This window comes from Streptomyces sp. NPDC041968 (assembly GCF_055589025.1).
Genome location: NZ_JBVJCB010000015.1, coordinates 56,963 through 114,633, shown reverse-complemented (window position 1 = coordinate 114,633; position 57,671 = coordinate 56,963). Strand labels below are relative to the sequence as shown.

Genomic DNA, 57,671 nt, shown 5'->3' with positions numbered 1-57,671 from the left:
TGCGGCGCCGCAGATCGTGGGGGATGACGCGGCGCAGCTGCGAGAGCAGCGCGTTGCGGAACATCCATCCGTCGGCCGGGGTCGGCCGGCTCGTGAACGAGGCGCTGGCGCGCAGTCGTTCGTCCGCGTCGAGTACGGCCACGATCGCCGTCGCCGGCTTGGGGCGGTGCCTCGCGTGCAGCCCGCTGACCACCTCCCGCGGATTGCGCAGCAGGGGGATTCCGGCGGCGGCCCACTCCGCCGGTTCGAGCATACGAGTGGCGGAAGCGGCGGACGATGACAATGACGCCGCCGAGGACGGAGCGAATCCGAAGGTCACGTTCCTCCCTTCGGCTACGCGCCCACACTGGGGGGCGGGGTCGGATTCGGGGGAGCGCGCACCGCAGTGAAGCCCTGCCGGATCACGGACGAGCCGTGCGGGGAGCGGACTTCGATTCTTCCTGCCGAACTTGGATGCGGCAACGAGCAATTGGGACCGACGACCGTTATCGGATGATGCGCGTCCTATATCCCTACCCAGAGGACGACCGGGTGACGCACCGGGCGTACCGGACGCAGCCGCGCGAGGGCAGGCTGCGGTCTTGCGTGCTCGCGGCGGGCGATCACCCCTGCACGGCCAGGACCAGTGGGAACACTCCCTGAGCGCCGGCGCGTCGGAGCAGTCGGGCCGCCACGGCGAGGGTCCAACCGGTTTCGGTGCAGTCGTCCACGAGGAGCACCGGCCCCGCGAGGTCGGTGAGTGCGGCGGCGAGGGCGGGGGGCACGGTCAGGGCGCCGTCGAGCGCCTTGAGCCGCTGTGCGCTGTTGCTGCGGGACGCCTTGGGCGCCTCACCCGTGTACTCGACGGAGCCGAGCAGCGGCAGTCGGCCGACCTCGGCGATACGCGCCCCGAGGGACTGGACCAGCTGGGGCCGGGTGCGGGAGGCGACGGTCACCACGCCGACGGGACGCGGTGGGGCGTCGGTCGCGCCCGAGGCCCAGCCGTCGGGCCCCTTCGCCCAGTCGGCCAGCACCCCCACGACGGCCTTGGCGACATCGTCGGGCACCGGGCCGTCGGGGGCCTGCGGTGAGAGCATCGGCCGCAGCCGGTTGCCCCAGCCGATGTCGGAGAGCCGGCCCAACGCCCGCCCCGGTCCTGCCTGGTCCCCGGCCGGGATGCGTCCCTTCAGGTCGACGCCGATCGCCGGCAGTCCGGTCGGCCACATGCGCCGCGGCTCCACTTCGACCCCGGCTCGGCCCAGGTCGACCCGGGCCGCGTCGAGGGCGTCGGGCGAGGTGTCCGCGGTGAAGCGCGGTCCGGCGCAGTTGTCGCAGTGGCCGCAGGGCTTGGCTCCCTCGTCGTCCAGCTGTCGTTGCAGGAACTCCATCCGGCAGTCCGTCGTCGAGGCGTAGTCGCGCATCGCCTGCTGCTCGGCCTTGCGTTGCCGTGCGACCCAGTCGTAGCGCTCCGCGTCGTACGTCCACGGCTGCCCCGTCGCGATCCAGCCGCCCTTGACCCGCTTCACCGCACCGTCCACGTCGAGGACCTTGAGCATGGTCTCCAGGCGGGAGCGGCGCAGCTCCACCAGCGGCTCCAGAGCGGGCAGGGAGAGAGGCCGCTCCGAGTGGGCCAGGATGTCGAGCGTGCGGCGGACCAGGTCCTCCGAAGGGAAGGCCAGAGAGGCGAAGTACTCCCAGATCGCCTCGTCCTCCTTCCCCGGCAGGAGGAGCACCTCGGCGTGCTCGACACCGCGCCCCGCGCGGCCGACCTGCTGGTAGTAGGCGATGGGGGAGGACGGCGAGCCGAGGTGCACCACGAAGCCCAGGTCGGGCTTGTCGAAGCCCATGCCCAGCGCCGAAGTGGCGACCAGAGCCTTGACCCGGTTGGCGAGCAGGTCGTTCTCGGCCTGCTGGCGGTCCGCGTTCTCGGTCTTGCCGGTGTAGGAGGCGACCGTGTGGCCACGCTGCCGCAGGAAAGCGGTGACCTCCTCCGCGGCGGCCACGGTGAGCGTGTAGATGATCCCGGAGCCCGGCAACCGGTCGAGGTGGTCGGCGAGCCAGGCCATCCGGTGCGCCGCGTCGGACAGCCGCAGCACCCCCAGGCTGAGGCTCTCCCGGTCCAGAGGTCCGCGCAGCACCAGCGCGTCCGATGTGCCTCCGGTGCCGAGCTGCTCCGCCACGTCGGCGGTCACGCGCGCGTTGGCGGTGGCGGTGGTCGCCAGGACGGGCACACCGGGCGGGAGATCGGTGAGCATCGTGCGCAGCCGTCGGTAGTCCGGGCGGAAGTCGTGACCCCAGTCGGAGATGCAGTGCGCCTCGTCCACCACGAGCAGTCCGGTAGCGGCGGAGAGCCTGGGCAGGACCTGGTCGCGGAAGTCCGGGTTGTTGAGCCGCTCGGGGCTCACGAGCAGCACGTCGACCTCGCCTGCGGTGATCTCGTCCTGGACCACCTCCCACTCCTCGGTGTTTGAGGAGTTGATGGTCCGGGCGCGGATGCCTGCCCGCGCCGCGGCCTCCACCTGGTTGCGCATGAGGGCGAGCAGGGGGGAGACGATCACCGTGGGGCCGGCGCCGCGTTCGCGTTGCAGCGCGGTCGCCACGAAGTAGACGGCGGACTTTCCCCATCCCGTGCGCTGGACGACGAGGGCCCGGCGCCGGTCGGCGACCAGCGCCTCGATCGCCCGCCACTGGTCGTCCCGCAGTCGGGCGGTGCCGGACGGGTCCCCGACGAGACGGGCGAGGACCGCGTCGGCCGCTGTCCGGAGATCCGCGTTGCTCGTGTGCTCCATGCGTTCCATACAACAGGACGGGACTGACAGCCGGGCGACGGGGCGGGACGGCGCGGCCGTCGCCTCGCGGGATTGACGTGGCCCTGATTCAAGTTATCCACAGGGCAAACCGGAATCTGGCGATCCGCGAGATTGTCGGGCCATGACGAACCACAGCGAAACGACTGGATCCTCCGAGAACGGCGACATCCCGGGCCCCGTGCCCCGGAGCCGGGCGGCCCGCACCCCGTACGACAGCCCTGGTGACGAGCACCAGGTCACCCTGCGCACCCCGGCCGAACTGGCCGATGCCCTGCCCTACCTCCTCGGGTACCGCCCCGAGGACAGCATCGTCCTGGTCGCCCTCCGCGACAGGAACGGCCGGGGACGCTTCGGCGGCCGCGCCCGGCTCGGCATCCCCGCCCACCCGGAGGACTGGCCGGGTGCGGCCGGACAGCTGACGCGAGGCCTGGTGACCGGCAGCGAGCGCCGAGGTGTGCGACCCGAGCAGATGGTCGCCTATCTCTGCCAGGAACCGGGGCGGGGAGAGACCGGACGGCAGGTGATGGAGCGACTGAGGCCTCTGGCGCAGCGGCTGCGAGTGGAGTGCGGCCGACTCGACGTTCCGGTGGTCGAGGCGCTGTGCATCTCCGCCGGGCGCTTCTGGTCGTACTGCTGCGACGACGAGGCATGCTGCCCGTCCGAGGGCGTCCCCATGGGACTGCCGGGTACGTCGGTACTGGCCGCGGCGGCGACCTACGCCGGCATCCAGGTGCGCGGCTCGCTGAGCGACCTGCGGGCCCGGCTGCTCCCCCGGGAGGGCGCCGTGGCCGGTGAACAGGAGGTCGCCCTGGACGCGGCCGCCGTGCCGCTGGTCTCCCGGATCCTCGACGACACCGGTCGTTCGGAGGTGGCCGGGGAAACGCTGGACCTGGCACAGCGGATCATGCGACGCCTCGCCCGCGCCCGGCCCGTGTCGGGTCTCCCCGCCGAGGACCTGCGCGACGACCAACTGCTGGCGAACGACGAGGCGGCGGCGCTGATCCTCGGCCTCCAGGACCGTACGACACGCGACCGCGCGGCCCAGTGGATGGAGGGTGACGAGGCCCTTCCCGCACTGCGTCTCTGGCGCGCCCTGGCCCGTCGCTGTGTCGGTTCCTACGGCGAGCACGCGGCCGCGCCCCTCACGCTGGCGGGGTGGGTCGCCTGGTCCACCGGCGACGAGCTGGAGGCCCGCGAGGCCTTGGCCATGGCTCTCGGTGCAGACCCCGACTACCTCTTCGCGCGGCTTCTGCACCAGGCGTGCAACGAGGGTCTCGACCCCGAGTCGATCCGCCGGTGCCTGCGTGCGGAACGAGAGAACCACGGGGGCGCGGGAGACGGCGCTTCGGACGAGGGCGTAGAGGCGGACGGGGCTGCGCAACGCGAACGGCCCGGGCCCTCGACCACCGTGCCGGCCGCATCCGGCCGTCGGCGTCGTACCCGCTCCGTCGTCCCGTCCGACGGTGTCCGCCGCCGTGCGAAGTGGCAGGGCCGTGCACCGGCCGGGAACCAGACGCGTCCCCGGACCCCGGCTGCCGGTGGCGCTCCGCGGACGGACTCCACGCCCCCGCGAGCCTCGGCGAAGCAGAGTTCGGGCCGGACGGAGGCCTGCCCGGGCGGGGCGCGCAAGGGGACGAGCGGGACGGGTGGCGGCGCCGAGGGCGTCTGAAGAGGCGCTGGCGGCTCATGGGCGGCCCCGAGCCGGCGACACCGGGCGGATGCGGTTCCGGGTGGGGGTGTGGACGCAGACGCGGACGGAACGGGTGCCGTGACCGCGCATTGGCCGACCGACGCGAGCCGCTCCGGGCTGGGAAGCGGCCGCCGCCCGAGCGCGAGGCCGGGCCGAGGCGGCCTGGTGATCAGGTTCGTGATGTGGTGCGCGTTCCGTGCCCCACGCCGTCAGGCCTCGGATCCCCGACACCGCGGGCGTGACCCGCAGGACATCCGCTCCGTTCACCTGAGTGGCGGAACGCCCGGGCCGGCCGGGGCACCGCTCCGCGCCGCACCCGTCCGGCCGCGACCTCGCACCGCACCACCTCCGCCCGGTCGAAGCACCGCACGGCGCCGTTCCGTCCGAAGCGCACCGAGTAGTTACGAGGCGCACCGAGTAGGGGAGCCCTCCCATGCACCAACCGACTTCGTCCACCGCCGTGCCGGGTGCCGCTGCCTACGGCGGGCGGGCCGCTCCGCCGTACCGAGCCGAACCCACGGCGCCGGTCCAGCGGCGCGGCCCCGGGCAAAGCCGGAGCCTCGGCCCGCCGACGGTCCGATCCGGGCCGGCGTACGCCCTGCCGTCGACGCGACCCGGGAGAGAGCCGGGCGCTCCGCGGAGCGCGCCGCCCCCGGTGTCCGCTCGCCGGTGCGGTGACCTGCCCCCGAACCACGGGACGATGATCGCAGTGGCCCTCCCCGGCCTCGTGATCTCGACGGAGCAAGCGCAGCTGACCGGTATCGGGCTGGAGGGGTTCTACCGAGCGGGCCGACGCCTGCTCTCCCGGTGCCGCCTCCTCGTGTCCGGGCGCGAACCGCTTCCCTTGCAGGCCCGGATGGCAGGAGCCGACCGAACCGTCTTCGTGGGCGTGCTCCGGACGTCGTCCGCCCCGGGACCGGACCCGGACGTCATGGTCGAGCGGACGCGGCACGCCGAGGGCACGGAGCGGATCACTCTGCGCAACGGGACGACCCGTCCACTGCGCCTGCCGGTGGAGGTGGCTCTCGGTACGGACCTGGCCGACCTCGGGTCGATCGCCGCGGGCAGCGCCGGCCCCGACCTGCCGGCCGGTGTTCACGCCTCCGGGCTGCGTTGGTCCAGCGCCGCGGGCACCGCGTCGGTCACGGCCGTACCGCCGCCGGGCGATGCCCTCGCCTCCGCCGGTCTGCTGCGGTGGGAGTGCGTGGTGCCGCCGGGCGGCAGCACGAGCATCGAGCTGCGTGTGCGGCCCGACGGAGCGGGTCCGGTCCGGGCGGTGGCCCGCACGGCGGCGGACCCGCTGGCGGCCGCCGAGGCCACCGGTGACGACCCAGGAGCCCCCGCCCTCCTGCGGACCAGCATCGAGGACCTGCGTGCCCTTCTGCTGCGTGATCCGGCACACCCCACCGACGTCCATCTCGCGGCCGGCGTCCCCTGGCGCTGCGGTCCGGCACCCGCCGAGGCCCTCGCCGCCGCCCGGATGTCGCTGCCCCTCGGCACCCGGCTCGCCGCCGGCACCTTGCGGGTTCTCGCCCGTTCGCAACAGCGCGGTCCCGGGCCGGGGCACGGCATGATTCCCGGACCGAGCCGCGACACCGGCCCCCACCTGCCACCGGGCTGCACCGGTACGGAGGCGACCCTGCTCTTCCCCGCGCTCCTCGCGGAAGCCCGCCGCTGGGGCCTCGGGGATCAGGAGACGCAGGAGCTGCTGCCCGCGGCCGAGGGGTGCCTGGGCTGGCTGCGGGCCGCCGTGGGGGACGGCACGTACGTCCCCGACCCGCACCCCGGCGGCCCCGTCCGCGGCGAGACGCAAGCCCACGCGCACCGCGCCGCCCTGCTCGGCGCCGAGCTGCTCGACGCCTTCGGCAGACCGGGCGGTGACGCACTGCGCCAATGGGCCCGGGAGCTGCGCGAGGCGTTCCGGCGTGACTTCTGGATCCACGACCCGGCAGGAGGGAGGCCCGCGGCGGCCCGCACCGCGGACGGACGCCTGGTGCCGTCGCTCACCGCGGCCGCCGCCCACCTCCTCGACACCGGACTGCTCGGTGGAGGCACTACCGCCCCGGGGCTGCTCGACCCGGTGCAGACCGCCCGGCTCGCTCGGCTGCTGGGCAACCCGGTCATGGACTCGGGGTGGGGACTGCGCGGCCTGGGCGTGAAGGAAGCCGGATACACCCCCTTCGGGCATCGCGCCGGAGCCGTGCGCGTCCAGGAGACGGCGATCGCGGTGGCGGGTCTCGCCGCCGCCGGTCACGAGGACGAGGCGGGCTCGCTGCTGCGCGGCGTACTGGCCGCCGCCGGCGCCTTCGGCCACCGCCTGCCCGAGATGTACGCCGGGGAGCAGCGCACCGAAGGGAGTACGCCCCTGCCGCACCCGGCGGCCTGCCGTCCCGCCGCCACCGCGGCCGCCGCCGGGGTGTCGCTGCTGACCACACTGGCGGGCATCCACCCCGACACCCCGGCCGGGAGCGTCACCCTGCGTCCCCTGCGCAGCGCCCCTCTGGGCGAGATCGGCCTGACCGGGCTGAGGGTCGCCGGGGAGCCCTTCTCGGTGCGGGTCAGCCGACTGGGCATGGCCATGGTCGAAGAGGCCGCCGACGGGCTGCAACTGAGAACCTGACCTGGCCCGACGTGCTCTCGCACGGCGCTCGGGAGCGAGCGGGAGTGCACGGGAGACACGGCTCCGGCCGAAGTGGACCAGCCGTCGGTGGTGCTCGGCGAAGGGAGTGTTTATCGTCAGGCAGACGACTATGATCGCCGCATGCCCTACGACCCGTCAGCCTTTCCGCCCTTCGCTGTCACTGTGGACCTGGTCGTGCTGACCGTGCGTCGCCACTCCCTGTGCGCGCTGGCGGTGCGCAGGGGCGAGCCGCCGTTCCAGGGGCGCTGGGCCCTGCCCGGCGGGTTCGTGCGGGCCGACGAGAATCTGGCGCAGGCGGCGGCGCGTGAGCTGGCCGAGGAGACGGGCCTGTGCGTCCACGACCCCGCCGCGCCCCCTCAGGACAACGGCGCTCACCTGGAGCAGCTCGCGACCTACGGAGATCCGGAGCGGGACCCCCGGATGCGCGTGGTCAGCGTCGCCCACCTCGCGCTCGCTCCCGACCTGCCCGCCCCGCGGGCGGGCGGTGACGCCAGCAACGCCCGCTGGGCGCCGGTCGAGGAACTGCTGGAGCAAGCGGGATACGGCCGTGACGGCGAGCCGGTGGCGCCGCTCGCCTTCGACCACACCCAGATCCTCGCGGACGGGGTGGAACGAGCCCGCTCCAAGATCGAGTACTCGTCGCTGGCCACCGCGTTCTGCCCGCCCGAGTTCACCGTCGGCGAGCTGCGCCGCGTCTACGAGGCGGTGTGGGGCGTGGCCCTCGACCCGCGCAACTTCCACCGCAAGGTGACGGGCACGCCGGGCTTCCTCGTCCCCACCGGCGGTACGACCACCCGCCAGGGCGGCCGTCCCGCCCAGCTCTTCCGGGCGGGCGGCGCCACTCTGCTCAATCCGCCGATGCTGCGTCCCGAGGTGTGAGGCCCAGGCCGGGGAGGCCCCGGACCGGACGACGAACAAGGAGCCGACAAGCCCTTCGCCCGCACCAGGAAGCCCAGCGGTACCCGAAAAACCGGTCATAACAGGCTATCTTGCTGCGGTGATCCAGGCCTTCGGACTGACCAGCACCCCCCGCAAGGACCTTCCGCCCGCTGTCGACGACGTCTCCTTCGAGGCACGCGCGGGGCGTGTCACCGCACTGCTCGGAGCATCGGGCGCCGGCAAGACGACAGCGCTCAGACTCATGCTCGAACTCCAACGGGGCCGTGGTCTCACGTACTTCAGAGGCCGTCCCCTGCACCGCATCGCCTACCCCTCGCGCGAGGTCGGCGTCCTGCTGGGAGACGTGCCGGGGCACCCGGCCCGCACGGTCCGGGGTCATCTCCGCATGCTGTGCGCGGCGGCCGGGGTCCCCGTCCGGCGGGCCGACGAAGTCATGGAGGCGGTGGGCCTCGTGGGCCTGCGCGACGAGCACCTGGGGATCCTCTCCCGCGGCATGGACCGACGCCTCGGACTGGCCTGTGCGCTGCTGCCCGATCCGCACACCCTGGTGCTCGACGACCCCGCCCGCGCGCTTTCCGTCCGCGACGCCCGGTGGCTCCACGGAACGCTGCGTGCGCACGCCGCCCAGGGTGGCACCGTCCTGTTCAGCACGGCGGATCCGAAGGAAGCCGCGCGCAGCGCCGACCACGTCGTCACGCTGGACCGGGGCCGTGTCGTCGCCGACCAGGCGGCAGCGGACTTCTCCCGTACCCGACTGCGGCCGCGCGTCGCCGTCCGCACCCCGCACGCCGCCCGCCTCGCCGCCCTCCTGATCAAGGAGGCACGCACGGCGCGTCGTTCCGTCGAGGTTGTACGCGAGGGCGGCAACCGCCTCGCGGTGTACGGCAGTACGTGTGCCGACATCGGCGACACCGCCTTCCGGCACGGCATCCTCGTACACCAACTGGCGGACGAGGTCGGCGACATGGGGCCGGGTGCGGACCTGGCGCCGCTCGTCACGAACGCCGGGCACCTCGCCGCACACGCTCCGTCACGGGCCTCCGGCGCCGGGGCCGCTGCCGCTGCCGTAAGACCGTCGCCCCTTCCTGCCGCCACCCCACCCGCACGGCCGGTCGAGGAGCGACCCGGGGCGGCCACCGAGCAGCTGTCCGCGACCCGTGACGGGGGACGCTCTCACACCGACGCCGAGCCCTCGACGGAAGCCCCCGGGGCGGCCAGCGCCCCCCGCCCGGCATCGGCCGGCCCCCAGCCGCCGGCCGTCGACGGCCCTCGACCGCCGGCCGCCGACGGTCCTCAGCCGATGGCCTCCGACAGGTCCCGCCCGCAAGCCTCCGACGACCCCCGCCAGGCTCTCGACGGCCCCCGGCCGCTCGCCGAGGCCTCCCGCACCCCCGCCGACGCCCTGCCGCCCCTCAGCCGTGCCGGGCGCACGCCGGCCGTGGACGGGGGTGCCGCCGCGCCACGCAACCCTCCCGCCCCGGGCGCCCGGCACGAGCCACCGGCGCAAGCCGCCTCCCGGCCCCTTCCTCGCCCCTGGGCCACGCTCACCCCCGCCGTCGCCCGAAACGCGGCGTCCTCGCTGCCGCCTCCCGTCTCCGTCCGTTCCGCCCCCAGCCCCCTCCGCCCCCTCCGGTACGAACTCCGGCGCGTGGTCGGCATCGGGACGGCGTTCGTCACCGGCGCCGTCGTCCTCGTCGTGTCCGCCGTCACCGCCGTGGTCCTGGCCCGCCTCGGGCACACCCCGCAGCCGCGCCTCCTGGCCGCCTGGCCGCGGGAACTGCCGCTGCCGCCCGCGGCCCTCGGCGCGGGGTTGCTCGGGGCGCTCGCCTTCGGTGACGAGTTCCGCCACCCCGCCCTGGCGGCGGACCGCGGCACCGTGCCCCGCCGGATGGGGCTGCTGGCCGCCAAACTCCTGGTCTCCGCGGCCACCGCGTCGGCGCTGGCCGTCCTGACGGTGGCCTGCGACGCCGAAGTGCTCCGTCTCCTCTACGGTCGGGAAGTCGCGGGGGTCCCCGCCGCCTGGCCCGCGCTGAGCGCGGCTTGGCTCGGGCTCGTCGTCGGCTGTGCCTGGTCCGGCCTGCTGGCCGCGGGAGTCTTCCGGTCCACCACGGCCGGGCTCGCCGCCGTGGTCGCCGTTCCCGTCCTGCTCGTACCACTCGTACAGAAGCTCTGGGAGGGGCCGTCCGTGCGGACCGCGGCCGACCTGCCCATGAGGATCCGCGAGGCTCTCCTGACGACGTGGCCGTTCGGTGGAGAGCGGTACGTGGCCGAGGCGCTGCGCGTGATCGTCCAACCCGTGGGCGGCGCCCTGACGTTGTCCCTGACCACTCTGCTCTGCGCCTATCTGCTCATGACCCTCCGTAGCAGGGTCCGGTGACGTCCGCCGTGCCCTTCCGGTCGATCGCGTGCGCAACTCCCCGCTGAAAGCCCATTTCTTTCCGATAAGGCGTCAATTGCGACGGGGTGAGCGATCACCCTTTCGTGTGCTTTTCACCAAAGACCTCAAGGGAGTTGGTGAGGGCGCCGACAAATGATGCGTGACTACCCTTGCGCACTCCATGATGACCGCCGCCCGTTCCGCCGACTCCGGCCTCACGAACCCGGGCGACCTCGACCGCTACCCCTTCGCCGAGACGCCCGCCGTCGACCGCGTCGCGATGCCCGCCTGGGAAGGCGCTGAACCCGAGCTGGGCCGCGTGGGCAGGCGCACCGGGGGCAGCCGGGGCCGGGGGCTGCACGGACAACTCGTCCAGCAGCTGGGCCAGATGATCGTTTCCGGTGACCTGGGCGCCGACCGCCCGCTGGTGCCCGAGGAGATCGGGCAGCGTTTCGAGGTGTCCCGCACCGTGGTCCGCGAGTCCCTGCGGGTCCTGGAGGCCAAGGGGCTGGTCAGCGCCCGCCCGAACGTCGGCACCCGGGTGCGCCCGGTCAGTGACTGGAACCTCCTTGACCCGGACATCATCGAGTGGCGTGCCTTCGGGCCGCAGCGTGACGATCAGCGCCGCGAGCTCAGCGAGCTGCGCTGGACGATCGAGCCGCTCGCCGCGCGCCTCGCCGCCGGGCACGGGCGCGAGGAGGTCCAGCAGCGGCTGTCCGACATGATCGGGATCATGGGCCACGCCATGGGGCAGGGTGACGCGCTCACCTTCGCGCGCGCCGATGCCGAGTTCCACGGGCTCCTCATCCAGGTCGCCGGCAATCGCATGCTGGACCACCTCTCCGGAATCGTCTCCGCCGCCCTGCACGTCTCCGGCGGCCCGGTCACGTCCTGTGACCGGCCGAACGACGTCACGCTGGCGCAGCACGGCAGGATCGTCGACGCCCTCGCCACGGGGGACGGAGCGGCGGCCGAGGCGGCCATGCGCCAGCTTCTGACCGTCCACCCCGAGGTGGAGCGAGTGGTGCCCGCCCCCCGCGAGCACTGACCGCGTCCCATCGGAACGGCGCGGGCCGGGCACGCCGGACCCCTCCTACGGCGGTGGTCGGCCGGTGCGCCGTCGCCGCCGGACCCCGTGGAATCGCGGTGATTCCACGGGGTCCGGCGGCGTGATGAGAGGGTGAGACCTCCGACGTGGGCGGGTTGCGTTCGCCGGTGACCTCATTAATACGCTTCTGACCGGTTTTGAATGCTTACGGGGTGTGACTCGGGCCACGCGGATTGGGCGTAACGCTCGTGGGAGCAACGCGATGACCTAAGAGGTGACAGCCGCGGAGGGAATACGGACGCCGTACACGGCGCTGTGCCTCTCCCGGTACGCCCGCGCCGTCGGCCCATTCCAAGCCGGTGGTCGGCTCCCGTCCGTCACGGACGGGGCCGGAAGCCGTTTTCCAACGTTCCGAGAGGTTGTTCGTGTCGGCCAGCACATCCCGTACGCTCCCGCCGGAGATCGCCGAGTCCGTCTCTGTCATGGCTCTCATTGAGCGGGGAAAGGCTGAGGGGCAGATCGCCGGCGACGACGTGCGTCGGGCCTTCGAAGCTGACCAGATTCCGGCCACTCAGTGGAAGAACGTACTGCGCAGCCTCAACCAGATCCTCGAGGAAGAGGGTGTGACGCTGATGGTCAGTGCCGCGGAGCCCAAGCGCACCCGTAAGAGCGTCGCAGCGAAGAGTCCCGCCAAGCGCACCGCCACCAAGACGGTCGCGGCCAAGACGGTGACCAGCAGGAAGGCCACCGCCCCCGCCACCCCGGCGGCGCCCGCCGCCGACCCGGCGGTCGAGGAAGAGGCGCCCGCCAAGAAGGCGGCGGCCAAGAAGACGACCGCCAAGAAGGCGACTGCGAAGAAGGCGACCGCCAAGAAGACGGCCGCCAAGAAGACCACCTCCAAGAAGGAGGACGGCGAGCTCCTCGAGGACGAGGCGATCGAGGAGCCGAAGGCCGCGACGGAGGAGCCCGAGGGCACCGAGAACGCCGGCTTCGTGCTGTCCGACGAGGACGAGGACGACGCCCCGGCCCAGCAGGTCGCCGCGGCCGGTGCCACCGCGGACCCGGTCAAGGACTACCTGAAGCAGATCGGCAAGGTCCCCCTGCTCAACGCCGAGCAGGAGGTCGAGCTCGCCAAGCGCATCGAGGCCGGTCTGTTCGCCGAGGACAAGCTGGCCAACGCCGACAAGCTCGCCCCCAAGCTCAAGCGCGAGCTGGAGATCATCGCCGAGGACGGCCGCCGCGCCAAGAACCACCTGCTGGAGGCCAACCTCCGCCTGGTGGTCTCCCTGGCCAAGCGCTACACCGGCCGCGGCATGCTCTTCCTGGACCTGATCCAGGAGGGCAACCTCGGTCTGATCCGCGCGGTGGAGAAGTTCGACTACACCAAGGGCTACAAGTTCTCCACGTACGCCACCTGGTGGATCCGTCAGGCGATCACCCGCGCGATGGCCGACCAGGCCCGCACCATCCGTATCCCGGTGCACATGGTCGAGGTCATCAACAAGCTCGCGCGTGTGCAGCGCCAGATGCTCCAGGACCTGGGCCGCGAGCCCACCCCGGAGGAGCTGGCCAAGGAACTCGACATGACCCCGGAGAAGGTCATCGAGGTCCAGAAGTACGGCCGCGAGCCCATCTCGCTGCACACCCCGCTGGGCGAGGACGGCGACAGCGAGTTCGGTGACCTCATCGAGGACTCCGAGGCGGTCGTCCCGGCCGACGCGGTCAGCTTCACGCTCCTGCAGGAGCAGCTGCACTCCGTCCTCGACACCCTGTCCGAGCGTGAGGCGGGCGTCGTCTCCATGCGCTTCGGTCTCACCGACGGTCAGCCGAAGACCCTCGACGAGATCGGCAAGGTGTACGGCGTCACGCGTGAGCGCATTCGCCAGATCGAGTCGAAGACCATGTCGAAGCTGCGCCACCCCTCGCGCTCCCAGGTGCTGCGCGACTACCTCGACTAGATCGCGGTCGTACGAGCGACAGGGCCCGGTTCCACCAGGTGGGGAACCGGGCCTTCGCGTTGATCAGCGGGTGCGCGGCACGGCGTGCTGGATCACTCTGGGTGTTCCACGACCACCCAGAGTGAGGAGCCTGCATGCGTCGCCTCTTTGCCCGGGCACTGGCCCGGCCGCTGGTCCTGGTGGCCGCGGCGACCGCGATACCGCTGGTGTCCGCCGCCCCCGCCTCCGCCGACAGCATCGTGGTCGGCGGCTTTCCGGTCGAAGTGTCCGACAGTCCGTGGACCGTCGCCCTGTCCAGTCGTGACCGGTTCGGAGGTACCCGGGCGGGACAGTTCTGCGGAGGCGTGGCCGTCGGCCGCACCACCGTGCTCACCGCGGCGCACTGCCTGACGGAGGAGGTTCTCGGGTCGCCGCCCGAGGAGGTGCGCGACCTGAGGGTCATCGCGGGCCGTACGGATCTGCTCTCGGACGAGGGCCACGAGATCCCCGTCCGCGACGTCTGGGTGAACCCGGCGCACGACGACGCCAGCAACGCCGGCGACTTCGCCGTGATCACCCTCTCCGAAGCCCTGCCCGCCGGGTGGGCCCTGGGGATGGCGGCCGAGGGCGACCCCGCGTACGAGCCGGAGACGAGCGCGTTCGTCTACGGGTGGGGAGACACCTCGGGGGCCGGTGACTACGCGAACGGCCTGCGGGCGGCCCGCGTGCGGGTGCAGTCCGACCCGATCTGTCAACGGGCGTATTCGGGCAGTGACGACGGTCGCTATCTCGCCGCCACCATGCTCTGCGCCGGCGAGGACGCCGGCGGCCGTGACGCCTGCCAGGGGGACAGCGGAGGGCCGCTGGTCGCCCAGGGGAGGCTCATTGGCCTCGTGTCGTGGGGGAGCGGCTGCGGGCGCCCCGGGAGTCCGGGGGTCTACACGCGCGTCTCCGCCGTTCTGCGGACGCTGGGATGGGACGATGCCGCGCGTCGGCGCGCGGGCGTCTGACGGCCCCTGAGAGCCTGCCATGGACGAGCACGGGCGACCGCCTCCGGGTTACGGAGGCGGCCGCCCGTTGTTCGGCCTGTGCCGAGTCGGCTCGTCGTCGGGCGCGTAGCGTCAGCGCTCTTCCTCGGCGGAAGATTCGGGAACGGCCGTCAGCCGCTCCGTCTCGTCCTGTATCTCAGCGGCGATCTTCTTGAGTTCCGGCTCGAACTTGCGCCCGTGGTGGGCGCAGAAGAGCAGTTCTCCGCCGCTCAGCAGGACGACGCGCAGGTAGGCCTGGGCGCCGCAGCGGTCGCAGCGATCAGCGGCCGTCAGCGGGCTTGCGGAAGTCAGAACAGTAGTCACGTCGCCTCTTCTCTAGCTCGACGAGCTGTCGTACCAGGGTCAACATCCAACCAGCCCCAAAACGTTCCCGCTCGTGGCTTTTCCTCGAAAAAACTTTCCGAGGGGCCGGCTGTTGCCGGTTGGCGGCGAATGTGCCGTATTGCGTGTCTCTGTGTCGTACGGGTTCGCGCTGTCGGTCGGTGTCGGTCCCGCCGGCTGGGTTGCCGGTTTGTTCATGAGGACGTGCCCGGAGCCTAAATGGTTCATGCCTCGAAGGGAACGTGATGTGTACTTCACCCCATCGAAGGATCGAACAGTTATACGAGGCTGGACTAGGGTGTGTCCTCGACGAGGGTGGCGTGACAACGGCTCTACCAGGCCTCGGTACCCTCTGACCGGTGAACCGAGCCGCGCCCTTACCCAGCGGGGCCCCATCTGAAATTCAGCGAGGAGCGAACCGCGTGACCGCCGAGACATCCGTGCCGTCCACTGCGCTGCTGGCAGGAGCAGACCGGGACGGATCCAACTACACCGCGCGGCACCTGCTCGTCCTCGAAGGGCTCGAGGCCGTACGCAAGCGTCCGGGCATGTACATCGGATCGACCGACAGCCGTGGCCTGATGCACTGCCTGTGGGAGATCATCGACAACTCCGTCGACGAGGCCCTCGGGGGCTACTGCGACCACATCGAGGTGATCCTCCACGACGACGCCTCGGTGGAGGTCCGCGACAACGGCCGGGGCATCCCGGTCGACGTCGAACCCAAGACCGGCCTGTCCGGGGTCGAGGTCGTCATGACCAAGCTGCACGCCGGCGGCAAGTTCGGCGGTGGCTCGTACGCCGCCTCGGGCGGTCTGCACGGCGTGGGCGCCTCCGTGGTGAACGCCCTGTCCAGCCGGCTGGACATCGAGGTGGACCGCGGCGGGCACACGCACGCCATCAGCTTCCGGCGCGGAGTGCCGGGTGCCTTCACGGGCGCGGGGGCGGACGCGAAGTTCGAGGCCAAGAGCGGACTGCGCAAGGCCAGGAAGATCCCCAAGGGCCGCAACGGCACGCGCGTGCGGTACTGGGCCGACCGCCAGATCTTCCTCAAGGACGCCAAGCTCTCCCTGGACACGCTGCACCAGCGCGCCCGCCAGACCGCGTTCCTGGTCCCCGGGCTGACCATCGTCGTCCGCGACGAGTTCGGACTCGGTGACGGCGGCAGCAAGGGCGAGGAGTCCTTCCGCTTCGACGGCGGCATCAGTGAGTTCTGTGAGTTCCTGGCCGCCGACCGGCCCGTCTGCGACGTCCTCCGCTTCAGTGGACAGGGCAGCTTCAAGGAGACGGTCCCCGTACTCGACGAGCACGGCCAGATGACGCCCACCGAGGTCACCCGCGACCTCGGGGTCGACGTCGCGATGCGCTGGGGCACGGGGTACGACACCACCCTCAAGTCCTTCGTCAACATCATCGCCACGCCCAAGGGCGGCACCCACGTCGCCGGCTTCGAGCAGGCCGTGGCCAAGACCATGAACGAGGCGCTGCGTGCCAAGAAGATGCTGCGCGTCGCCGAGGACGACATCGTCAAGGACGACGCCCTGGAGGGGCTCACGGCGGTCGTGACCGTCCGTCTCGCCGAGCCGCAGTTCGAGGGCCAGACCAAGGAGGTCCTCGGCACCTCGGCGGCCCGCCGGATCGTGAACAACGTCATCAGCAAGGAACTCAAGGCGTTCCTCACCTCCACCAAGCGCGACGCCGCCCAGCAGGCCCGCGTGGTCATGGAGAAGGCCGTCGCCGCGGCGCGCACCCGCATCGCCGCCCGCCAGCACAAGGACGCCCAGCGCCGCAAGACGGCCCTGGAGTCCTCCTCGCTGCCCGCGAAGCTCGCCGACTGCCGCAGCGACGACGTCGACCGCAGCGAGCTGTTCATCGTCGAGGGAGACTCCGCCCTGGGTACGGCCAAGCTCGCCCGGAACTCCGAGTTCCAGGCGCTGCTGCCGATCCGCGGCAAGATCCTCAACGTCCAGAAGTCCTCCGTGACCGACATGCTCAAGAACGCCGAGTGCGGCGCGATCATCCAGGTCATAGGGGCCGGGTCCGGCCGTACCTTCGACATCGACGCGGCCCGGTACGGCAAGATCATCATGATGACGGACGCCGATGTGGACGGCTCCCACATCCGCACCCTGCTGCTGACCCTGTTCCACCGCTACATGCGGCCCATGGTGGAGGCCGGCCGGGTCTTCGCGGCGGTGCCGCCGCTGCACCGCATCGAGCTGGTGCAGCCGAAGAAGGGCCAGGACAAGTACGTGTACACGTACTCGGACCGGGAGCTGCGCGACAAGCTCATGGACTTCCAGAGCCAGGGCGTCCGCTACAAGGACTCCATCCAGCGCTACAAGGGTCTGGGCGAGATGGACGCAGACCAGCTGGCGGAGACGACCATGGACCCCCGGCACCGCACCCTGCGCCGGATCAACCTGACCGACCTGGAATCCGCCGAGCAGGTCTTCGACCTGCTGATGGGCAATGACGTCGCTCCCCGCAAGGAGTTCATCTCCAGTTCGGCGGCGACGCTGGACCGGTCGCGCATCGACGCGTGACCCCGCGCCACCGGTGAAGCCGGGCCCGGGGCTCCGCGCCGGGGACCGGCTCCGGTGCGCGTACCCCGGCCGGCGCCTCCGGGGCAGGCCGTCGCGCGCCCGCGCGTGAGGAGTCCGTCCCCAGGGGGAGGCGAAGAGCCCCGCCCACCGCGCCCAGCACCCCCGGGTCACGGCGCGGGTACGGGAAGGGGACGGTGCGACCTCGCACGGGCACAGTCACCTGATGGGGTGAAGCGCGAGGGGAACAAGAGTCGGGGATCTTCCCGTTCTGTCCATCCTTGGGCATGCAGTCAAGCAATGATCGCCTTCGCGGTGCCGGAGGCGGTCCCGAGAGCGCGGTGGATCACCGCGGCGCCCCGTACCCGCCCTCCTCGCAGGGCGCTCCGCATCCGGGATACGACGACCCGTGGTACGACGCCCTGGCCTCCGGCTGGGGCGAGTCGCCCGTCACCCGGGGCACCGAGGGGGCGTTGCCCTCGACGCGCCGGGAAGCTGTGCGGGACCCGGACCGGATCGCGGCCGACGTGTACCTGGAGGTCCAGCGCAGCGCGGCCTTCCAGGAGGTCCGCGGCAGGTACCGACGGTTCGTGGTGCCGGCGGTGGTCGCCTTCCTGGGCTGGTACGCCGCCTATGTGGTGGCCGCCACCGCGGCGCCCGCGCTGATGGCCCGGCCCGTGGCCGGAGCGGTGAACGTGGCGATGCTCGCGGGGCTCGGGCAGTTCCTCAGCACGTTCCTGCTCACCTGGGCCTACGCCCGGCACGCCCGGCTGCGCAGGGACCGGGCCGCGCTGGAACTGCGCTGGGAGACCCAGGAACTGACGCGCGGAGCGCGAGGGGGAGCGTCGTGACGGGCGACCACCAGACCCTGGCGCTGTTCCTGTTCAGCGCGTTCGTCGCCGTCACGCTGGCCATCACCACCTGGGTGAGCCGCCACCGGCAGGGCTCGGCGGAGGAGTTCTACGCGGGCGGCCGGCTCTTCTCCCCGATGGAGAATGGTTTTGCCATCGCCGGTGACTACATGTCGGCCGCCTCCTTCCTCGGCATCTCGGGGCTCATCGCGCTCTACGGCTACGACGGCATGCTGTACTCGGTGGGCTTCCTGGTCGCCTGGCTCGTCGTCCTGTTCCTCGTCGCCGAACTGGTGCGCAACTGCGGACGGTTCACCCTCGCCGACGTCGTGGCGGCACGGATGCGTGAGCGGCCGGTGCGGATCGCCGCGGGCACCTCGTCGGTCACCGTCTCCGTCCTGTACCTGGTGGCGCAGATGGTGGGTGCGGGCAGCCTGGTCGCCCTGCTGCTCGGCGGTACCACCGAGGCGGCGCGCACCTGGACGGTCATCGGCGTCGGCGCCCTCATGGTGATCTACGTGTCGCTGGGCGGCATGCGGGCCACCACCTGGATCCAGATCGTGAAGGCGGTGCTGCTGCTCGGCGGGACCGTCGCGCTGACCACGCTCGTCCTGGTGCGCTTCCACGGGGACTTCGACCGGCTGCTGCGTACGGCGGCCGAACGCAGCGGTCACGGCGAGGCGTTCCTGGCGCCCGGTCTGGCCTACGGCGGGGACTGGACCTCACGCTTCGACTTCATCAGTCTGGGGCTCGCCCTGGTGCTGGGCACGGCCGGGCTGCCGCACATCCTGTCCCGCTTCTACACCGTGCCCACCGCCCGGGCGGCGAGGCGGTCCGTCGTCTGGGCGATCGGCCTCATCGGCGGCTTCTACCTGATGACGATCGTGCTCGGGTTCGGCGCCGCGGCCCTGGTCGGGCCGGATGCCGTGCGAACGTCGAACGCGGCCGGGAACACGGCGGTCCCGCTGCTCGCCCTCGACCTGGGCGGCGGCGCGGGCTCCACCGGGGGGACGGTGCTGTTCGCGGTCGTCGCCGCGGTGGCGTTCGCCACCATCCTGGCGGTGGTCGCCGGCATCACCCTGGCCTCCTCCGCCTCCGTGGCCCACGACCTGTACGCGTCCCTGCGGCGCCGTGACGCCGCACCGCGCAGTGAGGTCGCCGTGGCCCGTGTCGCCGCCGTCGCGACCGGCGCCGTCGCCATCGCTCTCGGCCTGCTCGCGCGGGACCTCAACGTGGCCTTCCTCGTGGGCCTCGCCTTTGCCGTCGCGGCGTCCGCAAACCTGCCCGTGCTGCTCTACTCGCTGTTCTGGCGCGGATTCACCACGCGCGGCGCCGTGTGGGCCGTCTACGGCGGCCTCGTCCCCGCCGTGGTTCTCGTGCTGCTGTCCCCGGTGGTGTCGGGCAGCCCGCAGTCGCTGTTCCCGGGTGCCGACTTCCAGTTCTTCCCGCTGCAGAACCCGGGCCTGGTCTCGATCCCGCTGGGTTTCCTGGCGGGCTGGCTGGGCACCGTCACCTCGCCCGAGGTGCCGGACGAGGCCAAGCACGCCGAGACGGAGGTGCGGTCGCTGACCGGCGCGGGGGCGGTATAGGCGGCGGCCCCGTCGACGCGGTGCCGCTCAGGTGCGGGTCGCCCATGCGTAACGGTGCTCCGGGCGGCCCGCGTCCCCGTACTTGAGGGTCAGCCTGGCCCGCCCCGTGCGCTCCAGCAGCTTGAGGTAACGCTGAGCGGTCTGTCGGCTCACCCCGGTCAGGTCGGCGATCTCCTGCGCGGACAGCGCGCCGTCGGCCTTCATCAGGCACTGGCGCACCAGCTCCGCCGTGGTGGGGGAGTGCCCCTTGGGCAGCCCGGGCTCCGACGGAGCCGACAGGGCGCCGAATATCCGGTCGACCTCCGCCTGCTCCGCCTCACCCCCGCCGTCGAGGGTGCGCCGCAGCTCGGCGTACGCCTCCAGCTTGGCGCGCAGCCCCGCGAAGGCGAACGGCTTGACCAGGTACTGCAGGGCGCCCTGGCGCATCGCCGCCTGGACGGTCGACACGTCCCGCGCCGCCGTCACCATGATCACGTCGGTCTGGTGGCCGCGCCGCCGCATGTCCTGGACCACGTCCAGGCCGGTCCGGTCGGGCAGGTAGTGGTCCAGCAGGACCAGATCCACGCGGGGGAGCGCCTCCACAGCGCGCAGCGCCTCCAGCGCGTTGTGCGCCTGGCCCGCCACGTGGAAGCCCGGCACCTTCTCGACGTAGGCGGCGTTGACCCGAGCGACCCGCGTGTCGTCGTCCACGACCAGGACCTCGATCATCGGCCCTCCTCCTCGGCGCTGGTGTTCATGGGGGCTAGGGCGGCGGGCGCGGTGAGCGCCGGTTCCGGGTCGGCCCCGGTCAGTGCCTCGGGCAGGACGACGACGAACTCCGCACCCCCGCCGTACGCCGCCTCGACGGTGGCGCTGCCGCCCTGCCGCTCGGCCAGCCTGCGGACCAGCGACAGGCCGATACCGCGCTGCCGGTGCGCCGGCCGCTCCTTCGTCGACCATCCCGCCGTGAACACCAGCTCCCGCTGGTCCGCCGGGACGCCGGGCCCCGTGTCGCGCACCGTGAGCGTGACGGCGCGCCCCCGCGCCCGCAACTCGACCTCCACGCGCGCGTGCGGCGAGCCCGCGGCGGCGTCCAGCGCGTTGTCGACCAGGTTGCCGACGACGGTCACGAGTCCCCTCGGGTCGACCAGACGGTCCGGCAGCCGCGTACGGTCCGACACCCACAGGGTGACTCCCCGTTCCGCCGCGACGGTCGCCTTGCCGACGAGTAGGGCGGCCAGCAGCGGGTCCTGGATCCGCTCGGTGATCTGCTCCGCGGTCACCCGGTGATCGCCCACCACCTCGCCGACGAACTCCACTGCGTCGTCGTACATCTCCAGTTCCAGCAGCCCGAGCAGGGTGTGCATGCGGTTGGCGTGCTCGTGGTCCTGTGCGCGCAGGGCGTCGATCAGGCCGCGCGTCGAGTCCAGTTCCCGGCCGAGCTGCTCCAGCTCGGTGCGGTCCCGCAGCGTGGCCACGGCACCGCCGTCGTCGGTCGGCATCCGGTTGGCGACCAGGACCCGCTGACCGCGGACGGTGAGCAGGTCGGTGCCGGTCACCCGGCCGGCCAGGACATCGGCCGTACGGCCCGCGCCGAGCGCCTCCTCGGGGGAGCGGCCGACGGCCTCGGAGCCGATGCCCAGCAGGCGCTGCGCCTCGTCGTTGAGCAGGCGGACCAGACCGCCGCGGTCCAGGGCCACGACCCCCTCCCGGATGCCGTGCAGCATGGCCTCGCGCTCCGCGAGCAGCCCCGCGATGTCCGAGAAGGCCAGGTCCCGGGTCTGCCGCTGCACCCGGCGCGAGATGAGCCAGGCGGCCAGCGCGCCTACGGCCAGTGCGCCGCCGGCGTACGCGAACAGACCGGGAATGGCGTGGACCAGCCGTGCGCGGACGCTGTCGTAGGCGATGCCGACCGACACCGCGCCGACGACCGCACCGTCCCCGTCGCGCAGCGGCACCTTGCCGCGCGCGGAACGGCCCAGGGTGCCGTCGTCGATCTCCATGACCTCGCGGCCCGCCAGGGCCTGCCCGGGGTCGGTGGAGACGACCTCCCCGATCCGCTCCGGGTCGGTGTGCGACCAGCGCACGCCCTCCCGGTCCATCACGACGACGTACTCCGCCTTCGTGGCCTTCCGGATGCGCTCCGTCTCCCGCTGCACCGGGCCGTCCGGAGCCGGGCGCGTGGTCCGCAGCTCCTCGGCCACCCGCGGCTGCTGCGCCGTGGTCTGCGCGATGGCGAGCGCCCGGCGCATCGCCTGGTCGTCCAGCTGGTCGCCGAGCGGCGCCAGGAACAACCCGGTCGCGAGGACGGCTACTCCCGCGGCGATCGCCAGCTGCATCAGCAGCACCTGGGAGAAGACCCGCCGCGGCAGGCCGAGGCGCAGGCGGCGCGCGGGGGGAGTGGAGCTCATACCCATGACGGTACGTGGGAGGCGGGGGCATGCCGTAGAGGGGTGTGGCGCGAATCTCCTGATCGTTGCCGTTGCCGTCGGCGGGGCCGGCCCGGGCCGGGTGCGCCGGGGCGCCGCTCAGCCGGCGAGCGCCGCCGTCACCGACAGTTCCCGTACCGCCGTGACCTCCATACGCGCCGGCGACCCCAGCACCGACGCCCCGCAGCTCTCCGGACGCGGGGGCGCCGACGCCCCCTGCGCCACGGTGACCCGCCACTGCCGCCCGTCGCCGTGGGCCAGGGTCACCTCCCAGCGCGGCGTGGCGCCCTCCGTCCGAACGACCCGCAGGGCCTCGGCCGCGCCCTCGCCGACGGCCGCGCGCACGGCCAGCTCGGCCGCCTGTCCGGGCCGCTCCCAGGCCGAGTTCCCGCGGCACCCCCCGGTGACGATCCGGCCCTCCCGGGCGCTGCCGATGATCTCCTTGACGGTGTGCGCCTGGACCCGTCCGTACACATATCCGTGGGGCAGCACGAGGACCGTGGGGGAGAAGCGGTGGCCACCCAGGTGGGTGACCTCCCAGACGTCGCCCGCCCCGGAGGCGGCGAGCTCGGCGGCCAGCGGCCGGCCGAGGAGCGCGCAGCACCGGTCGCGCTTGCCGTTGGTGCACACCAGGGCCAGCGGCTCCCCGCGATGCGGGCCGGCTCCGAGGGCCGAGTCGAAGGCACGGGCGTCGCCCCTGCCGAGTGCGGCGAGATCGAGGTCGAGCAACCGGCGGGGGTCCGTGAGGGTGGTGTGGTGCAGCCACACATTGCCCGGCACGGTGTGGGCCGCGTACACCCGGCGCGCGTCCGGGGTGCCGCGGTCGGCGTGGCGTCCGGGCCGACGGATGAGGGCGATGCGAACACCCGTGCCCTTCGCGGCGGCCTCCAGGGCGCGGCCCAGCGCGGGATCCAGGTGGCTCGAAGTGAGCGCCTTGGCACCCCACGGGCCGGGCTGTTCGAGCAGCAACCAGGTCCTCGCCACGGGCGCGGTGCCCGCAACGGGTTCGTCGAGGTCCCGGGAGACGGTTGAGCACGTACTCACAGAGGTGAGCCTAACCTGACTTCGCTCGCGGTGACCTTCAGTGGTGCCTGAGCGCTACTCCGGTCGTGTCCGGCGCTCGCGTCGGTCTCGCCGGGGTGGCGGGCTTGGGGAGGTGGGTTCTGGGAGGTGCGTCCGTGCGGCCTGGTGCCGTTCCGGCGCCAGGCCTCATCGGTGGGGTCGCCGAGCGGACGGGGTGCCGAGGGCTCGGGCGTTCGGTCCGGCGCGGTGGCAGGTCGTGTGCGGCCGGGCCGGTGCGACGGGGCGGGTCTGGTGGCCGGGCGCCCCGCGGGAGGTCAGGCGTCGGGGATGTCCGCCTTGGCGCGGATCAGGGTTTCCCGGCTGATGACCACGATGCGTTCGTAGTCGGCGCGGGAGGCGTCGGCGGGCAGGTCGCGCTCCAGCGCCTCGGTGGCCTCGGTGCCGATGACGGCGAAGTTGCCGTCGCTCAGTTCGAACAGGTCCGGGCAGTTGGCTCCTGAAGCACTGCCACGGGCGCTTGGCGGCACACCGATACGGCGCACGATTTTCAAGGTAGTACCGGTCCTTACATATGAGCTGGGCTCTCGGTGAAGGCAGCACACCGCCGACTCCTCGCCCGCGGTGGCTGCAAGGCGAGAGACTACTCATACCTGCCCGGTATCGATGTTCACCGCGGCGATCACGCCTGCGCGGGGGGCGCGACGGAGCTGCCGCGGGGCGCTCAGCACGAGGGCTTCCGAAGTCGGGGACGACCGGAGAAGTCCCCTGCCGTCGAGTCGACCGGCCGGCCGTGCCCTTCGTCGGTGGGTCACGGTGTCGGAGGCGTGCCCACCACCCACCACTCGTCCGTGTCGGCTTCGTCCAGGTCGTTGATGAGGGCGTCGACCAGGAGCCCGATCCGTGCTTCGTCGGACGACTGCTTGAGCGTCGCCCGCTGTCCCCTCGACGCGTCCCAGTACTCCCGCATCAGGGGGTTCTGGAAGAGTTCCCGGGCATGCCCGTACAGCTCCTCCCGGTCCAGGAGGCCCGCGCGGTAGAGGTGGTAGAGGTTGACGTACCAGGCGTTGGCGTAGAAGTACTGGCGGCGCTTCTCCGTCGGGATGGCGGGGTCGTACGTGTCGATCACCGAGGCCAGTGTCGGGTCGTCAATCGCCCTGGACAGCAGTTCCCAGTGCATGCGCTGCTGGTGTGCCAGCGCCCGGCGGCGTGAGACGGTCTCCTCGAGTTCGAGCCGCCGTGTCCGCAGCCGTTCCGCTTCCAAGGCGCGCTGAAGTACGGCCAGCGTCACCCCGGCCGTGGCGAGCAGCATGCCCGCCGCGGCGGAGCCGAACCTCCCCGTGGTGTTCTTCCGTGTGGCCATGTCAACCCCCGAATCAGGCGGCCCCGCCGCCGGTCGTCGAGTGCGGGTCGGCTGACGGGGACCGGCGAGCAAGGGGCGGCGCTTGCCGCCTCCAGAGTGCCGAGCGGCGCTGACCGGCGGGGAGGCGGAGAGGAGGCGCACGGAGGGAAGCGAGGGTCGCACGGTCCGGCGCCTTGTCCAACGTCTGCCCCGCGAGCGCTGCTGACAATCGTTCACTCCGTGTCGACCGCACCGGCTCGTATCCTGATCAGGCAATTCCGTACAGGGGTGTACGCGCTGGTGCGGGCCGGCGTACGCGTGGGTGAGAGAGAGGTCGCACGGTGGGGCAGCGCCCGATTCCGCAGCAGATTCCGGTCGTCGTACTCGCCGGCTTCCTCGGCTCAGGAAAGACCACCCTGCTCAACCACCTCCTGCACCGCAGTGGAGGCAGCCGTATCGGTGCCATCGTCAACGACTTCGGCTCGATCGAGATCGACGCGATGGCGGTCGCCGGCGCGCTCGGCGACTCGACCGTCTCGCTCGGCAACGGGTGCCTGTGCTGTGCCGTCGACGCCGGTGAACTGGACGGGTACCTGGAGCGGTTGGCCCGCCCCGACGCGGGCATCGACGTCATCGTCATCGAGGCCAGCGGTCTCGCCGAGCCGCAGGAACTCGTGCGCATGCTCCTCGCCAGCGAACAGCCCGGCGTCGTCTACGGCGGACTGGTCGAGGTGGTCGACGCCGCCGAGTTCGACGCCACGCGTCTCAGGCACCCCGAGATCGACAGGCACCTGGCGCTCGCCGACCTGATCGTGGTCAACAAGACGGACCGGGCGCCGGACGCCGAGCGGGTGCTCGCCCTCGTCCGCTCGCTCGGCGACCGCGCCGCCGTCGTGCCCGCGACCTACGGCCGTATCGACCCGGAGTTCCTCTACGACTGCCGACCCGGCGAGGAACGTGTGGGGCAGCTGTCCTTCGACGACCTGCACGACCACTCGGGGGGCGGCGCACATGCCGAGCACCTGCACGCCGCCTACGACACCCTGTCCTTCGTCTCGGGTGCTCCGCTCGACCCGCGCCGTCTCATGACCTTCCTCGACAGCCGGCCCGAGGGCCTCTACCGGATCAAGGGCTACGTCGACTTCGGGCCGTACGACACGCGGAACAGGTACGCCGTCCATGCCGTCGGGCGCTTCCTGCGCTTCTACCCGGAGCCCTGGCCGGCCGCCGACGCCCGCCGCACCCAGCTGGTGCTCATCGGCTCCGGCATCGACGCGCCGGCCCTCCGCGCGGAACTCGACGCGTGCCGCCGGGCCGCCGACGCCCCGCCCGCCGACGAGCACGGCATGTGGGGCGTCCTGCGCTACGTACCGGAGCCCGACGCCGAGGAGCCCGACGCCGAGGAGCCGGGCGGCGTGGAGCCGCCGCCCGCCTCCCGGAACGGGATCTAGGCCGGTCCCGCCACCACGGCCACCGTCTTCGGCAGGGACACGCCCGAGCCGTCGCGGCGCGGGTCGATGTCCGGGAGCTGGGCCGGAGAGCCGTTGCGCTGCGCGGCGAGCGCCGGGGTGGCGCCGGCCCAGGCGAAGGCCAGGCAGTCCTCGCCCTTCAGGAACCGCTGGCAGCGCACGCCACCCGTGGCGCGGCCCTTGCGCGGGTACTGGTCGAAGGGGGTGAGCTTGGCGGTGGTCTGCACGGAGTCGTCGAGCGTGCCGCGCGAACCGGCGACCGTGAAGACCACCGCTTCCGCGGCGGGGTCCACCGCCGTGAAGGAGATGACCTTGGCGCCCTCGGCGAGCTTGACGCCCGCCACACCGCCCGCGGGGCGGCCCTGCGGGCGGACCTGCGCGGCCTGGTAGCGCAGCAGCTGCGCGTCGTCCGTGATGAAGACCAGGTCCTCGTCACCGGTGCGCAACTCGACGCCGCCCACGATCCGGTCGCCCTCCTTGAGGGAGATGACCTCCAACTCGTCCTTGTGCGACGGATAGTCGGGCACGACACGCTTGACGACGCCTTGCTCGGTGCCGAGCGCGAGACCGGGCGACGACTCGTCCAGCGTGGTCAGACAGACGACCGTCTCGTCGTCCTCCAGGGAGACGAACTCCGCCAGCGGCGCACCGCCGGACAGGTTCGGCGTGGGCATGGGCTCCGGGAGCTGGGGGAGGTCGACGACGTTCACCCGCAGGAGGCGGCCCGCGGACGTCACCACGCCCACCTCGCCCCGGGCCGTGGCCGCCACCGCCGAGACGATCAGGTCGTGCTTGACGCGCTTCGCGCCCGCCTCCGTGACCAGGGGCTCGTCGCTCGCCGTACGGGCGATCAGCCCCGTCGACGACATCAGCACCCGGCACGGGTCGTCCGCCACCTGGAGCGGCACCGCGGCCACCGGGGCCCCGGACGACTCCAGCAGGACCGTACGCCGGTCGGTGCCGAACTTCTTCGACACCGCCGCCAGTTCGGCGGAGACCAGCTTGCGCAGCTCGGCGTCCGAGTCGAGGATGCGGGTCAGTTCCTCGATCTCCGCGTTCAGCCGGTCCTTCTCCGACTCCAGCTCGATGCGGTCGAACTTGGTGAGCCGGCGCAGCGGCGTGTCCAGGATGTACTGCGTCTGGATGTCGCTCAGCGAGAACCGCTCCATCAGGCGCTGCTTGGCCTGCGCGGAGTTCTCGCTGGAGCGGATGAGCCGGATGACCTCGTCGATGTCGACCAGGGCGGTGAGCAGGCCCTCGACCAGGTGCAGGCGGTCGCGGCGCTTGGTGCGGCGGAACTCGCTGCGGCGCCGTACGACGGTGAAGCGGTGGTCGAGATAGACCTCCAGCAGCTCCTTGAGGCCCAGGGTGAGGGGCTGGCCGTCCACCAGGGCGACGTTGTTGATGCCGAAGGACTCCTCCATCGGCGTCAGCTTGTAGAGCTGCTCCAGGACCGCCTCGGGCACGAAGCCGTTCTTGATCTCGATGACCAGGCGCAGCCCGTGCTCGCGGTCGGTGAGGTCCTTGACGTCCGCGATGCCCTGGAGCTTCTTCGAGCCCACCAGGTCCTTGATCTTGGCGATGACCTTCTCGGGGCCGACCGCGAAGGGCAGCTCGGTGACGACCAGGCCCTTGCGGCGGGCCGTCACGGTCTCCACGGACACCGTCGCGCGGATCTTGAACGTGCCGCGGCCCGTCTCGTAGGCGTCCCGGATGCCGGGCAGGCCGACGATCCGGCCGCCGGTCGGCAGGTCGGGGCCCGGCACGTGCTTCATCAGGGCTTCGAGGTCGGCGTTCGGGTACCGGATCAGGTGCCGGGCGGCCGCGATCACCTCGCGCAGGTTGTGCGGCGGCATGTTCGTGGCCATGCCGACCGCGATGCCGGAGGCGCCGTTGACCAGCAGGTTCGGGAAGGCGGCGGGCAGCGCCACCGGCTCCTGCTCCTGGCCGTCGTAGTTGGGACCGAAGTCGACGGTGGCCTCGTCGATGGACTCCGTCATGAGGCTGGTCGCCTCGGCCATCCGGCACTCGGTGTACCGCATGGCGGCCGGCGGGTCGTCGTTGCCCAGCGAGCCGAAGTTGCCGTGGCCGTCCACCAGGGGCACGCGCATGGAGAAGGACTGGGCCATGCGCACCAGGGCGTCGTAGATGGACGCGTCGCCGTGGGGGTGCAGCTTGCCCATGACCTCGCCGACGACACGGGCGCACTTCACGTAGCCGCGCTCGGGCCGCAGACCCATCTCGTTCATCTGGTACACGATGCGGCGGTGCACCGGCTTGAGGCCGTCGCGGGCGTCCGGGAGCGCACGGGAGTAGATGACCGAGTACGCGTACTCGAGGAAGGAGCCCTGCATCTCGTCGACGACGTCGATGTCGAGGATCCTCTCCTCGTACGCGTCGTCGGGCGGCGGGGTCTTCGTGCTACGGCGGGCCATCGCTGCCGGCTCCTTGCTGAAGCGTGAACGGTGATCTGACGCGGTCCATTGTGGACCGCGGCACTGACAGCGACCGACCAGGACCCGTCACGGGCTGCCCGGCCCGGCGCTGCCCGCAGGGTACGCCCTCGCCCCCGTCGGACCGCCAACCCCGTTCTCGCTCTCGGCGTAGGAGGTGCGGGAACTTCACCGGTGGCCCGCACGCTTGCATACAGTGGCGGGACCGGCGGAATTCCGCAGTTCCGCCCCATGACTCCACCAAGATTCCGCGAGCGAAGGGACGTACATGCCCATGGGTCACACGGCCACAGCCCAGGCAGACTCCGGCGGCCTGACAGCGACCGAGCACCGCCTGGCCAACGGCCTGCGCGTGGTGCTCTCCGAGGACCACCTGACCCCGGTCGCGGCGGTGTGCCTCTGGTACGACGTCGGCTCGCGCCACGAGGTCAAGGGGCGCACCGGCCTGGCTCACCTCTTCGAGCACCTGATGTTCCAGGGCTCCGCCCAGGTCAAGGGCAACGGTCACTTCGAACTGGTGCAGGGCGCCGGTGGCTCGCTCAACGGCACCACCAGTTTCGAGCGCACCAACTACTTCGAGACCATGCCCGCCCACCAGCTGGAGCTCGCCCTCTGGCTGGAGGCCGACCGCATGGGCTCGCTGCTCGCCGCCCTCGACGAGGAGTCGATGGAGAACCAGCGGGACGTCGTCAAGAACGAGCGCCGCCAGCGCTACGACAACGTCCCCTACGGCACCGCGTTCGAGAAGCTGACCGCCCTCGCCTACCCGGAGGGCCACCCCTACCACCACACGCCGATCGGCTCGATGGCCGACCTGGACGCGGCGACCCTGGAGGACGCGCGCGCGTTCTTCCGCACCTACTACGCGCCGAACAACGCGGTGCTGTCGGTCGTCGGCGACATCGACCCCGAGCAGACCCTCGCCTGGGTCGAGAAGTACTTCGGCTCCATCGCCTCGCACGACGGCAAGCAGCCGCCCCGGGACGGTTCGCTGCCCGACGTCATGGGCGGGGAGCTGCGCGAGGTCGTCGAGGAGGAGGTCCCGGCCCGCGCCCTGATGGCGGCCTACCGCCTGCCGGAGGACGGCACGCGCGCGTGCGACGCAGCCGACCTGGCCCTCACCGTCCTGGGCGGCGGCGAGTCGTCCCGGCTGTACAACCGGCTGGTGCGCCGCGACCGCACGGCCGTCGCCGCCGGCTTCGGTCTGCTGCGGCTCGCGGGAGCGCCCTCCCTGGGGTGGCTGGACGTGAAGACGTCCGGTGACGTGGAGGTGCCGGTCATCGAGACCGCCATCGACGAGGAACTCGCCCGGTTCGCCCAGGAGGGCCCGACCGCCGAGGAGATGGAGCGCGCCCAGGCCCAGCTGGAGCGCGAGTGGCTGGACCGCCTGGGCACGGTCGCGGGCCGCGCCGACGAACTGTGCCGCTACGCGGTCCTGTTCGGCGACCCGCAGCTCGCCCTCACCGCCGTGCAGCGGGTGCTCGAGGTCACGGCGGAAGAGGTCCAAAAGGTCGCCAAGGCCCGCCTGCGCCCCGACAACCGCGCGGTGCTCGTCTACGAGCCCACCGCTCCCGCCGACGTGAACGACGCCACCGACGAGAACGAGGAGGCGGCCAAGTGACCGAGCTCGCCACCATGGAATTCCACCAGCAGCCGCAGGCCGGCGAGCCCAGGCCGTGGGCGTTCCCGGCACCGGAGCGCGGCAGCCTCGACAACGGCCTGACCGTGCTGCGCTGCCACCGCCCCGGCCAGCAGGTCGTCGCCGTCGAGGTGCTGCTCGACGCGCCCCTGGACGCCGAGCCCACCGGTCTCGACGGCGTCGCCACCATCATGGCGCGGGCCTTCTCGGAGGGCACCGACAAGCACTCCGCCGAGGACTTCGCCGCCGAGCTGGAGCGCTGCGGGGCCACCCTCGACGCGCACGCCGACCACCCCGGCGTCCGGCTGAGCCTGGAGGTGCCCGTCTCGCGCCTCGCCAAGGCCCTCGGCCTGGTCGCCGACGCCCTGAGGGCGCCCGCGTTCGCGGACGGCGAGGTCGAACGGCTGGTCCGCAACCGCCTCGACGAGATCCCGCACGAGCTGGCCAACCCCGCCCGCCGGGCCGCCAAGGAGCTCTCCAAGGAGCTGTTCCCGGCCGGGACGCGCATGTCGCGCCCCCGCCAGGGCACCGAGGAGACCGTCGCGAGCATCGACTCCGCCGCCGTACGCGCCTTCTACGAGAAGCACGTCCGGCCCGCCACGGCCACCGCCGTGGTCGTCGGAGACCTCACCGGCGTGGACCTCGACGCGCTGCTCGGCGAGACGCTGGGCGCGTGGACCGGCTCCGCCGCGGAGCCCCGTCCCGTGCCGTCGGTGACCGCCGACGACCGGGGCCGGGTCGTCATCGTGGACCGCCCCGGCGCCGTCCAGACGCAGCTGCTCATCGGCCGCACCGGCTCCGACCGGCACGACCGCGTGTGGCCCGCCCAGGTGCTCGGCACCTACTGCCTCGGCGGCACCCTCACCTCGCGTCTGGACCGCGTCCTGCGCGAGGAGAAGGGCTACACCTACGGAGTCCGGGCGTTCGGGCAGGTCCTGCGCTCCGCGCCCGACGGGACCGGCGCCGCCATGCTGGCCATCAGCGGCTCCGTCGACACCCCCAACACCGGCCCGGCCCTGGAGGACCTGTGGACGGTGCTGCGCAAGCTCGCCGAGGGCGGGCTCACCGACGCCGAGCGTGACGTCGCCGTGCAGAACCTGGTGGGCGTGGCGCCGCTGAAGTACGAGACGGCGGCCGCCGTCGCGAGCACATTGGCCGACCAGGTCGAGCAGCACCTGCCCGACGACTACCAGGCGACGCTCTACCGCCAACTCGCCGCCACGGGCACCGTGGAGGCCACGGCGGCGGTCGTGAACGCCTTCCCGGTGGACCGTCTGGTGACGGTCCTCGTCGGCGACGCGGCACAGATCAAGGAGCCGGTCGAGGCGCTCGGCATCGGTGAAGTCACCGTGGTGGCGGCCGAGTAGCGGTACGCGCTGGGGCCCTGGTGACCGGAGTGTCGCCAGGGCCGCCGTTTGTCCGAATTGAGGGAGAGGCTGCCTGTCTGCGCTGTGGCATGCGCTACAAAAAGCCGGTTGCGTTTGAGGATTGAAGACAACCGCGTTTAGCGTCTTCCGGGCTGTTCGTCAGGCAGTGCGCCGCACCCGCGGCACCGGACAGTCATCGCCGAGTCCCCGTACGGCGCGAGCCAGGGGAGCCGGGGACCCACCGTAGTCCCTGGGGTGAATCGGACGCCCGCGCGTGCCGCGAGGGGGCCCGTAGGAGACCTTCCACCTCCGAACCCGTCAGCTAACCCGGTAGGCGAGAGGGAAGGAAAGGACCAGCCTCCACATGGCGTTCACGCGCGCCGTCGGCAAGCACCGCCGTCCCGGCCGGATGCACCGCACCACCGCCCGCGCGGCGGGTGTCGCGGCCCTCGCCACCACCGGCGTCGTCGGCACCCTCGCGGCTCCGGCGCTCGCCGCCGAGCCCCAGGCGGAGCAGAGCGGGCTCACCCCGGTCATCAGCATCGGCGACTCCCTGGCCGACGAGATCGACGCCCAGGCCGCCGCGCAGAAGCAGGCCGCCCTGGACGCCGCCGCCCGTGAGGCGGCGCAGGAGGCCGCGCGCGAGCGGGCCGCCGAGGCCGCCGAGGAGGCGCGCGAGGCCAAGGAGCGCGCCGCGCGGGAGGCGGAGCGCAAGCGCCTCAACACCTTCGTCACGCCGATCACCGCCTCCTACGTCTCCACCGCGTACCAGGCCGGCAGTTCCCTGTGGTCCTCCGGCAGCCACACCGGCATCGACTTCCACGCCTCCACCGGCACCTCCGTGCACGCGGTCGGCGTCGGCACCGTCGTCGAGGCCGGCTGGGGCGGGGCGTACGGCAACCAGGTCGTGCTCAAGATGCACGACGGCACGTACACGCAGTACGGCCACCTGTCGTCCATCGGTGTCTCGGTGGGCCAGTCGGTCGACGCGGGACAGCAGATCGGCCTCTCCGGCGCCACCGGCAACGTCACCGGACCGCACCTGCACTTCGAGGCCCGTACGAGCCCCGAGTACGGCTCTGACATGGACCCCGTCGCCTACCTGCGCTCCCACGGCGTGAACGTCTGACGACGGAGTGAACGTCTGACGACGGACGAACGGCACGCGAAAGCCCCGGCTCCCCGAGCCGGGGCTTTCGCATTTCCGGGGTGTTCCCGACGTGGCCGTTGTCCAAAAAGTGTCCATGAAATCCACATCGCCGTCGGAATTCCCGCCGCATTGGCCTAGAGTCGCTGAACACGCGTCAATCGTCGACGTTTCCCGGGGATGAAGGCGGAGGTCGGGCATGCGCATTCCGGCGCATTCGGTGTGCACGGCGATCCGGGACGACATCGTCTCCGGTGTCCACGGGCGCGGCAGCCGCCTCACCGAGGAACTCCTGGCCCGCCGCTACGGTGTCTCCCGCGTCCCGGTCCGTGAGGCACTGCGCACGCTGGAGGCGGAGGGGTTCGTGGTGACCCGGCGGCACGCGGGCGCGTGCGTCGCGGAGCCGACCGAGCGGGAGGCGGCGGACCTGCTGGAGACGCGTACGCTCCTCGAACCCCTCGGCGCGTCCCGGGCCGCCCGGCGCCGTACCGAGGCGCATCTCAAGGTCCTGCGCGGGCTGGTGCGGCTGGGACAGGAGCGTGCCAGGCAGGGGAGCGGCGACGATCTGCGCTCGCTCGACGGATGGTTCCACGAGACCCTCGCCCAGGCCGTCGGCAGCCCGTCCCTGACGGCGTTGCTGACCCAGCTGCGCCACAAGATCGCCTGGCTGTACGCCGTGGAGGCCGCGGCCGACCCGGTGGGGTGCTGGGCGGAGCACGGCGCGATCGTCGACGCGGTGGCCCGGGGCGACGGCGAGCGCGCACGGGCTCTCATGACGCTGCACGCCGAACGATCGGCGCCGGCGCACCGCCTGCGCTTCGCCGCCGGAGGCGAGGCGGCGGACCGTGTGAGGAACCCGCAACGTGCCGTAAACATCTCGGGTCTGCGTTATTAACAGGAGCGCCGTATACAAAGACAGGGGAATTCGAGGGGTTCATTTCTGCTGCCCGTAAAAGCGAATTCACCCCCCAGGAGTGGTGCAAGATAAAGGCCCGCCCGGGATTCCGGGCGGGCCTTTATCGGCGGTACTGCCGTCGGTCAGACGGTCTCGGGAAGCTCTTCGAGACCCTCGGCGACCAGCTTCGCCAGTCGCTCCAGGGCGGCGTCCGCGCCCTCGGCGTCGGAGGCGAGCACGATCTCCTCGCCGCCCTGGGCGCCGAGGCCGAGGACGGCCAGCATGGAGGCCGCGTTGACGGGGGAGCCGTCGGCCTTGGCGATCGTGACCGGGACGCCTGTGGCCGTGGCGGCTCGGACGAAGATGGAGGCGGGGCGGGCGTGGAGACCCTCGGCCCAGCCGACGTTGACGCGGCGCTCAGCCATGTGATGCTGCCCTTCAGGTGTTCAGGGGTCTGATGTTGTCTAGACCACTCTTGTCTAGACCAGTTTCCCACATCGTGAAGCGTCCCGGGACGGCTGTGCGCAGCCCCGCGTGGTCGTCGGACCGCGGCCTCGGCCCGACCTTCCGTCCCCACAGACTGCCTCGCGCCGTTGTCGTACGCGAGCCGTACTCTGGGGCCCATGCAGACCTCGTCGGACCGGCACGAGTACCCCGCCCACTGGGAAGCCGACGTGGTGCTGCGCGACGGCGGCACCGCGCGCGTCCGCCCCATCACCGTTGATGACGCCGAGCGCCTGGTCAGCTTCTACGAGCAGGTCTCCGACGAGTCGAAGTACTACCGCTTCTTCGCGCCGTACCCTCGCCTGTCCGCCAAGGACGTCCACCGCTTCACGCACCACGACTTCGTGGACCGGGTGGGACTCGCGGCCACCATCGGCGGCGAGTTCATCGCCACCGTACGCTACGACCGGATCGGCGCCGGCGGAACACCCGCTTCCGCACCGGCGGACGAGGCGGAGGTCGCCTTCCTCGTCCAGGACGCCCACCAGGGGCGCGGCGTGGCCTCCGCGCTGCTGGAGCACATCGCCGCCGTCGCCCGCGAGCGGGGCATCCGCCGCTTCGCCGCCGAGGTGCTGCCCGCCAACACCAAGATGATCAAGGTGTTCAGGGACGCCGGGTACACCCAGCAGCGCAGCTTCGAGGACGGCGTGGTCCGTCTGGAGTTCGACCTCGAACCGACCGACCGCTCGCTCGCCGTGCAGTACGCGCGCGAGCACCGCGCGGAGGCGCGTTCCGTCCAGCGGCTGCTGCAACCCGGCTCCGTGGCGGTCGTCGGCGCCGGCCGCACCCCGGGCGGCGTCGGGCGCAGCGTGCTCGGCAACATCCGCGACGCGGGCTACACCGGCCGGCTGTACGCCGTGAACAAGGCTCTCCCCGAGGGCCAGGACGCACTCGACGGGGTACCGGCCCGTCGCTCGGTGCGTGACATCGACGGGCCCGTCGACCTCGCCGTCGTCACCGTGCCCGCCGAGCACGTCCCCGACGTCGTCACCGAGTGCGGTGAGCACGGCGTCCAAGGCCTGGTGGTGGTCTCCGCCGGGTACGCCGACAGCGGCCCCGAGGGACGCGAACGCCAGCGCGCACTGGTCCGACAGGCGCGCACGTACGGCATGCGGATCATCGGGCCCAACGCCTTCGGCATCATCAACACCTCCTCGGACGTGCGGCTCAACGCCTCCCTCGCCCCTCAGATGCCGCGACCCGGCCGGATCGGCCTGTTCGCCCAGTCCGGCGCCATCGGCATCGCCCTGCTGTCGCGGCTGCACCGGCGCGGCGGCGGGGTCACCGGCGTCACGGGCGTGTCGACCTTCGTCTCGTCCGGCAACCGCGCCGACGTCTCCGGCAACGACGTCCTCCAGTACTGGTACGACGACCCGGAGACCGACGTCGCCCTGATGTACCTGGAGTCGATCGGCAACCCCCGCAAGTTCACCCGCCTGGCCCGGCGGACGGCGGCCGTCAAGCCGCTGGTCGTGGTGCAGGGGGCCCGTCACGGCGGGGCGGCACCGCAGGGGCACGCCGTCCGGGCGACGCGTCTGCCGCACGCGACGGTCTCCGCGCTGCTGCGGCAGGCCGGTGTGATCCGGGTCGACACGATCACCGACCTGGTCGACGCGGGCCTGCTGCTCGCCCGGCAGCCGCTGCCCGCCGGACCGAGGGTGGCGATCCTGGGGAACTCGGAGTCACTGGGCCTGCTGACGTACGACGCGTGCCTCTCCGAGGGGCTGCGGCCGCATCCTCCCCTGGACCTGACGACGGCGGCCTCGCCCGAAGCGTTCCACGCGGCCCTGTCCCGGGCGCTGGCCGACGACACCTGCGACGCGGTGGTGGTCACCGCCATTCCCGCGGTGGGCGAGGGCTCGGCCGGGGACGCCGCGCTGGCGAGGGCCCTGCGCTCGGCGGCGGCCGCGGTGCCCGCCAAGCCGGTCCTCGTGGTGCACGTGGAGCTCGGCGGGCTCGCGGAGGCCCTGTCGGCGGCGGCCAGCACGGCGCCGCAGACCCCGCCGCCCGCGGACGCACGGGCGGCGACGCCCACCGCCCCGCACGCTGCCGCGCCCCTCGACCGGCAGACGGCCCCGTCGGCCGTCGGAAACCGAGCGGCGCCCTCCGGACCCGCGCCCGCCCCCGGGGAGCCGGCGACGCCCCCGCCCGCCGAACCCCGGACGGGCGCGCCCGACGGGCCGCGGACGTCCCCGCCCGCCGCCGCGGGCGGCGGCGGCTCCGTGCGGCACCCGCCCGCTGCCCACGAGCCCGCCGAGGCACCGGAAGGGCCCCACCTCATCCCCGCCTACCCCGCCGCCGAACGCGGCGTGCGCGCCCTCGCCCAGGCGGTCGCCTACGCCCAGTGGCGGCGCGACGCCGCCGACCCCGGCAAGGTGCCGGAGTACGAGGACATCGACGAGAAGGGCGCCGCCGAGCTGATCGCCGGGAACCTCGCGCGCGGGCAGGGGCTCACGCTCGGCACCGAGGAGACCTGCGCGCTGCTCGGCAGGTACGGCATCCGCGTCCACCGCGCGATGCCCGCCCCCACCCCCGACGACGCCGCGGCCGCCGCGCGGACCCTCGGCTACCCCGTGGCCCTCAAGGCCACCGCACCGCACCTGCGCCACCGCGCCGACCTGGGCGGCGTACGTCTGGACCTCGCGGACGAGGAGCAACTGCGACGGGCGTACGCGGAGTTGACCGAGCTGTTCGGGACGCCCGCGGAGCTGCGTCCGGTGGTGCAGGGCATGGCACCGCGCGGCGTCGACACCGTCGTACGGGCGGTCATCGATCCGGCGGCCGGCGCGGCGCTCTCCTTCGGCCTCGCCGGGGCGGCCACCCAGCTGCTCGGCGACATGGCGCACCGGCTGATCCCGGTCACCGACCGGGAGGCCGGCTCGCTCATCCGCTCGATCCGCACGGCACCCCTCCTCTTCGGCTGGCGAGGCTCGGCCCCCGTCGACTCCGCCGCCCTGGAAGAGCTGCTGCTCCGGGTCTCCCGGCTGGTCGACGACCACCCGGAGGTCGTCGCGGTCACCCTGGAACCGGTCGTCGTCGCCCCGCGCGGCCTGAGCGTCCTGAGCGCCTCCGTCCGCCTCGCGCCCCCGCCCGCCAGGGACGACCTGGGCCCGCGCACCCTGCCGGCGTACTGACCGCCCACGGCCCGGGAGGGGCACCGCACGAGCGTGCCGCGCAGTCAGTGCGTCCCCGTAGGATGGACGGCATGGCCAAGACCAGTACGACGACCCAGGGGCTGCGAGCGGCGATCGAGCGCAGCGGCTACTACCCGGCCCTCGTGGCCGAGGCGGTGGAGGCCGCCGTGGGCGGCGAGCCCGTCCGGTCGTACCTGGTCCATCAGGAGACGACGTTCGACCAGAACGAGGTGCGCCGGCACGTGACCGTGCTCGTGCTCACCGGCAACCGCTTCATCGTCAGCCACACCGACGAGCAGGCCGCCGACGACACCTCCCCGACGCCGTACGCCACGACCTCCACGGAGTCCGTCAAGCTCGGCCGGATCTCGTCCATCGTCGTCAGCCGCGTGGTCGCCAACCCGGAGCAGTACAAGCCCGGCACGCTGCCCCGCGAGATCGTGCTGACCATCGGCTGGGGTGCCGTCTCCCGCCTCGACCTGGAGCCCGCCGCCTGCGGCGACCCCAATTGCGAGGCGGACCACGGCTACACCGGCAGCTCGACGGCCGACGACCTCAGCCTGCGCGTCAGCGAGGCCGGGGACGGCCCGGAGACGGTGCGCCAGGCGCTCACCTTCGCGCAGGCCCTCTCCGAGGCGACCGCGGACTCCTCCCGCTGATGGCACAGCCCGCAGCCTGGGACACCGCCCCGGAACCGCTCCCCGTCGACTCCGCCCCCGTACCCGAGTACGGCGCCGGTTCGCTCGCCGACCTCCTGCCCACCCTGGCCGCCGGTCTCGGCGTCCCCGGCATGACCGCGAGCATCACCGAACTGACCCCGGCCGACCGGAACTGCGTGTTCCTGATCGACGGGCTCGGCTGGGAACAGCTGCGGGCCCACCCGGAGGACGCCCCCTTCATGAGCGCGCTGCTGAGCAGCTCACGCGGCGGCACCGGACGGCCGATCACCGCCGGCTACCCGGCGACCACCGCGACCTCCCTCGCCTCCGTCGGCACCGGTCTGCCCCCCGGCGCCCACGGCCTGCCCGGCTACACCGTGCGCGACCCGGCCACCGGCCAGCTGATGAACCAGCTGCGCTGGCGGCCGTGGACGGCGCCGGCCGCCTGGCAGCCGTACCCCACCGTCTTCCACCTCGCCCAGGAGGCGGGGGTGCACGCCGCGCAGGTCTCCTCACCCACCTTCGCGAACACCCCGCTGACCAAGGTCGCCCTCAGCGGCGGCACCTTCCACGGCCGGCTGTCCGGCGAGGACCGCATGGACCTCGCCGCCGAGCAGCTGGCCGGCGCGGACCGTGCGCTCGTCTACACCTACTACGCGGAGGTCGACGGCGCCGGCCACCGCTTCGGCGTCGACTCCGACACCTGGCGCGGCCAGCTCGCGCACGTCGACCGCCTCGTCCAGCGCCTCGCCGAGCAGCTGCCGCCGCGCAGCGCCCTGTACGTCACGGCCGACCACGGCATGATCGACGTCCCCTTCGACGAGGACCACCGCATCGACTTCGACGAGGACTGGGAGCTGAAGGCGGGCGTCGCCCTCCTCGGCGGTGAGGGCCGCGCCCGCCACGTGTACGCCGTGCCCGGCGCGCACAACGACGTGCTGACCTGCTGGCGTGAGGTGCTCGGCGAGCAGTTCTGGGTGGCCTCGCGGGACGAGGCCATCGAGGCGGGCTGGTTCGGCCCCCGGATCGACGACCGGGTCTACGACCGCCTCGGCGACGTGATCGCCGCCGCGCGGGACGATGTCCTGCTCATCGCCTCGGAGCGGGAGCCGAAGGAGTCGGCGATGGTCGGCAACCACGGATCGATGACCCCTGCCGAACAACTCGTTCCCCTGCTCGAAGTACGCTCCTGACCTCCCGCACACCGCTGTCCCGCTGCCGAAAGGTGCTCAACCCCTCATGCCCGAGCTGGTCTTCTTCTCCGGAACCATGGACTGCGGGAAGTCGACGCTGGCTCTGCAGATCGAGCACAACCGCTCGGCACGCGGACTCGTCGGCATGATCTTCACCCGCGACGACCGTGCGGGCGAGGGCAAGCTCTCCTCCCGTCTCGGCCTGGTCACCGACGCGGTGGAGGTCGAGGACGGACAGGACCTGTACGGGTACGTCGTCGACCACCTCACGCAGGGCGGACGCGTGGACTACGTGATCGCCGACGAGGCGCAGTTCCTCGCGCCGGACCAGATAGACCAGCTCGCGCGCGTGGTCGACGACCTCGACGTCGATGTGTACGCCTTCGGCATCACCACGGACTTCCGCTCCAAGCTGTTCCCCGGCTCCCAGCGGCTGGTGGAACTCGCCGACCGCGTCGAGGTGCTCCAGGTCGAGGCCCTGTGCTGGTGCGGGGCCCGCGCCACGCACAACGCCCGCACCGTGGGCGGCGTCATGGTCGTCGAGGGCGCCCAGGTGGTCGTCGGCGACGTGACCCGGTCTCCCGACGAGATCGGCTACGAGGTGCTGTGCCGACGGCACCATCGGCGCAGGATGACCAGCGCCTCCGCGCGCGCCGGCACCCTCTCGCCGGACGTCCTGCCGGTGGCGCCGGCCTGATCCGGCCGGCCCCGGGACGCGTCGGCGCCCCGGACCGGTCACCGAGCGCCGGCGACGGCCCGCGGCCGGAGTCCTCGTCTCACTCCGTTCCCCTGCCGGCGGGCCGGCCCTGCAGCAGCGAGAAGCGGGCGCCCTCGGGGTCCGCCACCGTCGCCACCCGGCCGTGGACGGTGTCCCGGGCGGGTTCGAGGACGTGGCCGCCCAGTTCGGCGAGGTGCCGCTGGGACTCCTCCGCGTCGGCCACCTCGAAGTACGTGATCCAGTGCGGCCCCCGGTCGCGGGGCAGGGCGTGGCCGACCCCGTGGATGCCGGCGACCGGCCGGCCGTCGAGGCAGAGGGTCACGTAGTCCCGGTCGGCGGACACCTCCGCCACCCGTTCGAAGCCGAACACGGTCTCGTAGAACTTGGCGACACTCGCCGACTCGAAGGTCAGCAACTCGTTCCACGCCGGGGTGCCGGGGACGCCCGTCACGGCCGTGCCGAGATGCGCAGCCGCCTGCCAGACGCCGAAGACGGCGCCCGACGGATCGGAGCCGATGGCCAGGCGGCCTGCCTCGCCCGCGTCGAGCGGACCCACCCCGATCGTGCCACCGCACAGACGGACCGTCTCGGCCGTCCGGTTGACGTCGGCCGACGCGAAGTAGGGCGTCCAGGCGATGGGGAGCTGGCGGTCCGGGGGCAGTTGGCCGATGCCCGCCACCTCACGCCCGTCGAGCAGGGCCCGCGCGTAGGGGCCCAGTTGCTGAGGTCCCGGCTGGAACTCCCAGCCGAACAGCGCTCCGTAGAAGTCGTGGGTGGCGGCCGGGCCGTGCACCATCAGGCTCACCCAGCAGGGTGTTCCGGGCGTGTGCCGGGCGTTGGTCTCGCCGTTCCGGCCGGCCGACCCCCGTGCGTCGGTCATCGTCACTCTCTTCTCGGCCCTGCGCGGGCCGTGCGTCCGCTTCCGCCTGACGGATTCCGCTTCGACGGACCTTCACGCCGAGGCCGGCACCGGATCCGGTGCCGCGCCGTCCGGGCGCGCCCGTGGGACAGCCCGGTGCTGTGCGGGTAGTACAGCATGTGCTCGAACCCATACGCCTGGTGATCGGTACTGTCCGGCGGGCAGAGTAGCCCGACATCGACGCTTCGGCCACTCGGTACGCCAGGATGGGGCCATGAACGCCATCATCTCCGCATCCGAACTCGAGCAGGAACGAGTGGGCCAGAACCCTCCCGTCCTGCTCGACGTCCGCTGGCAGTTGAGCACGGCCAAGGCGGCCGGTGCCGCGCCGTTCGACGGCCGTGCCGAGTACGCGGCCGGGCATCTTCCCGGTGCCCTCTTCGTCGACCTGGACAGGGAACTCGCCTCCGCACCCGGCGGAGGGGGCCGGCATCCGCTGCCCGACGTGGCGGAGTTCGGCGCGGCGATGCGCCGGGCGGGCGTCACCTCCGGCCGGCCGGTCGTCGTGTACGACGGTGGGCAGGGGTGGGCCGCTGCCCGTGCCTGGTGGTTGCTGCGCTGGACGGGTCACCCGAACGTGCGGGTCCTCGACGGTGGGTTGCCGGCGTGGCGGGGGCCGTTGTCCACCGAGGTGCCCGCGCCCGAGGAGGGCGACTTCACTCCGCGGCCGGGCGCCGTGGGGCTGCTGGACGCGGACGGAGCGGCGGCGCTGGCCCGGTCCGGGCTGCTGCTCGACGCCCGGGCGGGGGAGCGGTACCGGGGCGAGGTGGAGCCCATCGATCCGGTCGGCGGTCACATCCCGGGCGCGGTGTCGGCACCGACGACGGACAACGTGGCGGGGGACGGCCGCTTCCTGCCGGCGGAGGAACTCCGGGCACGGTTCAAGACCCTCGGTGCCTCGGAGGGCGAAGAGGTCGGGGTCTACTGCGGTTCGGGCGTGTCGGCCGCCCACGAGGTGCTGGCGCTGGCGGTGGCGGGCATTCCGGCGGCGCTGTACGTGGGTTCGTGGTCGGAGTGGTCCTCGGACCCGGCACGACCGATCGCCGTGGGTCCGGACCCGCAGTAGTCCGGCGCCCGCAGGGTGGTCCGGCACTCCTTGTAGTCCAAGCCCGGAGTGGTCCGGGCCCGCCGGGGTCGGGCCCGCTGAGGTCAGGCCCGCTGAGGGCAGGGCCCCACTCGGGCAGGCCCGCCCGGGGTCCGGACCGCCGTAGCGGGGTTGTCCGCGGTCCCGGCCCGCGGTGGCACGGAAGAAGCCGGGTGCCCGGAAGTCGGCAGTCGCCGCAGCCCCGGCCTGGGGCAGGCGGGAGGCAGGGACAGCCGAGCCTGCCCCGTACGACCGGGGGCCGGACCGCAGTCACCTGCGGTCCGGCCCCCGGTCACGGTCGAAGTGGACGGCCCGAGCCCGCTATTCCTGCTTCTTGCGCCGCGTCCCGAACACGATCTCGTCCCAGCTCGGTACCGCCGCCCGTCGGCCCGGGCGGACGCCGTCGGCCTCGGCCTGGCGGTCGGTGGAGCCGGTCAGGCGGTCGCGGTGGCTGGCCACCGAACGCGGCATGAGGACGTCGGCGTAGGCGGAACCGGCCGACGCCGCGGGCGCCGGAGCCTCCTCCACCTCGGATTCCTCGACGGGCTCCTCGACCGGTTCCGGGGCGCGCTCGGGCACCACCAGGTCGCCCCGGAAGCTCGGTACGGCCTCGAGCAGGCTGGTCAGCGAGTCGCGTTCGGCCGACGCCGTGGCCGCGGTCTCCTCGGCCGGCTCGGTCGGCGGCGGGGGCAGACTCGGCCGCTCCCGCTGCTCCCGGTCGAGGGAACGGTCTAGCGGCCGGTCGCGCGGCAGCCGTGCGATGCGCGGGACGAACGGGAAGCTGGGCTCGGGCGCGGCGAGGTCGTCGGACTCGCCGATCAGCGCACGCGCCTCCGAGTCGACGGCCTGGACGAGCCGCCGGGGCGGGTCGTACGTCCAGCTCGCCGAGTGCGGTTCGCCGGCGACCAGGTAGACCAACAGGACTTCCCAGGTGCCGTCGTCGCGGCGCCAGGAGTCCCACTGGACGGTGTCCTTGTCGGCGCCGCGCAGCAGCAACCGTTCCTGCACGGCCTCGCCGAGGGGCGGTCCGGAGTTCTCGCCGGGGCGTCGGACGGGGGTCTTGCGGGCCCGCTCCGCCATGAAGGCGCGCTCGGCCAGTACGGGACCCTCGAAGCGCCGTACGCGGTCGACGGGGATGCCGGCCATCTGGGCGACCTCTTCCGCGGTCGCGCCGGCTCGTATACGCGCCTGGATGTCGCGGGGGCGGAGATGGCTCTCCACCTCGATCTCGATCTGGCCGAGGCGGGGACGGTCGCCGCGCACGGCGGCCCGGAGCCGCTCGTCGATCGGAAGCGTGTACTCCGTGCTGTCCGCAGCCTTCAGCACCAGCCGTGTGCCGTCATTCGAGACGGCCACGACACGCAGTTCGGGCATGGGGACCTCCCGGGTGGTGCCTGCCGACGTCACGTGCGTCGCTGCTTCCGCTCTGTCGAGTGTGGCCTGCCCGGGTGCAGCCTGCCACAACCTTGCCGAGTTGCCCGGCGTGTCGGGCCTGGGCCCTGGATCGCCGTTATGGCACGGTTACCTGTTCGCAACGCTAAGTGACCAAATCCGTCACCCAGAGCAACTAGCCCCCTCCCGGCGGTCCTTCAAGGTCCTGCATCCCCGGTCGGGCGGCCTGACCCAGGGCTCGCAACAGTACTCCATTCGGGCCATGTGCGTGGATGGGCACGCCGTCCGACTTCCGGCAAGAGGTCGCGCTCGGCCGCTCCCGGCGGGATTCCCGTGATCTTGACGTGGCGTACTTCACGCAATCGCCAGAAACGGAACTAATGGTTTCGACCGCACGTCCCTTTCTCGTGCAGTTGATCGATCGCGTACGGGAAAGGCAGGCAAGGTCCGGGAATGCGTGAAAAGCCCGACGACGCAGGCGACACGGACGCGCGTGCGGAGGTGAGGTCCAAGCGGATCGACCTGAGCGTGCCCCAGGTGGCGGGCAGCGCCCTGGCGGCGGTGGTGGCCGCCAAACTGGCCTCCTCCTTCGGCGTGTACGGCACGATCCTGGGAGCCGGCCTCATCAGTGTCGTCGCCACCTGTGGGGGTTCGGTCCTCCAGCACTTCTTCAGTCGCACCGGAGAGCAGCTCCGGGAGAAGCGCCCCGTCGGCGTGGCGCGGACCGCCGGCCGGACGGGCGCCGGTTCGTCGGCGTCCACGGCCGCGGTCCCGGGGGAGTTCACCGCGGGCACCGTCTACCGCGCGCGGGCCACCGGCTGGAAGCGCCCGGTGGCCGCGGCGGCCCTCGTCTTCGCCGTCGCCATGGCCGGAATCACCACCTACGAACTCGCTTCCGGCCAGAATCTCGGCGGCGGCCACAGCACCACCGTCGGCAACGCCCTCTCCGGTCACAACAAGTCTGCGGCGGATTCGGGGGATTCGGGGGATTCGGGCGGTTCCGGGGGTTCGGGGGACACGCGGGACGACCAGGACTCCGACGGATCGGACGGGCCCGGGGGCTCCGGCGCCGGGGACGACGCTCCGGCCGCCACTCCGTCCGGGTCCCCGAGCGGAACCGGTGGCAGCACGTCGCCGGACGGCACCTCGGGGGACGACGGCGGTACGGACGCCGGCCCGACGCCCACCCCGGACGCCACCGGGGGCGAGGACTCCGGCACGTCCACGGGCCCGGACCCCGACCCGTCGGCTACGACCCCAGAACCCGGCGCAAGTAGTCGTTCCGGAACAGCCGATCCGGGTCAAGACGGTCCCGCAGCGCCGTGAACTCACCGAAGCGGTGATACACCCGGGAGAAGTACTCGGCGTCCCGGGTGTGCAGCTTGCCCCAGTGCGGCCGTCCCCCGTGCGCCGTGAAGATCCGCTCGGCGGCCGTGAAGTACGCCTGATAGGGCGTGCCCCGGAACATGTGGACGGCGATGTACGCGCTGTCGCGGCCGGAGGCGGTGGAGAGCGTGATGTCGTCGGCCGGGGCCGTGCGCACCTCGACCGGGAAGCTGATCCGGAGCCGTGAACGGTCGACCATCGTCTTCAGCTCGCGCAGCGTCTCGACCACGGCCTCACGCGGAACGGCGTATTCCATCTCCACGAACCGCACCCGCCGCGGGGAGGTGAACACCTTGTACGGAGTGTCCGTGTACGTCCGCGCGGAGAGTGCCTTGCTGGAGATCCGCGCGATCGCGGGAACGCCGACGGGTGCCGCACGGCCGACCCAGTTGGCGGCCTGGAAGACCCCGTTGGACAGGAACTCGTCCTCGAACCAGCCCCGGAGGCGCCCCACCGGCTGGGCGGGGCCGGCGCTGCGGTTGTTGCGCTTGGTGTTGGTGCTGCCGGTGTGCGGGAACCAGTAGAACTCGAAGTGCTCGTTCTCGGCCCACAGTTCGTCGAAGTCGGCGAGGACCCGCTCGAAGGGCATCGGTTCCTCGCGGGCCGTGAGCAGGAAGATCGGCTCCACCGCGAAGGTGATCGCGGTGACGACGCCCAGCGCGCCCAGGCCGATCCGGGCGGCGGCGAACACCTCGCTGTTCTCCCGTTCGGAACAGGTCAGCACCGAGCCGTCGGCCGTGACCATCTCGAGGCCCCGGATCTGGGCGGCGATCGAGGCCGACTCGCGGCCCGTGCCGTGGGTGCCGGTGCTGGTGGCGCCGGACACGGTCTGTTCCATGATGTCGCCCATGTTCGTGAGCGACAGGCCCTCACGCGCGAGGGCCAGGTTGAGCCGCTTGAGCGGAGTGCCCGCCTCCACCGTGACCGTCATGGCGGCCCGGTCGATGTCCCGGATGCCGGTCAGCAGGTCCGGACGTATCAGGACGCCGTCCGTCGCGGCTATCGACGTGAAGGAGTGACCGCTGCCGACGGCCTTGACCCGCAGTCCGTCCTCGGCGGCCTTGCGGACGGCGTCGGCCAGTTCGGCGACGGAGGCGGGAGCGACCTCCCGCGCGGGGCGCGCCAGGACGTTGCCGCCCCAGTTACGCCATGTGCCGTTCTTCCCGTTCCTCTTCCCGCTCACCGTGCGTGTGCTGCTCAACGGTCCCTCCCCGACGTGGAGCCGGCCGCTTGAGCCGGCGGTACCCGAGGAAACCGACCGCGACCGCGACGGCCCCGGCGACCGCCGGAACCCCGTACCCGGCGCGCGCACCCGAGGCGTCGATCACCCAGCCGCCCCCGGAGGAGCCGAGCGCGACCCCGACCGCGAGGCCGGTGCTCACCCAGGTCATGCCCTCGGTGAGCTGCGTGCGTGGTACGTGCTGGTCGATGAGGGACATGGTCGTGATCATCGTGGGAGCGATGGACAGACCCGCAACGAACAGCGCCACGGCCAGAGACAGCAGGTTTCCGACCAGTAGGAGGGGGATCATACTCACGGCCATCGCGCAGACGCCCAGCAGCCAGCGACGCTCGGGCGGCCCGGCGAAGCGCAGCAGCCCGAAGACCATGGCCGCCGTGCACGATCCCGCCGCGTACAGGGCGAGGACGAGACTGGCGGCGGCCTTGTGGCCCTCCTCCTCGGCGAAGGCCACGGTGACCACGTCGACGGCCCCGAAGATCGTCCCCGTGGCCACGAAGGTGGCGACCAGAACCTGGAGCCCGCGGGAGCGCAGCGCGGAGCCGCCGCCCTTCTCCTCGCGCGGGTGCGGCTCCGGCTCGGTGGCGCGCTGCGAGGTCAGCCAGAACACGCCCGTCGCGAGGAAGCAGGCGGCCAGCAGCGGCCCGGCCTCCGGGAACCAGGCCGTGGACAGGCCGATGGAGATGATCGGCCCGAAGATGAAGCAGATCTCGTCCACCACGGACTCGAAGGAGTACGCGGTGTGCAGTTGCGGGGTGCCCCGGTACAGGGCCGCCCAGCGGGCCCGGACCATGGCGCCGAGGCTCGGTACGCAGCCGATGCCGACACAGGACACGAACAGCACCCAGTCCGGCCAGCCGTAGTGCGCGGCCGGCAGGAGCACGGCCGCGGCGGCGAGCGACACCAGGGTCGCCGGGCGCAGCACCCGTCGCTGGCCGTACCGGTCGACCAGGCGGGAGACCTGCGGTCCGGCTACGGCGGCGGCGAGCGCGATGGTGGCCGACAGGGCGCCGGCCAGTCCGTACCGCCCGGTGAGCTGGGAGATCATCGTCACCACGCCGATGCCCATCATCGACAGCGGCATCCGGCCGAGGAAGCCCGCGGTCGAGAAGGCCTTGGTGCCGGGGGCGGCGAACAGGGCGCGGTAGGGGCTGGGCAACGGGATCTCCGGAAGCGGCGCGGTGGAGTGCTCGGTAAGGTCCGAACGCAGTCGATACAGATTACTCGCCGAGCCGTCGGGAAACACCCCCGCGGAAGGGGCGGGACGCACCGTCGGCACCCACCGTTTCACCGCTGTCAGTGCCGGGTGGCAGGATCGAGACATGCCAGACGTGCTCGATGCCAGCCCCTACGACGCCCTGCTCCTGCTCTCGTTCGGCGGCCCGGAGGGCCCGGACGACGTGGTCCCGTTCCTGGAGAACGTGACGCGTGGGCGCGGCATCCCCAAGGAACGCCTCAAGGAAGTCGGCCAGCACTACTTCCTCTTCGGCGGGGTCAGCCCCATCAACGACCAGAACCGGGCCCTGCTGGACGCCCTCCGCAAGGACTTCGCCGAGCACGGCCTGGCCCTGCCGGTCTACTGGGGCAACCGCAACTGGGCGCCGTACCTCACGGACACCCTGCGCGAGATGGTCCGCGACGGCCGCCGCCGCATCCTCGTCCTCGCCACCAGCGCCTACGCCTCGTACTCGGGCTGCCGGCAGTACCGCGAGAACCTCGCGGACGCGCTCGCCGCGCTGGAGGCGGAGGGCCTGGAGCTGCCGAAGATCGACAAGCTGCGGCACTACTTCAACCACCCGGGCTTCGTGGAGCCGATGGTCGACGGCATCCTCCGCTCCCTCGCCGAGCTGCCCGAGGAGGTGCGGGACGGCGCCCACATCGCTTTCTCGACCCACTCGATCCCCACCGCGGCGGCGGACACGTCGGGACCGGTCGAGGAGCACGGCGACGGCGGCGCGTACGTGCGCCAGCACCTGGACGTCGCGCAGACGATCGCCCACGCCGTCCGCGAGCGCACCGGTGTCGACCACCCCTGGCAGCTCGTCTACCAGTCGCGCTCGGGTGCCCCGCACATCCCGTGGCTGGAGCCCGACATCTGCGACCACCTGGAGGAGCGCCACGCGGCCGGTGCCCCCGCCGTGGTGATGGCCCCCATCGGCTTCGTCTCCGACCACATGGAGGTCCTGTACGACCTCGACACCGAGGCCACGGCCAAGGCGGAGGAGCTGGGGCTGCCGGTGCGCCGCTCGGCGACCGTGGGCGCCGATCCGCGGTTCGCCGCCGCGGTCCGCGACCTGGTCCTGGAGCGGGCCGCCGGCGAGCGCGGGCAGGACGTCGCTCCGTGCGCGCTCGGCGCGCTGCGCGCGAGCCACGACCTCTGTCCGGTCGGCTGCTGCCCCGCCCGAGCCCCCCGCCCCGCCGCCGCGGGCGCCGACAGCCCCTACGCGTGAGGAGCCCCGTGACCGACGTGACGACCGACCCGCTCCACGCCGAGCTGCTGGAGATCGCCCAGGAGGCGGCTCACCGCGCGGGCGAGCTGCTGCGCGACGGCCGCCCCGCCGACCTGGCGGTCGCCGCCACCAAGTCCAGCCCCATCGACGTGGTCACCGAGATGGACATCGCGGCGGAGAAGCTGATCACCGGCCTGATCGCGGACCGGCGCCCGGACGACGGCTTCCTCGGCGAGGAGGGTTCCGTCACGGACGGCACGAGTGGCGTCCGCTGGGTGATCGACCCGCTCGACGGCACGGTCAACTACCTGTACGGGCTGCCCACCTGGGCGGTCTCGGTCGCCGCCGAGCAGGACGGCGAGCGGGTGGCCGGCGTGGTCGTGGCGCCGATGCGCGGCGAGTCGTACCACGCGGTGCTGGGCGGCGGGGCCTGGGCGACGGGCGCCTGGGACGGTGCACGCAGGCTCGCCTGCCGTGCCCCGGCGCCGCTGGACCAGGCGCTGGTCTCCACGGGCTTCAACTACGTCGCCGACGTCCGCGCCGAGCAGGCCGAGATCGCGCGGCGGCTGATCCCGCTGGTCCGCGACATCCGGCGCGGTGGCTCCGCCGCGATCGACCTGTGCGACGTGGCAGCCGGGCGCCTCGACGGCTACTACGAGCGCGGTCTGCACCCCTGGGACCTCGCGGCGGGGGACCTCATCGCCCGGGAGGCGGGCGCGGTGACCGGTGGACGCCCCGGGGAGCGCCCGTCCGGGGAACTGACCATCGCGGCCACCCCGGAGGTCTTCGAGCCCCTCCAGCGGCTCCTGACGGAGTTCGGCGCGTAGGCCTGCCGACCGGGCTGACGACGGCGGGCCCGTACCGCGACCCGTCGCGCCGGGCCCACCGGCCCGCCGCCTGTCCCTCGTGCGGTACCGGCGTCCGTCGGGGCGGGTCGGGGCGGGTCGGGGCGGGTCGGAGCACGGAGGGCAGAGCGCCCGGGCGCCTTCCGCGTGCCGGGCCGATCCCCTCGGGGAGGCGGACCCGGCACGCCCGGCTGCCGGCACCCCGCCCGAGGCCCTCGGCGGGACGTCCGGCGGCTGGGGACCGGTCCGCGCGGTGCCCGTCGTCGTCGACCCGCCGCCCGGTGCCCGCGGCTGTCGGGTGGTGGTCCGGCAGCCCAGGGCCGTCCGAAGGTTCGGTCCGGGGCACAGCGCGCCCCCCGGCGGTGACGGATGACGTCCCCTCTCCGCCAAATCCCGGCTGGTGGACCGCTCACCGTCGGAGGCGACCCGCACGACAGAGCCCCGGCGCTGGATCCCGCCGGGGCTTGTCGTTCACGGGCCGGTCAGACGCCGGTCGCGCTGACCTCCACACCGTGCTCGGCCGCGAGACGGCGCAGGTCGTCGAGCTCTCCCAGCTCCACGTCGACGAGGAACTCGTCCCCCTCGTCGCGGGCCCGGGACAGGTCGGACTCGGTCGTCTGTATGCGCTGCAGAAGTCCTGCGGTGAAAGCGTCCATGCTGCGCCCCCTCGTCCTGGGTCGTGGGTCGGTGGCACGGGGGTGTGCCGTTGGGAAGGGGCGATCACGTCTCCGGTGGAGTGCCCAGCGCTGCCCCGCTGGGCGGCGACGGTGCCGGACACCCACGCCCGCTCTGCGGAAGCGGACCGCGGCGTACCGTGCGGTGACGCGGTACAGGCAGAGCGTGATCGCGGGGTGTAAAGCCGTCCTCCCCCCGCTCCCATCCGCGGAAACCTCAACCTCCCGAGGAAATCTCGCATTCCCGGTCCCGCGAAACGGTTCCACACCGGCCCCTCACCCGTCTTACAGCCGACTTATGGCCGAAAAGGGCAGGATGGAGGCAACACACCCACCAGCCCCCTGCCCTCGTGCGCCCGACAAGCGCTACGCGGGTGGACAGAGGAAGGACAAGCGACGTGCGCGTACTCGTCGTCGAGGACGAGCAACTGCTCGCCGATGCGGTGGCCACCGGACTGCGCCGGGAGGCCATGGCCGTCGACGTCGTGTACGACGGTGCGGCCGCCCTGGAGCGCATCGGCGTCAACGACTACGACGTGGTCGTCCTCGACCGCGACCTCCCGCTCGTGCACGGCGACGATGTCTGCCGCAAGATCGTCGAGCTGGGCATGCCCACCCGGGTACTGATGCTCACGGCCTCCGGCGACGTCAGCGACCGGGTCGAGGGCCTGGAGATCGGCGCCGACGACTACCTTCCGAAGCCGTTCGCGTTCAGCGAGCTCATCGCGCGCGTGCGCGCCCTGGGCCGGCGGACCAGCGTGCCCCTGCCGCCCGTCCTGGAGCGGGCCGGGATCAAGCTCGACCCGAACCGCCGCGAGGTCTTCCGCGACGGCAAGGAGGTGCAGCTGGCGCCCAAGGAGTTCGCCGTGCTGGAGGTGCTCATGCGCAGCGAGGGCGCGGTCGTCTCGGCGGAGCAGCTGCTGGAGAAGGCCTGGGACGAGAACACCGACCCGTTCACCAACGTCGTCCGCGTGACCGTCATGACCCTGCGCCGCAAGCTGGGCGAGCCGCCGGTCATCGTCACCGTCCCCGGCTCCGGCTACCGGATCTGATCGACCGTGGCGACGACACCCGCGCCCCCCGGGGCGCCCCCGAAGCCCACCTGGGCCCCGCGGTCGGCCACCCCGCTGCCCTGGCTGCGTCCGACCATCCGCATAAGGCTCACGCTGCTGTACGGCGGCATGTTCCTGATCGCCGGCATCCTGCTGCTGTCGATCATCTACCTGCTCGCCGCCCAGGCGGTGCGTACCGGCAACCAGCCCCTGTACAAGATCGTCGACTTCGAGGGCCTCCGCGTCGCCAGCAACGACTGCCCGGGGGTCACCAACGGCAACCTCTCGCTGTCGGAGTTCAACGCGGCGATCAGCGAGTGCATCGACCACGAGCGCCAGGCGGCCCTGGACCGGCTGCTCAGCCGCTCACTGCTGGCCCTGCTCGGACTCGCCGTGATCGCCTTCGCCTTCGGTTACGCCATGGCCGGACGCGTCCTGTCGCCGCTGGGCCGGATCACCCGCACCGCCCGCGCGGTGGCGGGCTCGGACCTCTCGCGCCGGATCGAGCTGGACGGCCCGGACGACGAGCTGAAGGAGCTGGCGGACACCTTCGACGACATGCTGGAGCGGCTGCAACGGGCCTTCACCGCCCAGCAGCGCTTCGTCGGCAACGCCTCCCACGAGTTGCGCACGCCCCTGGCGATCAACCGCACGCTCCTGGAAGTGCACTTGTCCGACCCGAACGCCCCGGTGGAGCTCCAACAGCTCGGCAAGACGCTGCTGGCCACCAACGAACGCAGCGAGCAACTCGTCGAGGGCCTGCTGCTCCTGGCGCGCAGCGACAACCAGATCGTCGAGCGCAAGCCGGTGGACCTCGCCGAGGTGGCCGGTCAGGCCATCGACCAGGTGCACGCCGAGGCGGGCACCAAGGGCGTGGAGGTCCGCGGCGCGCGTGAGCCGGCGGTGGTCCAGGGCAACGGCGTCCTGCTGGAGCGGATCGCGTTGAACCTGGTGCAGAACGCGGTGCGCTACAACGTGCCCGAACAGGGCTGGGTCGAGGTCACGACCGCGGTCGAGAACGGCCAGGCGGTCCTGGTGGTCACCAACACGGGCCCGGTCGTGCCGGCGTACGAGATCGACAACCTCTTCGAGCCGTTCCGGCGGCTGCGCACCGAGCGCACGGGCAGCGACAAGGGCGTGGGCCTCGGCCTGTCCATCGCGCGGTCCGTCGCACGGGCGCACGGCGGGCACATCTACGCGCAGCCGCGCGAGGGTGGGGGACTCGTCATGCGCGTCACGCTGCCCGTCTGAGATCATGACCCCGACATCCCACCGAACTCCGAAGATGTTCGCTTTGAGCAGAATTTCCAGGCCACCGGCCCGGAAAGCGCCTGTGTGATCGATCACAGCGGAGGCATTCCCGCCCTCCACTCTCCGTGATCATGCACCCTGTCGGAAAGCCGGGAAAATCCCGGTTTTCGGGGGTCCTGATCACGGGAAGTACACGGTGGGGCGCCTTTGAAGTGCGGTATTAGGACCGTGTACGGTCCCCATCGCCATCCAAGCCGATCACTCATGAGGGGTCCGGTTGGGTGTCGATTGAGTAACAGACCTTGATGTGAGGCAAAATCTCCGCCTCAGGTCGGGCACAAGTCCGGCCTCTCACGCGTTACGTGCGCTGAAGACACCGCAGACACCCAGAGGGGGAGAGCGACCATGGCAACCGATTACGACACTCCACGCAAGACCGACGACGACGTCGACTCGGACAGCCTCGAAGAGCTGAAGGCCAGGCGGAACGACAAGTCCGCCTCGGCCGTCGACGTCGACGAGTTCGAGGCCGCGGAAGGCCTCGAACTTCCCGGCGCCGACCTCTCGAACGAGGAACTGGCGGTCCGTGTACTGCCGAAGCAGCAGGACGAGTTCACCTGCATGAGCTGCTTCCTGGTACACCACCGCAGCCAGCTGGCCCGGGAGAAGAACGGCCAGCCCATCTGCCGCGACTGCGACTGAGGCGGGGTCGGCCGTGACTGGCTCGACCCCTCCCTGGAAGCGCCGCTTCTCCAGGCGGGAAGCGGACCAAGGACCGGTGGACGGTCCGTACAGCGCGCGTGACGACGAGCGGGGCCCGACCGGCAGCGGGACGGCCTCGCTCGAATCCGTGGCCGGCCGGGCTGACCTCCCGGCGACCACGGAGACGCCGGCACCCGCTGCCCGGCGCCGGGCAGCGGCGTTCCGGCACAAGGCCGGAGAGGGCGTCCGCAACGGCGGCCGGCGCGCCAGGGCCGCCCTGGCGCACCTCGCCGACCGGATCATCGACCTGGCCCCGCGCGTGCCCGTGCGGGACCTGGCGACACTCCGCAAGCACTTCCCGGGCCTCGGCCCCGAGGAGCTCGCCGACCGGCTGGTGGCCGGCGCGGCCAAGGGCACGGCGACCGTGGGAGCGGGGATCGGCGCCGCGGCGATGATGCCCGTACCGCCCGCGATGCCCGCCGAGCTGGCCGCCGAGATCACCGGCGTCGCGGCGATCGAACTCAAGCTGATCGCCGAACTCCACGAGGTCTACGGGGTACGCCCGCCCGGCGGCCTCGCGCAGCGGAGCACCGCGTACCTCAACTCCTGGTCGGACGAGCGCGGCGTCGACGTGTCGAAGCCGGCGAGCCTCGGTTCGGCCATGAACAGCCACATGAAGCGCCAGCTGCGTCAGCAGATCATGAAGCGGATGGTGCGCGACCTGCCGAACCTGATGCCGTTCATGGTGGGCGCGGCCGTGGGAGCCGTCATGAACCGCCGCGACACCAGAAAGCTGGCCGCCAGAATCCGGGCGGACCTGCGCAAGAAGCAGGTTCCGTGGAGCGCCCTCGACGACCTTCCGGCTCTGGACGGACCGCAGGACGCGCTGGACATGGGCGCCCTGGCGAGAGAACTGGGCCCCGGCCACCGCCCCGGCGGGGGCAGCGGGCACTGACCCCGTACGCGGTCGCTACGCCGAGGCCCTGGCCGCCGCCAGCGCCTCCACCAGCCGCTCCGGCTCGCGGGTCGACAGGTACAGGTACGGAGTCGGGTCCTGCGGGTCCGTGACCATCACGCGCACGGCCCTCGGGATGTACGCGCGCAGCAGCAGGAAGGCGCGGGTGTCGGCCTTGTACGTCCGCCAGGCGCGGGCCTCCTCCGGGTCGAGGATCTCCGCCTCGCCCAGCGCCGAGACCGGCACCTTCGCCTCGCCCGCGATGAGCGAGTCGCCCACGACGCGGATGCGGACCGCACCGTAGGAGCTGGCCGCCACCGCCGCCACGGCAGTCCCGCCGGCCAGGCCGCCCAGCATCGGCAGCGTGCCGAAGGGCAGCAGGATCAGGGCGAAGGAGAGCCCCACCAGGAAGGAGACCAGCCACCAGGAGCGGGGCGCGGTGAGGCGTTCTTCGTACGGGGCGGGGGAGGGCTGCATGAACCAAGCTTGGCACGGTATCGGTGATCGGCCGACGCGCGGGTAAGGTCTGCGCCTGTGAGTGGTACTTCCCCGGGTCTTCAGCCCCCCGCCGACGCCGTGAAACCCGAACGGCACCCCGACGCGCCCGCCCCCGGCGAGCTGCTCGGCGCGCACTACGGCCAGTGCTTCGGCTGCGGCGGCGACCAGCCCCACGGACTGCACCTCCAGGCGCGGGCCGGAGAAGGGGTGTCGATCACCGCCGAGTTCACCGTGCAGCCCGCCCACCAGGGCGCCCCCGGCCTGGCGCACGGCGGTGTGCTGGCCACCGCCCTGGACGAGACCCTCGGCTCGCTGAACTGGCTGCTGCGCACCATCGCGGTGACCGGGCGGCTGGAGACCGACTTCCTGCGGCCGGTCCCCGTCGACACGACGCTGTACCTGGAGGCCGAGGTGACGGCCGTGGCCGGCCGGAAGATCTACTCCACCGCCACCGGACGGATCGGCGGCCCCGGCGGGCCCGTGGCCGTGCGCGCCGACGCGCTCTTCATCGAGGTCAAGGTCGACCACTTCGTGAGCCACGGCCGCGAGGAGGAGATCCGCGCCGCCATGGACGACCCCGACCAGCTCCGCCGAGCCCGCGCCTTCGAGGTGAACCCGTGAGCCGGGGGCCCAGGCCGGAACTCGACGTCCTGATCCGCCGCGTCGACCCCGACGTCCCGCTTCCGACGTACGCGCAGCCCGGCGACGCGGGGGCGGATCTGCGCACCACCGAGGACTGCGAACTCGCGCCCGGTGAACGGGCCGTACTGCCGACGGGTGTGTCTGTGGCGCTCCCGGAGGGGTACGCGGCCTTCGTGCACCCACGTTCCGGTCTGGCCGCCCGCTGCGGTGTCGCCCTCGTGAATGCCCCGGGGACGATTGATGCCGGGTACCGTGGGGAGATCAAGGTGATCGTGGTGAATCTCGACCCGCGCGAGACGGTGCGGTTCGAGCGCTTCGACCGGATTGCCCAACTGGTCGTCCAGCCAGTCGAGAGGGTCCGCTTCCGCCAGGTTGCGGAGCTTCCCGACTCGGCGCGGGCCGAGGGGGGCTTCGGGTCCACCGGCGGCCACGCCGGGTTGGACCGTGCAAGCGGCACAAGCGGTCAGGTCGCCGACGGCGGCCCGACGGGTGGGAATCGATACGCTTCGGTCGTATCCGACCGGGAAGGACAGTGACGTGTTCGGACGTCGCAAGAAGAGGGATGCCGCCGAGGGCGCGGCCGGCGAGGCCGAGCAGGTCGTCGACAGCGTCGACACCGAGGCGGACGAAGAGCGCGAGCGCGTGCGGCTCGAGCCCGAACCGCGGCCCGACGGGCCCTGGGACAGCACCGAGGTCCGCGACCCGGCCGAGGGCCGGGTGGACCTGGGCGGTCTGTTCGTCCCCGGAGTCGACGGCATGGAGTTGCGGGTGGAGGTCGCGGGCGACGCGATCGTCGCCGCGACCGTCGTGCTGCGCGACAGCGCCATCCAGCTCCAGGGCTTCGCCGCTCCCAAGCGCGAGGGTATCTGGGGCGAGGTGCGCGAGGAGATCGGCTCCGGCATCACGGCGCAGGGCGGCATCGTCGACGAGGTCGAAGGCCCGCTGGGCTGGGAGCTGCGGGCCCAGGTGCCGGTGCAGCTGCCGGACGGCACGGGCGGTTTCCAGGTCGTGCGGTTCGTCGGTGTGGACGGCCCCCGCTGGTTCCTGCGCGGAGTGATCTCGGGCCAGGGCGCGGTGCAGCCGCAGGCCGCCGGCCTGCTGGAGCAGATCTTCCGGGACACGGTCGTGGTCCGCGGCGACGGCCCGATGGCCCCCCGCGACCCCATCGTCCTCAAGCTGCCGAACGACGCGCAGATGGTCCCCGAGGGTGTCCAGCAGGAGGAGGGCTCCCGCTTCTCCGGCGGAATGGGCCAGCTCCAGCGCGGACCGGAGATCACCGAGGTCCGTTAGGCAAGGACTCCGTAAGGGTTCCGTACGCGCGCGACGCACGCGCGCGCAGGAGGGCCGCGCCCCGCACGGGGCGCGGCCCTCCTGCCGTAGGGGCACGGCGCGCCGCCGTACGAGGATCCTCCGTCCCGTGCGGTGCCGCGTGGTGAGCCGGTCGCCCAGGCCACGTCGCGGTCGTGGCCTCGGAGGCGTCAGGGTTGCGTCAAGGACGACCGGCATCAGCACCCCGCCCCGATATGTCGCGATTGCGGGTCGTAGGGTCGACGCTGCGCACGGGGCGCCGAGCGGAAGACAATGAGGCCATGGGACGCGGCAAGCTTCGGATCTACCTCGGCGCGGCGCCGGGCGTCGGCAAGACCTACGCCATGCTGTCGGAGGCCCACCGCCGCCTGGAGCGGGGCACCGACTGCGTCGTGGCCTTCGTGGAGCACCACGGCAGGTCGCGCACCGAGGTCCTGCTGCACGGTTTGGAGCAGGTGCCGCGCCGGGAGCTGACGCACCGCGGTGCGGTCTTCACCGAGCTGGACCTGGACGCGGTGCTGGCCAGGGCCCCCCGCGTGGCGCTGGTGGACGAACTCGCCCACAGCAACGTCCCCGGTGCCCGCAACACCAAGCGCTGGCAGGACGTGGAGGAACTGCTGGCCGCCGGGATCGACGTGATCTCGACCGTCAACATCCAGCACCTGGAGTCACTCGGTGACGTGGTGGAGTCGATCACGGGGGTGCGGCAGCAGGAGACCGTGCCGGACGAGGTGGTGCGACGGGCGGACCAGATAGAGCTGGTCGACATGTCGCCCCAGGCGCTGCGCCGGCGCATGGCCCACGGCAACATCTACCAGCCGGACAAGGTCGACGCGGCCCTGTCCAACTACTTCCGCCCCGGCAACCTCACCGCCCTGCGGGAGCTCGCGCTGCTCTGGGTCGCCGACCGCGTCGACGAGTACCTCCAGCAGTACCGCAGCGAGCACCGCGTCTCGAAGATATGGGGCTCGCGCGAGCGCATCGTCGTCGGCCTGACCGGCGGGCCCGAGGGCCGCACCCTGATACGGCGGGCCGCGCGCCTCGCCGAGAAGGGCGCCGGCGGCGAGGTGCTGGCCGTGTACGTGGCCCGCAGCGACGGGCTGACCTCGGCCTCCCCGAAGGAGCTCGCGGTCCAGCGCACCCTGGTCGAGGACCTCGGCGGCACCTTCCACCACGTGCTGGGCGAGGACGTGCCGGCCGCCCTCCTCGACTTCGCGCGCGGCGTCAACGCCACCCAGATCGTCCTCGGCTCCTCACGCCGCAAGGCCTGGCAGTACGTCCTCGGGCCCGGCGTCGGCGCCACGGTCGCCCGCGAGTCCGGCCCCGACCTGGACGTCCACATCGTGACCCACGAGGAGGTCGCCAAGGGCCGCGGACTGCCGGTGGCCCACGGAGCGCGGCTCGGCCGCTCCCGGATCGTCTGGGGCTGGTTCGCGGGCCTCGGCGGGCCGGTGCTGCTGACGCTGCTGCTGAACTCCGTCCACCTCGGGCTCGCCAACGACGTGCTGCTCTACCTGGCGCTCACCGTGGCCGCGGCCCTGCTCGGCGGGCTGTACCCGGCGCTCGCCTCGGCCGCCGTCGGATCGCTGC

The 57,671-nt window shown here is 72.5% G+C and carries 47 protein-coding genes and 1 riboswitch (2 of these 48 running past the window's edge); of the genes, 31 read left to right on the top strand and 16 right to left on the bottom strand.

All coding sequences use genetic code 11. The features are described from left to right. Positions 1-319, bottom strand: the 5' portion of a protein-coding gene (locus ACZ6EG_RS30370) for a hypothetical protein (RefSeq protein ID WP_391972134.1). Its footprint begins 296 nt before the window's first position; 319 of the gene's 615 nt are visible here — the first part of the coding sequence; it begins with the start codon at positions 317-319; its stop codon lies off the left edge, out of view. Between the two features lie 283 nt (positions 320-602). Beyond that, positions 603-2,768, bottom strand: coding sequence for a RecQ family ATP-dependent DNA helicase (locus tag ACZ6EG_RS30365; protein ID WP_469609310.1), 2,166 nt, complete (start codon positions 2,766-2,768; stop codon positions 603-605). A gap of 142 nt (positions 2,769-2,910) precedes the next feature. Here ACZ6EG_RS30365 and ACZ6EG_RS30360 point away from each other — a divergent pair, with 142 nt between their 5' ends. The 7 genes from ACZ6EG_RS30360 (at position 2,911) to ACZ6EG_RS30330 (ending at position 14,392) form a co-directional block, all read left to right on the top strand. Continuing rightward, positions 2,911-4,458: a DUF4192 domain-containing protein gene (locus ACZ6EG_RS30360; protein WP_469609307.1), complete on the top strand. Its 1,548-nt coding sequence runs from the start codon at positions 2,911-2,913 to the stop codon at positions 4,456-4,458. Positions 4,459-5,179: 721 nt separating this feature from the next. After that, positions 5,180-7,099, top strand: a complete 1,920-nt coding sequence (locus tag ACZ6EG_RS30355) for a glycogen debranching N-terminal domain-containing protein (RefSeq protein ID WP_469609304.1) — start codon at positions 5,180-5,182, stop codon at positions 7,097-7,099. 141 nt (positions 7,100-7,240) lie between these two features. Beyond that, positions 7,241-7,999, top strand: coding sequence for an NUDIX hydrolase (locus ACZ6EG_RS30350; protein WP_383645392.1), 759 nt, complete (start codon positions 7,241-7,243; stop codon positions 7,997-7,999). Between the two features lie 118 nt (positions 8,000-8,117). Continuing rightward, positions 8,118-10,397 (top strand): ABC transporter ATP-binding protein, encoded by a 2,280-nt coding sequence (locus ACZ6EG_RS30345; protein ID WP_469609299.1) that lies wholly within the window; start codon positions 8,118-8,120, stop codon positions 10,395-10,397. Between the two features lie 160 nt (positions 10,398-10,557). Then, the gene (locus tag ACZ6EG_RS30340; RefSeq protein WP_383645398.1) at positions 10,558-11,445 is read left to right on the top strand and encodes a FadR/GntR family transcriptional regulator; all 888 of its coding nucleotides are present in this window, start codon (positions 10,558-10,560) and stop codon (positions 11,443-11,445) included. Between the two features lie 425 nt (positions 11,446-11,870). Then, the gene (locus ACZ6EG_RS30335; RefSeq protein WP_391972139.1) at positions 11,871-13,403 is read left to right on the top strand and encodes an RNA polymerase sigma factor; all 1,533 of its coding nucleotides are present in this window, start codon (positions 11,871-11,873) and stop codon (positions 13,401-13,403) included. Between the two features lie 134 nt (positions 13,404-13,537). Further along, positions 13,538-14,392 (top strand): S1 family peptidase, encoded by an 855-nt coding sequence (locus ACZ6EG_RS30330; RefSeq protein WP_391972140.1) that lies wholly within the window; start codon positions 13,538-13,540, stop codon positions 14,390-14,392. Between the two features lie 111 nt (positions 14,393-14,503). On the opposite strand, the gene ACZ6EG_RS30325 is transcribed toward ACZ6EG_RS30330, so the two are convergent. Next, the gene (locus ACZ6EG_RS30325; RefSeq protein ID WP_031035360.1) at positions 14,504-14,734 is read right to left on the bottom strand and encodes a DUF7455 domain-containing protein; all 231 of its coding nucleotides are present in this window, start codon (positions 14,732-14,734) and stop codon (positions 14,504-14,506) included. Between the two features lie 440 nt (positions 14,735-15,174). Between ACZ6EG_RS30325 and ACZ6EG_RS30320 the strand changes: the two genes are divergently transcribed. The 3 genes from ACZ6EG_RS30320 (at position 15,175) to ACZ6EG_RS30310 (ending at position 19,735) form a co-directional block, all read left to right on the top strand. Continuing rightward, positions 15,175-17,298 carry a DNA gyrase/topoisomerase IV subunit B gene (locus ACZ6EG_RS30320; protein WP_469609294.1) on the top strand — a complete coding sequence of 708 codons (2,124 nt, stop codon included), beginning with the start codon at positions 15,175-15,177 and terminating at the stop codon, positions 17,296-17,298. Positions 17,299-17,582: 284 nt separating this feature from the next. Beyond that, a complete protein-coding gene (locus tag ACZ6EG_RS30315) occupies positions 17,583-18,146 on the top strand; it encodes a DUF485 domain-containing protein (RefSeq protein WP_469609291.1) in 564 nt (187 codons plus the stop codon). Then, entirely contained in the window at positions 18,143-19,735 is a 1,593-nt protein-coding gene (locus ACZ6EG_RS30310; protein ID WP_391972143.1) for a solute symporter family protein, read from the top strand. Before ACZ6EG_RS30315 ends, ACZ6EG_RS30310 begins: the two co-directional genes overlap by 4 nt. Before the next feature lie 27 nt (positions 19,736-19,762). Here ACZ6EG_RS30310 and ACZ6EG_RS30305 read toward each other — a convergent pair whose 3' ends face one another. The 5 genes from ACZ6EG_RS30305 to ACZ6EG_RS30285 form a co-directional block, all read right to left on the bottom strand. Then, on the bottom strand, positions 19,763-20,443 hold the full coding sequence (locus tag ACZ6EG_RS30305) for a response regulator (protein WP_391972144.1): 681 nt from the start codon (positions 20,441-20,443) through the stop codon (positions 19,763-19,765). Then, positions 20,440-22,125, bottom strand: coding sequence for an ATP-binding protein (locus ACZ6EG_RS30300; RefSeq protein WP_469609287.1), 1,686 nt, complete (start codon positions 22,123-22,125; stop codon positions 20,440-20,442). The genes ACZ6EG_RS30305 and ACZ6EG_RS30300 overlap by 4 nt, the downstream gene beginning before the upstream one ends. A 117-nt stretch (positions 22,126-22,242) precedes the next feature. Continuing rightward, entirely contained in the window at positions 22,243-23,187 is a 945-nt protein-coding gene (locus ACZ6EG_RS30295) for a sucrase ferredoxin (protein ID WP_391972146.1), read from the bottom strand. A gap of 293 nt (positions 23,188-23,480) precedes the next feature. Continuing rightward, entirely contained in the window at positions 23,481-23,717 is a 237-nt protein-coding gene (locus ACZ6EG_RS30290; RefSeq protein ID WP_391972147.1) for a hypothetical protein, read from the bottom strand. 257 nt (positions 23,718-23,974) lie between these two features. Next, the gene (locus tag ACZ6EG_RS30285) at positions 23,975-24,526 is read right to left on the bottom strand and encodes a DUF6082 family protein (RefSeq protein WP_391972148.1); all 552 of its coding nucleotides are present in this window, start codon (positions 24,524-24,526) and stop codon (positions 23,975-23,977) included. Between the two features lie 320 nt (positions 24,527-24,846). Between ACZ6EG_RS30285 and ACZ6EG_RS30280 the strand changes: the two genes are divergently transcribed. Further along, positions 24,847-25,956 carry a CobW family GTP-binding protein gene (locus ACZ6EG_RS30280; protein ID WP_391972149.1) on the top strand — a complete coding sequence of 370 codons (1,110 nt, stop codon included), beginning with the start codon at positions 24,847-24,849 and terminating at the stop codon, positions 25,954-25,956. On the opposite strand, the gene ACZ6EG_RS30275 is transcribed toward ACZ6EG_RS30280, so the two are convergent. After that, on the bottom strand, positions 25,953-28,409 hold the full coding sequence (locus ACZ6EG_RS30275; RefSeq protein ID WP_469609280.1) for a DNA gyrase/topoisomerase IV subunit A: 2,457 nt from the start codon (positions 28,407-28,409) through the stop codon (positions 25,953-25,955). The two genes, ACZ6EG_RS30280 and ACZ6EG_RS30275, sit on opposite strands and share 4 nt — an antisense overlap. A 286-nt stretch (positions 28,410-28,695) precedes the next feature. On the opposite strand from ACZ6EG_RS30275, the gene ACZ6EG_RS30270 reads away from it, so the two are divergent. From ACZ6EG_RS30270 to ACZ6EG_RS30255, 4 genes are all read left to right on the top strand, one after another. Then, positions 28,696-30,048: a M16 family metallopeptidase gene (locus ACZ6EG_RS30270; protein WP_469609277.1), complete on the top strand. Its 1,353-nt coding sequence runs from the start codon at positions 28,696-28,698 to the stop codon at positions 30,046-30,048. Next, positions 30,045-31,433, top strand: a complete 1,389-nt coding sequence (locus ACZ6EG_RS30265) for a M16 family metallopeptidase (protein WP_469609268.1) — start codon at positions 30,045-30,047, stop codon at positions 31,431-31,433. Before ACZ6EG_RS30270 ends, ACZ6EG_RS30265 begins: the two co-directional genes overlap by 4 nt. Before the next feature lie 187 nt (positions 31,434-31,620). Next, positions 31,621-31,785: riboswitch (cyclic di-AMP (ydaO/yuaA leader) on the top strand. Positions 31,786-31,797: 12 nt separating this feature from the next. Continuing rightward, positions 31,798-32,562, top strand: a complete 765-nt coding sequence (locus ACZ6EG_RS30260) for a M23 family metallopeptidase (protein ID WP_391972152.1) — start codon at positions 31,798-31,800, stop codon at positions 32,560-32,562. Positions 32,563-32,779: 217 nt separating this feature from the next. Beyond that, positions 32,780-33,475, top strand: a complete 696-nt coding sequence (locus ACZ6EG_RS30255; protein ID WP_391972153.1) for a GntR family transcriptional regulator — start codon at positions 32,780-32,782, stop codon at positions 33,473-33,475. A 143-nt stretch (positions 33,476-33,618) separates the two neighbouring features. Here the strand turns inward: ACZ6EG_RS30255 and ACZ6EG_RS30250 are convergent, their stop codons facing one another. Next, the gene (locus ACZ6EG_RS30250; protein ID WP_356612781.1) at positions 33,619-33,900 is read right to left on the bottom strand and encodes an HPr family phosphocarrier protein; all 282 of its coding nucleotides are present in this window, start codon (positions 33,898-33,900) and stop codon (positions 33,619-33,621) included. A 198-nt stretch (positions 33,901-34,098) separates the two neighbouring features. On the opposite strand from ACZ6EG_RS30250, the gene ACZ6EG_RS30245 reads away from it, so the two are divergent. The 4 genes from ACZ6EG_RS30245 (at position 34,099) to ACZ6EG_RS30230 (ending at position 39,662) form a co-directional block, all read left to right on the top strand. Further along, on the top strand, positions 34,099-37,113 hold the full coding sequence (locus ACZ6EG_RS30245) for a bifunctional acetate--CoA ligase family protein/GNAT family N-acetyltransferase (protein ID WP_469609263.1): 3,015 nt from the start codon (positions 34,099-34,101) through the stop codon (positions 37,111-37,113). Positions 37,114-37,175: 62 nt separating this feature from the next. Further along, positions 37,176-37,772 carry a DUF5998 family protein gene (locus ACZ6EG_RS30240; RefSeq protein ID WP_383645446.1) on the top strand — a complete coding sequence of 199 codons (597 nt, stop codon included), beginning with the start codon at positions 37,176-37,178 and terminating at the stop codon, positions 37,770-37,772. Then, positions 37,772-38,965 carry an alkaline phosphatase family protein gene (locus ACZ6EG_RS30235; protein ID WP_469609260.1) on the top strand — a complete coding sequence of 398 codons (1,194 nt, stop codon included), beginning with the start codon at positions 37,772-37,774 and terminating at the stop codon, positions 38,963-38,965. Before ACZ6EG_RS30240 ends, ACZ6EG_RS30235 begins: the two co-directional genes overlap by 1 nt. 46 nt (positions 38,966-39,011) lie before the next feature. Continuing rightward, the gene (locus tag ACZ6EG_RS30230; protein WP_356612775.1) at positions 39,012-39,662 is read left to right on the top strand and encodes a thymidine kinase; all 651 of its coding nucleotides are present in this window, start codon (positions 39,012-39,014) and stop codon (positions 39,660-39,662) included. Between the two features lie 79 nt (positions 39,663-39,741). Here the strand turns inward: ACZ6EG_RS30230 and ACZ6EG_RS30225 are convergent, their stop codons facing one another. Continuing rightward, positions 39,742-40,563 carry a VOC family protein gene (locus tag ACZ6EG_RS30225; RefSeq protein ID WP_391972156.1) on the bottom strand — a complete coding sequence of 274 codons (822 nt, stop codon included), beginning with the start codon at positions 40,561-40,563 and terminating at the stop codon, positions 39,742-39,744. 253 nt (positions 40,564-40,816) lie between these two features. On the opposite strand from ACZ6EG_RS30225, the gene ACZ6EG_RS30220 reads away from it, so the two are divergent. Next, a complete protein-coding gene (locus ACZ6EG_RS30220; RefSeq protein ID WP_469609255.1) occupies positions 40,817-41,668 on the top strand; it encodes a sulfurtransferase in 852 nt (283 codons plus the stop codon). Positions 41,669-42,007: 339 nt separating this feature from the next. On the opposite strand, the gene sepH is transcribed toward ACZ6EG_RS30220, so the two are convergent. Further along, positions 42,008-43,060: a septation protein SepH gene (gene sepH / locus ACZ6EG_RS30215; protein ID WP_356612770.1), complete on the bottom strand. Its 1,053-nt coding sequence runs from the start codon at positions 43,058-43,060 to the stop codon at positions 42,008-42,010. 471 nt (positions 43,061-43,531) lie between these two features. Between sepH and ACZ6EG_RS30210 the strand changes: the two genes are divergently transcribed. Further along, positions 43,532-44,404 (top strand): hypothetical protein, encoded by an 873-nt coding sequence (locus ACZ6EG_RS30210; protein WP_391972159.1) that lies wholly within the window; start codon positions 43,532-43,534, stop codon positions 44,402-44,404. On the opposite strand, the gene ACZ6EG_RS30205 is transcribed toward ACZ6EG_RS30210, so the two are convergent. Next, complete coding sequence (locus ACZ6EG_RS30205) at positions 44,328-45,665, bottom strand: D-arabinono-1,4-lactone oxidase (RefSeq protein WP_469609251.1); 1,338 nt, start codon at positions 45,663-45,665, stop codon at positions 44,328-44,330. The genes ACZ6EG_RS30210 and ACZ6EG_RS30205 overlap by 77 nt on opposite strands. Beyond that, positions 45,607-46,863, bottom strand: a complete 1,257-nt coding sequence (locus ACZ6EG_RS30200; protein WP_356612766.1) for an MFS transporter — start codon at positions 46,861-46,863, stop codon at positions 45,607-45,609. Before ACZ6EG_RS30200 ends, ACZ6EG_RS30205 begins: the two co-directional genes overlap by 59 nt. 163 nt (positions 46,864-47,026) lie before the next feature. On the opposite strand from ACZ6EG_RS30200, the gene ACZ6EG_RS30195 reads away from it, so the two are divergent. Beyond that, positions 47,027-48,154 (top strand): ferrochelatase, encoded by a 1,128-nt coding sequence (locus ACZ6EG_RS30195; protein ID WP_391972161.1) that lies wholly within the window; start codon positions 47,027-47,029, stop codon positions 48,152-48,154. Positions 48,155-48,162: 8 nt separating this feature from the next. Further along, entirely contained in the window at positions 48,163-48,981 is an 819-nt protein-coding gene (locus ACZ6EG_RS30190) for an inositol monophosphatase family protein (protein WP_391972162.1), read from the top strand. Positions 48,982-49,481: 500 nt separating this feature from the next. On the opposite strand, the gene ACZ6EG_RS30185 is transcribed toward ACZ6EG_RS30190, so the two are convergent. Then, the gene (locus tag ACZ6EG_RS30185; RefSeq protein WP_167355239.1) at positions 49,482-49,655 is read right to left on the bottom strand and encodes a hypothetical protein; all 174 of its coding nucleotides are present in this window, start codon (positions 49,653-49,655) and stop codon (positions 49,482-49,484) included. 416 nt (positions 49,656-50,071) lie between these two features. Between ACZ6EG_RS30185 and ACZ6EG_RS30180 the strand changes: the two genes are divergently transcribed. From ACZ6EG_RS30180 to ACZ6EG_RS30165, 4 genes are all read left to right on the top strand, one after another. After that, positions 50,072-50,725, top strand: a complete 654-nt coding sequence (locus tag ACZ6EG_RS30180) for a response regulator transcription factor (RefSeq protein ID WP_003993508.1) — start codon at positions 50,072-50,074, stop codon at positions 50,723-50,725. A gap of 6 nt (positions 50,726-50,731) precedes the next feature. Next, positions 50,732-51,976: a sensor histidine kinase gene (locus tag ACZ6EG_RS30175; protein WP_356612760.1), complete on the top strand. Its 1,245-nt coding sequence runs from the start codon at positions 50,732-50,734 to the stop codon at positions 51,974-51,976. Between the two features lie 405 nt (positions 51,977-52,381). Continuing rightward, the gene (locus tag ACZ6EG_RS30170; protein ID WP_003993510.1) at positions 52,382-52,678 is read left to right on the top strand and encodes a DUF4193 domain-containing protein; all 297 of its coding nucleotides are present in this window, start codon (positions 52,382-52,384) and stop codon (positions 52,676-52,678) included. 13 nt (positions 52,679-52,691) lie between these two features. Continuing rightward, on the top strand, positions 52,692-53,633 hold the full coding sequence (locus ACZ6EG_RS30165) for a hypothetical protein (protein WP_391972163.1): 942 nt from the start codon (positions 52,692-52,694) through the stop codon (positions 53,631-53,633). A gap of 15 nt (positions 53,634-53,648) precedes the next feature. Here ACZ6EG_RS30165 and ACZ6EG_RS30160 read toward each other — a convergent pair whose 3' ends face one another. Then, positions 53,649-54,110, bottom strand: coding sequence for a DUF3093 domain-containing protein (locus tag ACZ6EG_RS30160; protein WP_391972164.1), 462 nt, complete (start codon positions 54,108-54,110; stop codon positions 53,649-53,651). A 57-nt stretch (positions 54,111-54,167) separates the two neighbouring features. On the opposite strand from ACZ6EG_RS30160, the gene ACZ6EG_RS30155 reads away from it, so the two are divergent. From ACZ6EG_RS30155 to ACZ6EG_RS30140, 4 genes are all read left to right on the top strand, one after another. Beyond that, a complete protein-coding gene (locus tag ACZ6EG_RS30155; protein ID WP_391972165.1) occupies positions 54,168-54,752 on the top strand; it encodes a PaaI family thioesterase in 585 nt (194 codons plus the stop codon). Continuing rightward, a complete protein-coding gene (gene dut / locus ACZ6EG_RS30150; RefSeq protein ID WP_356612753.1) occupies positions 54,749-55,309 on the top strand; it encodes a dUTP diphosphatase in 561 nt (186 codons plus the stop codon). The genes ACZ6EG_RS30155 and dut overlap by 4 nt, the downstream gene beginning before the upstream one ends. Before the next feature lies 1 nt (position 55,310). Continuing rightward, on the top strand, positions 55,311-56,063 hold the full coding sequence (locus tag ACZ6EG_RS30145; RefSeq protein WP_391972167.1) for a DUF3710 domain-containing protein: 753 nt from the start codon (positions 55,311-55,313) through the stop codon (positions 56,061-56,063). A gap of 299 nt (positions 56,064-56,362) precedes the next feature. After that, positions 56,363-57,671, top strand: the 5' portion of a protein-coding gene (locus tag ACZ6EG_RS30140) for an ATP-binding protein (protein ID WP_391972168.1). 1,256 nt of this gene lie beyond the right edge of the window; 1,309 of the gene's 2,565 nt are visible here — the first part of the coding sequence; the start codon lies at positions 56,363-56,365; its stop codon lies off the right edge, out of view.

Excerpts from the sequence above, each read along its gene's own strand:
- ACZ6EG_RS30305 (WP_391972144.1), bottom strand. The coding sequence starts at position 20,443 with ATGATCGAGGTCCTGGTCGTGGACGACGACACGCGGGTCGCTCGGGTC.
- ACZ6EG_RS30260 (WP_391972152.1), top strand. The coding sequence starts at position 31,798 with ATGGCGTTCACGCGCGCCGTCGGCAAGCACCGCCGTCCCGGCCGGATG.
- ACZ6EG_RS30300 (WP_469609287.1), bottom strand. The coding sequence starts at position 22,125 with ATGAGCTCCACTCCCCCCGCGCGCCGCCTGCGCCTCGGCCTGCCGCGG.
- ACZ6EG_RS30220 (WP_469609255.1), top strand. The coding sequence starts at position 40,817 with ATGAACGCCATCATCTCCGCATCCGAACTCGAGCAGGAACGAGTGGGC.
- ACZ6EG_RS30245 (WP_469609263.1), top strand. The coding sequence starts at position 34,099 with ATGCAGACCTCGTCGGACCGGCACGAGTACCCCGCCCACTGGGAAGCC.
- ACZ6EG_RS30365 (WP_469609310.1), bottom strand. The coding sequence starts at position 2,768 with ATGGAGCACACGAGCAACGCGGATCTCCGGACAGCGGCCGACGCGGTC.
- ACZ6EG_RS30185 (WP_167355239.1), bottom strand. The coding sequence starts at position 49,655 with ATGGACGCTTTCACCGCAGGACTTCTGCAGCGCATACAGACGACCGAG.
- ACZ6EG_RS30285 (WP_391972148.1), bottom strand. The coding sequence starts at position 24,526 with ATGGCCACACGGAAGAACACCACGGGGAGGTTCGGCTCCGCCGCGGCG.
- ACZ6EG_RS30225 (WP_391972156.1), bottom strand. The coding sequence starts at position 40,563 with ATGACCGACGCACGGGGGTCGGCCGGCCGGAACGGCGAGACCAACGCC.
- ACZ6EG_RS30170 (WP_003993510.1), top strand. The coding sequence starts at position 52,382 with ATGGCAACCGATTACGACACTCCACGCAAGACCGACGACGACGTCGAC.
- ACZ6EG_RS30355 (WP_469609304.1), top strand. The coding sequence starts at position 5,180 with ATGATCGCAGTGGCCCTCCCCGGCCTCGTGATCTCGACGGAGCAAGCG.
- sepH (WP_356612770.1), bottom strand. The coding sequence starts at position 43,060 with ATGCCCGAACTGCGTGTCGTGGCCGTCTCGAATGACGGCACACGGCTG.
- ACZ6EG_RS30230 (WP_356612775.1), top strand. The coding sequence starts at position 39,012 with ATGCCCGAGCTGGTCTTCTTCTCCGGAACCATGGACTGCGGGAAGTCG.
- ACZ6EG_RS30240 (WP_383645446.1), top strand. The coding sequence starts at position 37,176 with ATGGACGGCATGGCCAAGACCAGTACGACGACCCAGGGGCTGCGAGCG.
- ACZ6EG_RS30315 (WP_469609291.1), top strand. The coding sequence starts at position 17,583 with ATGCAGTCAAGCAATGATCGCCTTCGCGGTGCCGGAGGCGGTCCCGAG.
- ACZ6EG_RS30195 (WP_391972161.1), top strand. The coding sequence starts at position 47,027 with ATGCCAGACGTGCTCGATGCCAGCCCCTACGACGCCCTGCTCCTGCTC.
- ACZ6EG_RS30210 (WP_391972159.1), top strand. The coding sequence starts at position 43,532 with ATGCGTGAAAAGCCCGACGACGCAGGCGACACGGACGCGCGTGCGGAG.
- ACZ6EG_RS30350 (WP_383645392.1), top strand. The coding sequence starts at position 7,241 with ATGCCCTACGACCCGTCAGCCTTTCCGCCCTTCGCTGTCACTGTGGAC.
- ACZ6EG_RS30250 (WP_356612781.1), bottom strand. The coding sequence starts at position 33,900 with ATGGCTGAGCGCCGCGTCAACGTCGGCTGGGCCGAGGGTCTCCACGCC.
- ACZ6EG_RS30255 (WP_391972153.1), top strand. The coding sequence starts at position 32,780 with ATGCGCATTCCGGCGCATTCGGTGTGCACGGCGATCCGGGACGACATC.
- ACZ6EG_RS30235 (WP_469609260.1), top strand. The coding sequence starts at position 37,772 with ATGGCACAGCCCGCAGCCTGGGACACCGCCCCGGAACCGCTCCCCGTC.
- ACZ6EG_RS30360 (WP_469609307.1), top strand. The coding sequence starts at position 2,911 with ATGACGAACCACAGCGAAACGACTGGATCCTCCGAGAACGGCGACATC.
- ACZ6EG_RS30275 (WP_469609280.1), bottom strand. The coding sequence starts at position 28,409 with ATGGCCCGCCGTAGCACGAAGACCCCGCCGCCCGACGACGCGTACGAG.
- ACZ6EG_RS30330 (WP_391972140.1), top strand. The coding sequence starts at position 13,538 with ATGCGTCGCCTCTTTGCCCGGGCACTGGCCCGGCCGCTGGTCCTGGTG.
- ACZ6EG_RS30270 (WP_469609277.1), top strand. The coding sequence starts at position 28,696 with ATGCCCATGGGTCACACGGCCACAGCCCAGGCAGACTCCGGCGGCCTG.
- ACZ6EG_RS30160 (WP_391972164.1), bottom strand. The coding sequence starts at position 54,110 with ATGCAGCCCTCCCCCGCCCCGTACGAAGAACGCCTCACCGCGCCCCGC.